The following is a 57394-nucleotide window of genomic DNA, read 5'->3' as shown; positions in this document are numbered from 1 at the left end:
CCGCCTGTGAAATAGTGATAAGTAAAGAATGGTGCCAACCATTGCAGAATATTGATCGAGATCAATACAGGGATCGTCACCGCCTGTGCAATCCCACACAGCCATTTATAAGCCTGATTACGTGGATTATCTTGTCCAATCTGCCGATCAAATAAGGAGGGTTCAGGTTGTTCTAACATTAAAGCTGCAATCGCGCCGACTTTTCTGGCCTGATATAAGCTTTGAATGGTCAGATGGCTATATTGAGGGTGTTCACGTAAATTCGAGATCAATACCGCAGCGAGTAAGGAATGGCCTCCGAGATCATCAAAGAAATCTGAGTCTAACTTCATTGGGATATTCGGAAATAAACGACCTAGAATCTCAAATAAAATCTGTTCAGCTTCATTCTGTGGCTGGTCAGATTCACTCCGATCAATCACACTGGTTAATGGGCGAGCTTTCAATGCCTTACGGTCAATTTTCCCAGACAACAACCGTGGCACTTCCTCAATAATTTCAAAACGATTAGGCACCATATATGGCGGTAAGCGTTGGCTCAAATGATGTCGAAGCTGTTTAATCTCAATGCTTTGTTTTGCCTCCAACTCAGGTGCAATGAAGGCAATCAACTGATCAATACCATCTTCCGCTCTTAGGATGACTGCTGCCGTACCAATTCCATCAAGATCGCATAGCGCTGCTTCAATTTCACCGAGTTCAACTCGGAAGCCTCGGATTTTAACCTGATCATCGGCACGACCTAAACAATGCACCTGACCAAATTCATCAATTTTGGCCAAGTCTCCAGTGCGGTACAAGCTGATTTCATCCTCATTATTTGCCCAAGGATTCTCAATAAATTTATCTGTAGTCAGATCAGGGCGTCCGAGATAGCCTGGAGCTACACTGGGGCCAAAGATACACAGTTCCCCTGTTTCACCTTGTGCCAGAAGTTCCCGTTCCGCATTAATGACCAACATGCCATAGTTGGGTAAGGGCTTGCCGATGGTGACCGGTTTGCCACGCTGCAACAGTTCCAGACTGGCAGTGACTGTGGTTTCGGTTGGTCCATAGGTATTAAACATTTGATGGTGTGGTAAGGCCCAACGTTCCACCAATGAATCAGGGCACATCTCCCCGCCCAGATTGATGATGCGTAAATTCGGAACATCTTCAGGAAATAAAGCCAGTAAAGTCGGCACAGCATGTAATACGGTAATCTGTTGCTGTTTCAATGTTTGGCAGAGTCGCTCTGGATCACTGACTAAGGATTTTGGTGCAATCCACAAGCTTGCGCCGACGAGGTAAGACAACCAGATTTCTTCAAAGGACATATCAAAAGCAACCGAGAAACCTTGATAGACCTTATCCTGCTCTTGAATCCCTAAAATACTGTTTTCACTACGTAGGAAATGACAGATATTCTTCTGGGTAATTACAATCCCTTTCGGCTTTCCTGTCGAACCCGAGGTATAAATAATATAGGCAGGCTGTTCAGGTGAGGTTTTGGCTAATTCCACAGTCTCATGCAGTGGTCGCTGCAATTCAGTATTGGTCCATTTCGTTTGTGGGACTTCTTGTAAGTGTTCATACCATTCATCACTGGTAATCATCCCCACTGCAGTAGCATCTTCAAGACAGACGGCAATTCGGTCTGCAGGTGTATCCATATCAAATGGTAGCCAAGCCGCACCACTTAAACAAATGGCTAACTGTGATTTTAATAATTCAATACCACGAGGTAGCCATAAACCAACAATATCACCCGCTTTAATTCCTTCCAGGGTCAGATGCTGTGCCATCAATAAAGCTTGTTGATATAACTCGCCATAGCTCAACGTTCGTTCAGCTTCAATCAGGGCGACTTTTTCAGGAAATGTTTGTGCTGTTTCAATAAAAATATCAGCAAGGACTTCATGCTGTAAAAATTCTGGGTGGTGCTTACCACGAATAATATTTTTTGCGCTCATCACACATTGATTCATTTTTATGCTCTCTTTAATGTTTTGATTTAGCCAAAGACGAAATGAGGTATTCGTTGGTAAATTAAAGAGAGCAACTTAAAACAACATTAAACTGTGATGTCTGAATAAACAATAAAACCTGAACAGAACAAAAGTGATCAATCTGACCACTTTTTATTCAAATTATGAACAAATTACCCCATTTATGTTAGGTGAGGTTTTTGCATCTAAGGACACAATTGACAGCGCCATTGCATCAATAACTCGACTCAATGAACTACTCGCACCACTCACAATATCTTGTATCTGATTGTTCTTACCTGATACTGGCTGAGTAAACGTCATACGGCATGCCAACTGCTGATTTTGGGTTGAGTTCTGATCTAAGGTGATATTCGGATCATTACGTTTAATGATCCAGGCAACAGAAACTTCAACATTTTTGTTGGCGATATCGGATGTATTAATAATATCAAAATGTGAAAAATCAGTTGCAACCCGATAAGACACCTTGCCGCCCACCATACCGCTGTTATAACGATCAACCGCACCAAGTTTTTGCTGTAAACCTGCAGACAGGTTATCTCTTAATTCAGCCCCAAGCGTAGACGTCCAACGCTCGTTTTCCATAATTTTAGATTTACCCGCTGCATCCTGTATCACGATAGGCGCACGATTGATACGATCTGGCAATCCAACAGGCAATACTTCAATGACTCTGACCTTTGAACTTGGCAATGGAGAAACTTTGCTTGCCAAGGTGTAATAGTTCGGTGTGGGAGAACCCGAACAAGCTGTGAGCAACACCGCAGCAGATAAGATGCTCACGCTGCTGAGCACTCCTGCTACAGCAGATGAATGTTTAGCGATGATTGTTCTTATCATTTGTTTGCCTCTGCTTTTTTACCCCGAATCAATGATTCAGGATGCTGTTCAATATAATCAGCCATTAATTGTAAAGATGCCGCAGCTCGAGTCATTTGCTGCAATGCTTTACGGACATCCTGCTGCATCGGTGCATCACTGGATAAAATGGATTCACTCGATTGCATGGTTTTACGCACATCATTCAGCGTCGCTTGTAAACCAGGTGCGACTTTGCCATCCAACTGTTTTACCAGTTTGTCAGTCGACTCAATGGTGGTGTTCATATTATTAAGCGTCTTACGAACATCTTGTCCAATTTCTTCGAGTGGGAACTTACTCACTTTATCCGCGATTTGTGAAACTTGTGCCTGTAAGCCACTCAACTCTGTTGCCGTGGTTGGTACTTCAACACGTCCATCTGGTCTCGTGATTAAAGACGCGGCTTTGGCTTTTGGAAACTTATCAAAGGCAATATAGTTCTGACCTGTTAATAAATTACCTGTCCGCATCTGCGCACGCCAACCTCTCTCGATAAAGTATTTAAAAATTTCGCCATCTGGATCAAGTTCTTTGCCATGCGCTAAACGCGATGGATAAATCACTGCATCCACGCGCATTCTTAAATGCGTATAAGACTGATCAAATTCGACGTTGATTGCTTTGACATTACCAATCTCAATGCCCATAAAGTCAATTGGTGCACCCGCGGTTAAACCACGAAGTGAATGATCAAAGTACATAATAATTGGACGCGGCTTACCATCAGGCTCCTTCATCGCCTCTTTGCGAGAGTCTGATAAAGTAAAATAACTATTGTCTGGTGCAATTGCTCCAGCAGAATTTTCTGGATAACCAAAGGCAATACCACCCGCAATAATACTGGCCAGTGATTGCGTATCCAGATTAAATCCTGATGCATTTAAGGTCACATCAACCCCACTGGCCTGCCAAAAACGCGCATCTGTGGTTACGAACTTATCGTAAGGAGATTGGATAAAGGTTTGTAGTTCAACACTTTTCCCATCAGCTGCTAATTTATACGCTGTAATCTGCCCGACATTAATTCTGCGATAGTAAATCGGCACGCCAACATCAAGTGACCCCAAGTCCTGTGCTTTTAAGAAAAAGACCTTGCCTGGTATATCCGATGACACTACAGGTGGAACTTCAAGCCCAGTAAAATTCTCTTGCTTCTGTTCAGCCTTCCCACCATCGACTTCAATGTATGCCCCTGAGAGTAAGGTATCAATACCCGAAATACCACCCGTTCCTACTCGCGGTCTCACCACCCAAAAACGCGAATCTTTGGCAGCAAAATTACTGGCATCTTTACGTAATTCGATTTTGGCAATGACATGAGATCGGTCATCCGAAAGATCAATTTGTCGAACCAAACCAATATCGACCTGCTTATAACGTACCGTGGTTTTCCCTGCAACCAAGCCTTCTGCTGTTCGGAAAGACACTTCAATGGTTGGACCTGTATCCAAAACCGCTTTTGCTGCAAGCGAAAGTGCGATTAAAAGCGCAACAAATGGAACCAGCCAAATCAACGCAGGTCTCCAACGTCCCTTCTTTTTTTCAGGCTCGTCGAAGATTGCATCGTTCTGCGTTACCACCGTAGTGTTTTCTTCAGAATCTTGGCTATTCGGGGTATTTTCTGACATAGTGATCTTTCTTTTATAGGTCAAAAATAAGGCTCATCGTCAATCTTAACTTTTTAATTGATGAATCGCCGTTCCTTTCAAATGATTTGATTGTTGAGCATTCGCGTGACGCGCCTTGAAATAATTGTCCCAAATAATTCTGGGGTCGAAACTGAGTGAAGCAAACATGGTCAAAACCACTACAGCACCAAAAGCAACTGCGCCAGGCCCTGCCAAAATAGTTGCCAATGACTGAATTTGAATCAATGCAGTCAGCAATGCAACCACAAAGACATCAATCATGGACCAACGCCCAATAAATTCAACAATGCGATACATCAGCGCACATTGTTCAGGGGTAAAATGCCATCTTGAGGAAGATTGCATATAGACTGAAATTAATAAAAAAATCAGAATCAATAATTTTAAAATCGGGATAAAAATACTGGCCATAAAAATAACCACAGACACCAGATAATCACTATTTTGCCAGAAATAGATCACACCACTAATAATGGTATCTTGCTGACGCCCCAACAAAGAATCTGTTACCGTCATGGGGAGTACATTGGCAGGTATATATAAAATTGCTGCAGCGACCACCAAAGCAAAAGTACGATTTAAACTTTGTGGTTTACGTGAGTGCAAGGTACTTTTGCATCTTGAACATTGAGCATGATTTTGCTGATCTGCGTGACTTGCTACAGCATTCAGTAATCCACAGCAATGACATTGAATGAGCCCAACCTGTTTTGCCCTGACATAGTTTTTGATCTGTAAATCAACATCGGAAAGCTGTTCTACAATTGAACCAATCTCGGTGTCATGGTCGTGTTTTTGCTTCATCCAAGACTCCGATCAACTTCATCCCAGATATCTTTAATCTTGACCGAAGCAATATAGACCAAAAGCACGCTCAATAATGTAAATGCCCAGAGTGCAACACCAGGAATAACGGTGACCATGCCCACAAGTTTGACCAAGGTTACCAGTACACCAATTAAAAAAACCTCAACCATACCCCATGTCCGAAACAGAAATAAGGCTCTCAGTGCCAAAGTCAAAAATTGAGGCCTGACCTTCAACACACTAATAAAAAAAAGCACATAGCTCAGCAATAACAGCTCAACCAAAGGCACAACAAAAGTTGTAATCAGAATCAAAACACCAACCAAGGCACGATCAATATGAAACATGGTCCATGCAGCACCGATTAAAGTGGTCTGAGAGGTATTGCCCTGTAGCTCAACAATGACGATGGGAAAACTATTGGCAATCACAAAAACAATCAAAGCAGTAATGACCAAGGCAAGCAAAGAAGAAAAAGATCGACTTCGACGATATAACTCCGCACCACAACAGGTGCAATATGCCCGTTCACCCGATGCAAGCTCAACCCTGCGATATATTGCATCGCATTCTTCACAACCCGCCAGTTCAGTGAGTCTGACTTGCTGACCAATCACTACGGATGGATTATTTTTATTCGCCATAAAGTCAAACTCATCACACAGATTCTTTGTTGTTTAAGAAATCGACTTAACCCATTTATACCTTTTATTTTTGCAATCACAACCACGGACTGTATTTCTTACACAATATGTAAACAAATCATCATCTAAAAGCATTCTCAATCCTATTAGTTGATGGCTTATTTAATCTTTATCAGAAAGAACAAAGCTCAAGTACGGGTTAGTCTATCACCAAGCGCACAGCAGCCCTATTATCCTACATAAAAAAGACGAATAGGTTGCAGATCACGCCTACAACCTATTCGTCTATATATTTATTTTAAATAAAAGTTTTACTTAAACGGCTTTATTTTTATAAAAAATATTGTAGCTTGCATAGCAGGCAATAATAAACAGGACACAACAGACGAAGCCCACTTGCATCGATGGATCGGTCACCATACTAATACAGGTGATCACACAGAATACACCACCTAAAATCGGGGTGAGTGGGAATAATGGTGCAGCAAATTTTAAGTCTTTGACTGTTTTACCCGATTTGATCCATTGTCTGCGGAAGTTAAATTGGGAAACACAAATCGAAATCCATACCACTACCATGGTAAAAGCGGCAACACCCAATAAATTTTTGAAAATCGTTTCAGGTGCAAAATGTTCCGATAGCAAACCTGGAATCGCGCCAAACATGGTCACAATAATCGCGATAATCGGTGTGCCTGAACGGGTTAATTTTGAAAACACCTTCGGCAACTGATTCTTTGCAGACAATGACCACATCATCCGCGATGCTGCAAATAAACCTGAGTTTGCAGCAGATAAAAGTGCCGTAATAATCACAAAACGAATAATGTCTTCCGCATATGGAATCCCAATATAATTAAATACGGTAACGAATGGACTATTACTGACACTGTTGGCATTTATACCTGCCATTTCATAAGGCAGTAATGCACAAATCACCACAATGGTACCCACAAAGAAAATCAATAAACGCCAGATCGCGGCATTGATGGCTTTAGGTACTGTTTTCGCAGGTTCTTCTGCTTCACCTGCAGCGACACCAATCAACTCTGTGCCAGAGAATGCAAAGTTCACGATCAACATGGTCGCGAAAATTGGGAAAATACCATTTGGAAACCAGCCATGTTCCGTCAACTTACTGAACAGCGGTGCAGACTCATGCCCATGATAAGAAATAAAGCCAAAGATAGCGGCTAAACCCAACCCAATAAAACAGATAATAGTCAGAACTTTAACCAAAGACAGCCAGAACTCTGACTCAGCAAATAGCCGTGTCGAACTGACATTCAAGCTAAACACCAGCCCTGCAAATAATAAGGTCCACGTCCACATGGAAATAGACGGAAACCATTCCTGCATCAGTAGAGCCGCAGCGGTAAATTCAGTCCCCAAAGTTGCAGTCCACGTTAGCCAATACAACCACGTGATCATATAGCCTGTGCCTGGGCCAATATAAGTTCTGGCATATTCACCAAAAGAACCTGAAACTGGCATTTGTACAGCGAGTTCACCTAAACACAACATCACCATGTATGCAATTACACCACCCAATAGGTAAGAGAGAATCGCACCGACTGGACCAGCCTGAGAAATGACATCGCCAGAGCCTAAAAACAGCCCTGTTCCAATTGCACCACCTAAAGAAATCATCACCAAATGACGTTTGGTCATGGCACGTTTCAATGGTTTACCCACTTCAATCTCTGCGCTCGAAGTTTCCGATAAACTGGCAACATCCTGCTGCGGTACATATTGTCCACTCAGGGCTTGGCCTGAGGGAAATGTCTTTTCGTTATTGTTACTCATACACGGTCACTCCAACTGTATTCTTATGACAACCTGTCCTTGCTGTTTCACTTTCATAAAAACGAATATCTAAACGATATTCTTTGACACGCTTTGTTCTATTGAACATCCATATTCAAACTCCATTTCATTTATTCCTTGCCGACAGTTAAACTGTTAAAACGGCGACTGTTTATTCAATTTCTTTTAAAATCAGCCCTGCTCGAAGCCCTGTTTTTACCTTAGGGTTTGGAAATAAAATCCAGACTTGTTGATCATGCGCAACATAATCCCCAGCCTGTTGTGTTGCAATCAACTCGTCTTTCTGAAAAGTAGAAAAGTTTGGTGCGTCAGCACTCAATTTGAGTTGAAAATCTTCACTTTGTTTTAAGATTGAATCCACCACCTTAAACTGTCGAATGTCGGATTTCTGTCTGATCGGCAATGCTTGATCTGCAAGAACTGCGCGCAGCATCTGGTCAGTACTGGCAAACTGGGCTAAATCATTGGCCCCAAAAGGTTTGGCCTTGCCTAGCTCCAAAGTACTACTCGCTGCTTGAAATTTTTCAGCCGTAAAATGAGTAAAGGTTTTGCCTGCGGCATTGTGATAGACCAAAGCATCCAAATCAGCAGCCTCTAGACTTTGAATAAGGAACTCATCATAAGGCTTGCTTTGATATGGAAATAGGGCAAAAACAGGCAGCAATGAGGCACGAATTGCCGTATGCAGATCATAATGATAGCGCTGTGCTTGCGGCTGACTTTGTTCAAAAAACTGTGCTGTTACTTGCTCTAAGTGAGCAGCCCGTTCGGTTTCCTGATCTTGGGCTAAGTGCTGATAGGCACCACAAAACATGCGGTTCATATCATTTTCAAGATAGCGCATCCCATGTCGAATCGCTTCAGGATTACCCAACACAAACAGTACCCGTACTGCAAGCGTTAAACGCTCGGCAAATAGGTCATGAATAATTTGGTCCAATAGCTCGATCGGTGCAGTTTCATTGCCATGAATCCCAGCAGAAAGCAGCATGGTCTTTCCATAGTTTGTCTTCGGTGTACATTGCAATAGCCCTTCACCCAACCACTGCCATGTAAATCCCGTCGTCTCACCTTGCATCTGCACAGGCATTCGTTGCGTTAAAGTCAACGTTAATAGATCAACCATGTACTTTCATCCTTAAAAGCCGTTGTTTACTGTTTATCTTTGGAAGTGATAAACCGAACCTAAAGCTAAAATTTTGGTTAACTCATCTAATGCGGTACGGCTCTCGATCAATAAACTTGGATCGGCCAAATCGTCTTGTGTTAACTCATCACGATAATGCTGATCCACCCACTGATTCAGCGTTTTGAATAATGCATCATTCATAAACAGGTTTGGATTCACCGCATTCAGTTCCGCTTCATTCACGGCAACACGTAATCTCAAACATGCAGGTCCACCGCCATTACGCATACTTTCACGTAGATCAAACACCTTAATGTCATCAATTGGCGTACCCATTTGAATCATGTCATTCAAGTAGCTCCATACCGCCTTGTTGTGACGTGATTCCTCTGGTACCACAATGCTCATGCCACCATCTGCACGGGTCAAAATCTGGCTGTTGAACAAATAAGTCGAGACTGCATCTTCAACGCTGACACGATTGTCAGGGACTTCAATCGAGATAAAATCTTGTTCGATCCCCGCCATCTTGTGACGAATTTCATTCAATGCACCAGCTTGATTTAAAAAGGCTTGCTGATGATGGAACAAGACCTGTTGATTACTCACCGCAATCACATCGTTATGAAATACACCTTGATCAATCACATCTGGATTTTGCTGAATGAACACGGTTCGTTTCGCATCTAAACGATGTAAACGAGCAATTGCCTCACTTGCTTCACGGGTTTGACGCGCAGGGAATTTCTGCGGTGCAACCGTTCCACCCAGTTGTTGCTGTCCATAAACAAAAACCTGTACACCCGCCTGATCATATCCACCACCAAGGCGGTTATGATTGGCTGCCCCTTCATCACCAAATAAGGCGGCTTCAGGCAGTGCTTCATGATGCGCGAAATATATATCATTATTGAACATCGCTTGAAGAATACGCGTGGTCGTATGGTGCTCAATTGATCGATGGAACTTATTATTTAAGTTTGCAGCGGTAAAATGCATGCGTTTGTCAGCACTATCTGCCGATGGTGACACCGTACACGAGTTGGCCGTCCACATCGATGAGGCTGAACTCAATGACGATAACAAGGCCGGTGCAGTACGCATCGCTTGGGTAATGACATCAATATCACTGCCAGTAAAACCCAAACGGCGTAACGTTGGTACATGCGGACGCTCTTGTGGGGCAAACACACCCTGCTTGAGTCCTAAATCCGCAAGGGCTTTCATTTTCTTCAAGCCTTGTTTTGCAGCCAGCTTAGGATTTGACGCGTTATTACGGTTCTTGGTTGATGCGACATTCCCAAACGACAAACCCGCATAATGATGGGTCGGCCCCACTAAACCATCAAAATTAATTTCATAACCTGACATTTTATTCTCCCTGTGTCCCGATACGAGCCGAATTACAGCACAATGCCCGGTGATAATTTTGAAGGTAAAGTAACGCTGTCACTTTCCAGTGAAGCCATAGGCCATGCACTATAGTCTGCTGCATAGAAGGCACTGGCACGATGGTTCCCAGACGCCCCAACACCACCAAATGGTGCGGCACTTGAAGCACCTGTTAATGGTTTATTCCAGTTCACAATGCCTGCACGCGCTTCAATCAGTACACGATCAAATAAATCACGCTCAGGTGAAACCAAACCCACCGCCAAACCAAAACGAGTGTTATTGGCAATGTTTAAGGCCTCATCGAAACTGTTATAGCGATAAATCGTGGTGAGTGGACCAAAGTATTCATCATCAGGGATATCGGTCACCTGAGTAACATCTAAAATACCTGCGGTCAGCAATGAACTATCGGCTTGTGGACGAGTCATTTCTAAAAGAGGTTTTGCACCCAAAGCAATCAGTTTGCTTTGCGCCGCTAACATTTGTTCTGCTGCATGTGCAGAAATCACCCCGCCCATAAAGGGTTGCGGTTCAGCATTCCAGCTTCCTACGACTAAGTTCTTCGCTACTTCAACAAAACGTTGAATGAAAGCATCACCATTGGCACCATGTTTAACAATAATACGACGTGCACAAGTACAACGTTGCCCCGCAGAAACGAAAGCGGATTGAATCGCTAAATTCACCACCGCATCAACATCGCTGGCTTCATCAATGATCAGGGCATTATTGCCGCCCATTTCCAAAGCAAGAATTTTTTCAGGTGCACCTGCCATTTGTTTATGCAAGTGATAGCCTGTATTGGCACTGCCCGTAAACAGTAAACCGTCAATTTGTTCTGCTGCTGCAAGTGCTTCACCCGTGCTGCGTCCACCTTGTACGATATTCAGCACCCCCTTTGGTAGACCTGCTTGCTGCCATAATTTTGCAGTTTCTTCAGCCGTCCAAGGCGTGAGTTCACTTGGTTTAAACACCACGGTATTACCCGCAATCAATGCAGGCACAATATGACCATTTGGCAAATGACCCGGGAAGTTATACGGGCCAAATACGGCGAGAACACCATGTGGACGATGACGTAGTGAAGCCACGCCATCTGGCATTTCAGTTTCGCTAAAACCTGTCCGTTGATGATAAGCACGAATCGAAATCGCCACTTTGCCAATCATCGATTGCACTTCGGTCAAAGTTTCCCAAAGTGGTTTACTGGTTTCTTGGCTAATCACTTCGGCCAATTGGGTTTTATGCTGTTCTAATAATCCAGCAAAACGTTCAATTGTCGCGATACGCTGTTCTAGTGGCAAACGTGCCCATGCAGGAAATGCCTGACGCGCTGCATCGCAAGCCAGTGCAACATCGGCTGGGCTTGCTTCATGCCCCGCCCAAATTTGCTGATTGCTCACCGGATTGGTTTTTTCGAATGCGCTTCCTTGTCCCTGGACCCAAGCACCATCAATTAATAATGCACCTTGTGACATTAGTTATTCTCCATTTTTTCTAATGCTAAGACACGGACTTGATCGTGTTCAGCAATATTCAGTGCCTGTGCTTGTGTTGCCGTCATATACAAAGTCTCACTTTCATCAACTTTGTTATTGACCAGCAACACGGCGTAATCTTGGTATTGGTCATTGGCAACCAAAAAATGTGTCTCAGTACTTTCGACTTGCTCAGTAAGTTTAACTTTGAGCAAGCGGCTCTCTTTCACCGCCCGTAACTCAGCAGTATTGGCTTCAAGTGTTGGCCCAGCATCGAAAATATCAACATAACCTTGATATTTAAGACCTTCTGACATCAACACTTTTGCCGCAGGCAGCGTATGTGGGTGTACTTCTGCAATCACCTCACGTGCCTCTGAACTCAGTAAGTCAACGTAGACTGGAAATCTCGGCATTAGCTCTGCAATAAAGGCTTTTTGCCCCACACCACTGAGATAATCTGCGGCAGCAAAATCCATATTGAAGAATAAATAGCCCAAGGAATCCCAAAAAGGTGACTGTCCGTTTTGATCCGAGAAACCACGCATTTCAGCAATCAATCTTTCTTCGAAAAACGAGCGGAATGCAGCAATAAACAGAAAACGAACTTTGGATAAAAATTTACCGTTTTGGTTTTTGCGATATTCAGGATCAAGGAACAAGGTACAGAGTTCACTACACCCAGTATGGTCATTACTTAAAAACAGGGTGTCTAATGTCTTATACACATTTAAGGCTTTAGAGGCGTGCACCTGTTTTGCCACACGAAAGTTGTAGAACGGTTCATTCAACCCGACCGCAACTTCAATTGCACTCACACCCACAATTTTGTGAATGCTGGTGTCTTCCAATACAAATAGATAACTTGCCTCGCACTTTTCGGATAAGCCGTCTAAAGTGCGAGTGGTACGTGTAATACGTTCAGCCAAGATTTCTTTATTTTGTGGTAAGGAAGTCAGGCCAATGCCAGACTCCCCCGCTCGTTGCGCTAAACGATAAATATCATCTAAGTCCCGATGCGCTGCATGTCGAACAATCATCATGGGTAGATGCTCACAGCAGACTTAGAGGCGTGCTAATGCACGAACAAAACGGCTTAGACCTTCATCAATATCGTGTTGAGGAATGATCAATGAAGGGGTAAAGCGCACCACATCTGCACCCGCTACTAAGGCCAATAGCCCTTCTTCACCCGCTAAGGTCACGATATTCTTCGCTTTGCCAGCATGTTCATCTTTCAATACACAACCGATTAACAAACCTTGACCACGGATTTCTTTGAACAATCCATACTCAGCATTGATTTTGTTTAAGGCATCAATGAAATATTGGTGACGTTGTTTAACGCCGTCTAACACTTCTGGTGTATTGATAAATTCAAACACTGCGCCAGCAACTGCACAAGCCAATGGGTTCCCGCCATAAGTGGTACCGTGATCGCCAACTGCATACATGTTGGCATAATGATCTGTAGTGATCATTGCACCAATCGGGAAACCACCACCCAATGCTTTTGCTGTGGTCAAAATGTCAGGTGTTACCCCTGTATTCATATAGGCATACAATGAACCTGTACGACCCACACCCGTTTGTACTTCATCAAAAATCAGCACCGCACCTTTTTCATCACACAGTGCACGCAAGCCTTTTAAGAATTCGATATCTGCTGGCAGAACGCCACCTTCGCCTTGAATCGGTTCGACAATGACTGCACAAGTATTTTCAGTGATCGCTGCTTTTGCTGCTTCAAGGTCATTAAATGCAGTGTGTTCAATACCGCCTGGTAATGGTGCAAAGTCTTGAGAATACTTTGGCTGACCACCTGCTGTTACGGTAAACAAAGTACGACCGTGGAAAGCATTTTTAAAAGCAACAATCTGGTTCTTATTTGCATTACCACTCAGCAAACCGACTTTACGCGCCAGTTTTAATGCTGCTTCGTTGGCTTCTGCACCCGAGTTACAGAAAAATACTTTGTCTGCAAAGGTGCTATCCACCAATTGTTTCGCAAGGCGTAATACAGGCTCGTTGGTATAACCATTCCCAATGTGCCATAGCTTTTGTGCTTGTTCAGTTAAGGCTTTTACTGCAACAGGATGTGCATGACCCAAGGCATTTACCGCGATCCCACCTGCAAAATCAATATATTCTTTATCGTTTTGATCCCAAAGACGTGACCCTTCGCCGCGCACTAAAATGAAATTTGCTGGGGCAAAAACGGGAACCATCCAATCATTAAAATTGCTACGTGTAATTGCGACTTCGCTCATTTTATTTACTCACTTCCTGTTTAATCTTCAGGCTTGTTAAATGCTCAACAAGCCCTTCACTTTAATTTTATAAATGACTTAACCTGGGAAAATACCGCGTTCTTTACGCGCTTTCAGAATACGTTCACATGCCAAAATATAAGCTGCGGTGCGTAAGCTACATTCCTTCTGTGCTGCCGTGTTCCAAACATCTGCAATGGCTTGGATCATCAACTTATCAAGACGTTCATTGATTTCATCCTCGGTCCAGAAGTAACTCGCCATATCTTGAACCCATTCAAAATAACTGACAGTTACACCAGCCGCGTTACAAATCACGTCAGGCACAACAGTAATGTCGCGACTGACAAATACATCATCTGCTTCTGGATAGGTTGGACCATTCGCACCTTCAAGTACGATTTTCGCTTTCAGCTTTTGTGCACGTTCAACCGTAATCTGACCTTCCAATGCTGCTGGAATCAGAATGTCCATATCAACCGTCCAGAATTCTTCGTCTGAGATCACAGTTGAATCAACAAAGCCCATCACGCCACCAGTTTCAACCACATGCTTTTGCAATGCTTTAACATCTAAGCCTTCTGCATTGAAAATGGTACCGGTATGGTCTTGTACAGCAACGATTTTTGCGCCTGCATGACTAAACAAATAAGCCGCTTCATTACCAACATTACCAAAGCCTTGCACAGCAACTTTGCTGCCCTCAATCGGTAATTTAATGCGCTCAGCAACCTGCATACCCGTTACGAATACACCGCGGCCTGTTGCACGAACACGACCCAATGAACCGCCTAGATGTACAGGTTTGCCTGTGACCACACCTGTTACGGTATGACCTTTGATACTTGAATAGGTATCCATCATCCAGCCCATAATATTGGCGTTGGTACCGACATCTGGTGCAGGAATATCAATTTGAGGGCCAATGATTGGACTGATTTCACTGGTGAAACGACGGGTTAAACGTTCTAATTCACGCGCTGAAAGTTCTTTTGGATTCACGCGAATACCGCCTTTGGCACCACCAAATGGCAGGTTCAGTACTGCAGTTTTAATGGTCATCCATGCAGATAAGGCCATGACTTCATTAAGTTCAACATCTTGGTGATAGCGGATACCGCCTTTACCTGGACCACGTGATAAATTGTGCTGTACACGGTAACCTTCAAAATGGCGAATTGAACCATCGTCCATCACGATTGGAACATCAACGATAAGCGTACGCTTTGGGGTTTTTAGTGTGTTGACAAAGTTACTGAGGTCCGCATCCAAATAAGGTGCCACTCGATCTACTTGAGTGAGAAAAGTTTGCCAAGCACTGCCATTTTGAGCCGCATATGATAAAGACATCATCTATTCCTTAATTAATCAATTGTCCCTGTTATTCACAGATTCCCTTTGTTTAAGGGCGTCCTACCCCCATCCTCCCTGATGCGCATTCAGCTTCTTTCGTGCCGAAGTGAAAATGCTTGGGGTGTTGTATAGTTATTATTATTAAGAATCAAATTGATTCACAAAATTCGTTATAATGATTAAAATGAATTATTTTTTATCAATTTGCTAATAGAAAGAATCAAAATGAACAATATCGATCATATTATATTAGGCTTACTCAAAGACAATGCCCGGATGTCGATTACCGACTTGGCAGCAAAAACACGGGTGTCACGTGCCACCGTGCAGAAACGAATTGAATATATGGAATCAACGGGGATCATCACAGGCTATACCGTGCGTTTCCGTCCCAATGCAGAAAAAAATATCATTCGGGCATGGATGAATATCATGGTAGAAGGTACGCGAGCACAGGCGGTAATTCGAGAATTGCGCTTAGAATCAGCCGTTGAGCGACTGCATACCACCAATGGTAAATGGGATATTCTGGTTGAGTTGCAATCTGATAGTTTGGAAAACTTTGATAAAGCGCTAGAGCGAATCCGAAATATTTCAGGGATTTACAATAGTGAAACCAGTATTTTGCTCTCCACCTATAAGACCTAAAAAAAGGGACTCTAGCTAGAGTCCCTTTTTAAATGAAATGGCTTAATAACTAACACGGCGATAGTTACGATATTCTGGCGTCCAGAAATTATCTTCAATCGCTTGTTTCAACACATCATTACTCAACGGTACGGCCAAGCCATCCGCCATAGCAGCTTTTGCTACTTTAAAGGCAATAAACTTAGACACCTGTTGAATATCATTGATATTTGGCAATAAATCCGCTGCGGCATTTTTCAAACGTGGTGAACAGTCTGCCAAAGCAGTACTTGCAGCCATTAACATCGAGTCACTAATATGGGTTGCGCCACATGCGATCACACCTAAACCAATCCCAGGGAAAATATAGGAATTATTGCACTGAGCAATGGCGTAGACCTTGCCTTGATAATAAATCGGTGCAAAAGGACTACCTGTTGCCACAATTGCAGCACCCTGCGTCCACTCAATAATATCTTTTGGTTGTGCTTCAACTTGTGAAGTTGGGTTCGACAACGGCAATACAATCGGATGCTTATAATATTTAGCTAAGGTTTTGATGACTTCTTCACTAAACAAACCTGCCTGCCCAGAAACCCCAATCAAGATACTTGGTTTGGCATTCTTGACTACATCCAACAAAGCAACGTTGTCACCTGTATATTCCCAAGTGCTAATTGCATTGACGGGTGTGGCAAGTTTTTGCTGAAAATCGAGTAAGTTCGGTTGTTGATCGGTCATCAAGCCGAAACGATCCACCATAAAGATGCGTGAACGCGCTTCATGGTCACTCAGACCTTCGTCCATCATCTGTCTAACGATCTGTTCAGCAATACCACAACCCGCAGAACCCGCACCAACAAAAGTAACCGTTTGATCTTTTAGCTGTTTACCTTGTGCTCTTGAGGCAGCAATGAGGGTCGCAACAGTGACTGCTGCTGTGCCTTGAATATCATCATTGAAACAGCAAATTTTATCGCGATACTGAGTCAATAAAGGCATGGCATTGGTTTGCGCAAAATCTTCAAATTGAATCAGCACATCTGGCCAACGCTGACGCACTGCCTTAATAATCTGCTCAACAAATTCATAATATTGCTCACCACGGATACGCGGCTGTTTCCAACCCATATAAATTGGATCATCAAGCAATTCTTGGTTATTGGTACCGACATCAATGGTGATCGGCAAAGTATAAGCAGGACTAATCCCACCACATGCGGTATAGAGTGACAATTTGCCAATTGGAATCCCCATGCCACCAATACCCTGATCGCCAAGACCTAAGATACGTTCACCGTCAGTAATCACAATCACTTTCACGTTTTTCTTGTTGACGTTATGGATAATTTGATCGATGTATTGGCGCTCTGGATAAGAGATAAAAATACCACGGTGACGGCGGTAGATATCCGAAAAGCGCTGACAGGCTTCACCAACTGTTGGGGTATAAATGATCGGCAGCATTTCATCTAAATGCTGACTCAATAGGTTATAGAACAGGGTTTCATTGGTGTCTTGAATATTTCGCAAATAAATATGCTTATTCAAGTCACTATCGAAGGAAAGGTACTGCTGATACGAACGCTGAGTCTGCTCTTCAATATTCTCAATATTGTACGGAACTAGACCATGCAAGTTAAAATTCTCTCGTTCTTCTTCCGAAAAAGCAGAGCCTTTATTTAACAAAGGGAGTTCTAAAAGAGCGTTTCCAGCATAGTGAATATATAAAGGTTTTTTGATTTTACTAAGGTTCACAGACATACTTTACTCTTTAGACTCTCTCTCGAATGTACAAAAAATGGATTTGCTGACGTACTTTAAAAAAGTACTTTGGCATGGGCAATAATTTACACCAATCAGAGCACAAAACCGAATAAACTGGCGGTATGTAAACCAATTCAACATTTAGTAAATAAATAGTAAACCCTATTTTGGATCACTTTTTAATCTTCTTGCAACATTTTGAATTATTTTTGCACCAACATCGCTTTAGAATTGTAGTGATATCGTTTTACAAGCTTTGCAATAGACATCTATCTCAAATAAGGAGCGGCTACTGCAAGTTATAACAATCTATCTTAAGCAGTGAAGATTTACTTTTTTAAAATCGCATGACGCCCGATCATCTGAGTTTAGTTTTCAAATCTTTTTTCTTCTTATCGTTCACCACACTACGACTAAACCCTTTAAAACCGACAAGATGGGACAATTTTGCCCTATCTCTTGCAAATGATCGTCAGTTTTATAAGATCTAAGTGAAAGCATTGCTCACCCTATAACGCTCCTTGTTTGATCATGAGCAATGCCTTCATCCATAAAAATTAAACCAAGATGGTGATACCCCCAAAATCAATTTCACCCACCCCGGAAACGAATAGACAGTTAAAATATAAAGGTTGTTTATATGAAAAAATTAGGCCTTATTCTTCTTTTTACGTTCTTTGTGTCAGCTTGTTCAGAAAAGATGCCTGAGGTTAATGATGAAAACTGTAAACGTGAAAACATTGCAAAGATCAAGGATGATTTCGCCCGAGCAAATTTCAGCGATAAGTGTTTTAGTCGCGGTACAGTGCAAGATACTGGCTCTAATAAAGAATATTAATTGGGTTTTATAAGTCCATATAAGAACTTTCTAAAATCAAAAATTTAATATGATGCTGATGTAATGATTCGTATTGTAGAAAGTCTGGATTAAACGCAATATGCATAAAAGAAAGTTCAGTTAAACCTTCTTTTATGCCCGTTTAAATCATTCAGTTGTCTTATTAAAACTGAATCTAATCTCAATGATTTCAATACCCGCCCGAATACTTTAAGCCTTATTTTTCTTGGATTTCTTGCTAAAAAAACTTAAGGCATGTGAATAATGCGTCGGTGTAATGCGCTGAATCAGATCCAGGACTTTGGCATCATTGCCAATCAAGATCCGCGCTTTATCCGCTTTCACCGCATCTAGAATGACTTTGGCCGCCTGCTCTGGTGGTGTTTTTAAAACCTTATTAAATGCCTGACTGGCTTTGGCTGGATTCATACCTAGGCTCCGAATACTGTCACTCATCCGTGCGCTATTGGCGATATTGGTACGGATTCCTCCCGGATGTACACAGGTTGCACTCACGCCATCATTTTGAAGTTTTAATTCTTGTCTTAAGGCTTCGGTAAAACCACGAACTGCAAATTTAGTCGCGTTGTAGGCACTTTGCGTCGGTTGTGCGGTTAAGCCAAACAGACTGGAAATATTAATAACATGCCCTTCGCCACTTTGCTTAAGATAAGGCAAGAACTCTTTGCAGCCATAGACCACACCCCAGAAGTTGATTTTGAAAATCCATTCCAATTCTTCATAGCTCATACCTTCAACTGTGCTGGCGAGCGCAACACCAGCATTATTAAAAATCAGGTTGATCTTGCCATGTGCCTTAAAACTGTCTTCAGCCCAGTCACGAACGGCTTGTTGATCAGAGACATCCAGTTTCGTCAAAGTGACTTTAACTGGATACCGTTGTAACAATGTCTGTGTTTCAGCCAAGCCTTTTTCATTGACATCACTCAGCGCTAAATGTGCGCCTTGCTGTGCCAATAAAACCGCCAGTTGTTGCCCGATACCAGATCCCGCGCCCGTAATTGCAGCGACTTTTTGATTAAAATTTTTCATATCATGACTCTATTTGAAGTTGATAAAAATTGGCAGCGTTTTGTCTAAACATGGCATGCAAAGCCTGATCACCATAAGGACTCAACATTTGAATATAGGCATGGATTAGGTCATTTAAACGGGTGTTCGGCTTGTCCATCGGAAAATTGGATGCAAACATGATCCGCTCTGTACCAAATACTGAGATTGCGTGCTGAATCATAGGTGTCAATAAACTCACCATCTCAACAATACTTGCTGTTCGACCCAGTTTATAGAATGTGTGTCCAAGTACTGGCATCATCAAGCCCGAGATTTTGGCATGGACATTTTTCTGTTCAGCCAAAACCGCAATATCTTGCTGCCATTGTTTAAAAATGGCATCACGCTGCGATTGTGTCATTCCCGTTTTCTTGCCCACGGCTCCAAATAAACCGACAGGTGTCGCCAGATGATCAATCACAATAGGTGTTTCAGGAAAATGCTGAGCGAGAGTTGTAATTTCATTTAATTGAGTAGAATAGCCCCAAGCATCAAAAGATAAATTCAATTTTGCCAGCTGCTCAAAACCTTTTAAAAACTTCTTGTCCTGATATAAGTGAGCTTGGTCACACCAGCGATAAATCCCCTTGTCTTGATGCCAAGCCGCCATTTTACGGATACCGCGAAAGCGTGGACTGGCCTGCTGATGGGCTTGAAGAATATCTTTGAACTTTCGATCTCTTGGATCAGCTGTTGCGACAATTGCACCTAGTTTTAGACCCTGTGCATTAAAATCTAATTGCTGAAGCCAATCCGTTTCTTCAACCACACCAAAGCCTTTGTGGTGATGCCAGTTGGCTTCGACATGAACCACACTCTCGACTGAGAATGGCGAAATGTCTGCCTGATAATGCTCAGGTAAATAAGGACGCAATGCGTATTCTGTTAAGCCTAAACTATCCAATAACGGCTTAGGCTTGACCAACCTGACCACTCGATCCATCACCCTCGGATATTTCCCCAAAGCTTTGACCAATAAGGCTGCTGAATGCGGTGTGTGATAAGGATCCCATTGATGGATATGCGGATCAATAATTGAAAAATCTAATCTTGTCATTGTTATACTCAAAGACATAAAGTGTTAAATACTGCTCATCCATAGCGATCTCTAATTGTTCTAAATAGCTTTGTTGTTTTAGCCTACTGAACAAATCATTATGAATAAAATGATTTATTTAAATATTCAGATATGAATATGATTCATTCCATGTCAGAAATGGCTGACCCATATTCGTACAATAACTATTAATTTCATAGCTTTATTAAAAACTTACAAGAAACTATCGTTCTCAACTTATAAAAATAATGTGCATTTTTTAAAAAATAATAAATGCATTATCAACTGCTTAATTTTTATTGATCTTTTCTCATCGACCAACTTCTTGTAAATAATTCTCATTTAAATATACTTTACACCCTTATTGCCGTCCTAGCCTCCCTTCAGGTTAGTTAAAACTACCTCTCTCATGCTCCAACAGCACTCATCAGGTATCTATATGTCTGCTTTCTCCCCACGCAAAAATCTTATTACTGTTGAAATTTTAAAACAAAGCAGCCCATTCCTCTTATCTTTAATACCTGTGCTGTCGTGGGCAGAAACGACCTCAGAACACCCCACACAACTCGCAACCATTAATGTGCAAGCTGAGCAATCCTCCAGTTATATTGCTGAACAAACAGCATCAACATTACGCGGCAATCAAAACAATCTAGAAAGCCCACAAACCGTAAATGTGGTGTCTAAACAATATATGAAAGATTATTTGCCAGCAAATTTGGACAATGCACTGACCCAAGTCAGCGGCATTACGCAAGGCAATACTTTGGGGGGTACTCAAGATACCGTCATGAAACGGGGTTTTGGGGATAATCGTGATGGCTCGATTACCGTGAATGGCATGCCAATTGTGCAAGGTCGCACCATGAATGCTGCAGTTGAGCAGGTTGAAGTATTAAAAGGTCCTGCATCTTTACTTTACGGCATTATGGACCCAGGTGGTGTGGTCAATGTCATTACAAAAAAACCTGAAACGACGCAAAAAACTGAATTTTCAGTGTATGGTTCAAGCTTCGCCGCAGGTAAAAATGGTTTAGGTGCAAGTCTGGATACTACGGGTGCAATCAGTGACAGTAACTTTGCCTATCGTTTTATTGCCGATCATTCCGATACAGACTACTGGCGTAATTTCGGGAATCTTAAACAGACTTTAATTGCACCATCATTGGGTTGGGATAATGGTCACACCAAAGTCAATTTAAGTTATCAATATCGTGACTTTGACGTCCCTTTTGATCGTTCCACTATTTTTGATCCTAAAACGAAACAAGCCTTACCGATCTCAAAATATCAACGCCTAGATGAAGCCTTTAACCAAATGAAAGGTGAAGCTCATTTGGCACAATTATTGGTTGATCATCAGCTTAATGATAACTGGTCAGCTCACTTAGGTTATAGCTATAACTATGAAACCTATGATGCCAATCAACTCCGTGTGACCAAGCTAAATACGGCCAACCATACGGTGACACGCCGTACCGATGCCACCTTAAACGCAGAAAGTATAGACAGTAATGCTCAAGCCTATCTCAATGGTTCGGTCAATTTACTGGGGTTAAAGCATGATATTCAAATTGGTTCAGATATCGAATACCGTAAATATTTCCGTCCAGATATGGTTCGTGGTGATAGCTCAACCTTAGATTATTTAAATCCCAAGTTTGGAACTGTTGAAGCATCTAAAAATATCGTTGCATCCGATAGCGACCAAACCGATAAATTGCATACCTATGGTTTTTATCTGCAAGATGCGATTCACTTAAATGAAAACTGGATTGCCGTACTCGGTGGCCGTTATCTGAATTATCAACAGACCGCTGGACGTGGACGACCATTTAAGGAAAATACCAATACCAAAGACGATGCTTGGCTCCCGCATGCGGGCTTAGTCTATCAATGGAATGATCAGCTGTCTTTCTATGGCAGCTATACCGAATCCCTCAAACCCTCGTCTTCAATTGCACCTTTAGGCGGCAATGCAGTCATTGATGCTGATGTCAAACCTGAGCAAGCCAAATCTTATGAAGTCGGTGCAAAATACGAGTTCAATGAGCGTATTAAAGCCAACTTTGCTGTCTATGATATTAAAAAACGTAATGTTTTAGCCAAAGTCACCAACCCATCGAGCAATGAAATTGAACTACATACCACAGGTGCCGTCCGTTCCAAAGGCGCTGAACTCGACCTGACAGGCCGTCTGACTGATCAACTTGATGCAACCCTGACCTACGCCTATACCGATGCCAAAGTCACTGAAGATGAGCTTGGTCTGCAAGGCAATCGCTTGAGTAATGTCGCACGAGATACAGCATCTCTGGCCTTAGCCTATAATTATGGTGAACTTTATAATGGCAAATTACGTTTAGGTCTCAGTGGCAATTATGTCGGTAAACGTGCCGGAGACTCGGAAAATAGCTTTGACCTGCCTGAGTATGCACTGGCCAATGCCTTTGTCAGTTATGACACCACCATTGCCAAACAAGCGGTTAATTTTCAATTTAATTTAAATAATATCTTTGATAAAACCTACTATACGGCCAGCGTTAATAATCTGGCTGATACCTAATAATATAAATATATAAGAGTAACGAGATAATTGTGGGATTTGATGGGATATTGTGAGATTGAATGGGATGAGTTTTGAAAAGGTTTTACATCCTATGAAATAGAAAAGCGGACAAATAGTCCGCTTTTTTTATTCATCGAATAAGTCAAGATTGGGGTCTTCCTGAACATTAAGCTTCTCTTCAGAGTTTACGATACTGCGAATTGTACGCAGTGTCACGCTGAATTTACGAGCAAGCTTTTCTTTAGACATTGTTGGTGCTTGTTCACGGATCGCTCTGTTGCGCATTGCAACAGTGATCGGTGTGCCCATTGGAATTTCAATGTGATCATTACCAAGCTGATCTGCAAGCAATTGAAGCTTACTCAAGCCTATCACTTGAGCAAGCTCAGAATTTACATTTAAAGCCTGACGAATTGGTATGTAGATTTTAGTACCACCGAAGGCATCAATTAAATTCAGCGCATTTTCGACCTTGATCAAACGTGCAATGAAGATGAAATTTTTAGGCATCAGGTTAATGATCTCATCGTCTGTGAAAACTTGCTGTGCATCGGTGATGTGCGGACGATAAGCCATGATCTATACCTCCTATACTTCCAAAGTGACACGCTCAATGCCGCAACGCTTGCACCACTGGCGTAAGTGATTAATGATCATGTCTGCATGTTTGCTGCTCAAAAACTGTAACGCACTCACTTCAACACGGTTTTCAACAAATTGTGCCAGTGCCTTTTCACTGCCATTTTTAACGTGACCAGCTTCGTGCAGCTGAAGCCATAAATGGCGGATTAATTTACTTTGTGAGTCACTTGCCAAGTTTTTAATATCGTCTTTATTCTTAGGTTCAACAGAAAAGCCAAGTTGTTTTAAACGATCCAGTACAGCTTCAAGCTGCGCTGGAGTTAAAAGTTTAGAACTGTCTTTACCTGTCGTACTTTTTAGAATGTCACGATATACATCATCGTCTAGACCGAGCTTTGTTTTTGCTACATGAATAAGCTTGATCAAATTCAGCTTTTTATTGAATTTAGCCATTACCAGAACACTCCTTTAGCTGCATCAGCAAGTCCAATCAAAGCCAGTGCTGCAAGACACAATGATGATCCAGCTTTAAAACCATAAGCTTTGCGTTCAAAGACTGTCTGACCAGTAATTTTTCGTGCAGACCATGCTTTTTTTGCTTCAGTACAGCAAGTCACCAAGCCGATTCCAAAAACAGCAAACAAAGCTAAGACACTCAGGCAATTCATAATTTCTGTCATGAACTTGCTCCCAACTTTTCAAATTCTTGTCCACCATTCATGGCTTGGTTGAGTTGGGCATCCTTTCCAGCTTGACAGCCAGCGTATAAATCTTTTTGGTAACGGTCAGCATTGGTATTGGTCTTTTTATTTCGATCCTTTGCTTCGCCATCTTTGATCTTGCGTTTACTTTGAATGTATTCATCAATTTGATTTAATTTATTTTCATTGGGTTTCAATGCAGAGACCTGTTTGGTTGCCTCCAACACCCAACCTTCACAAAATAGATCTGCACGTTTGATCTTATTGGTTTTGATTTTGACTCGACTTAATTGAGTTGAAATATAATTAAGGCGTGACTTTTTTAATTGGCGATACAATACATCAAATGCATAAGATGCAATCTCTGGAGCTGGATCAAATCCAATGAAAAGCCAACGATGTACTTTCTTAAATCCCAATTGTGCGGTGATCTGAATGTCATGGTTTAGCAAGACTTTACAATCCATGATTTTCGCTATTGAGTTTGCAAGTACGGCCTCAAAAACTGTTGGAGTTTTAGAACCACTACCAGCTATAAAGGCCTCTTGAATGCCGAGAAGTTCAGCATCATCTGCATCAATTTTATATTTTTCCATTAATGCTTGAGCTTGGCGTAAAGCAGTAGCAGCTTCATGTTGATTGGCTGATTTACTCAATGCCAAACACTTTTTGATTTTTTCGATAACTTCTGTTTTTTTCATGCAATCTCTCCAAGGCTAAACTTTATTTCTTCAGGTAAATTTTCAAGTTCTTCGTGTGTCAACATGGTTTCCTCGCTGCTCGTCAGTACCAGTCCACGACGACTGGCAGACACAGGCACGGATGCCTGTGTTTCGCTTAGAAGTTAGTTGGCTGTCCTACAGCACGAGTTAAGGCCATTAATCCTTGCTGAAGTTGAGTGACTCCAGTATTGATCCAACGGTCAGGTTGAGCTTTCGTTAAACGCTGATCTTCAGCAGCGTCACTATTATCGAAAGCTGTCTGAAATTGCTGGCGGACGTGGTTCGCGATATTTTCTGCTAAGACTTGTAAGTTTTCGCCCTGAGTTTTAATTTCATTCAACAAATCAACTTCTGGCTGAGTAAGGTCACGATAGCCTTTGATTTTTTGGTGTTGATTTTCCATTAGTTCACTGCCTCTTTAAGTGCTTTGCCTGCTTTGAAAGTTGGTGCTTTTGATGCCGCAATTTGAATTGCTTCACCAGTCGCTGGATTGCGGCCAGTACGTGCAGCACGATCAGTAACTTTGAAAGTTCCGAAGCCTGTAAGGACGACTTGACCACCATTTGCCAAGGTATCAATGACACCTGTTTCAACTGCCTGAAGAGCAGCTGTTGCTTGAGTTTTTGAAATACCAGCTGAAGCTGCGATGTGGTTGATAAGTTCTGATTTATTCATGGTGTATTAACCTTTTAAGTGAGTTGAGCTAGCTGTCAGAATTGCAAAAAGCACATATAAAAATTCTGGCCAGCCTGTTGTGTGTAAACTTCCTGCGATAAATCCACAGGTAACAATTGCAATAGAAAGTTCTTTCATTGCTAAGCCTTTAAATGGATGCGATGTCGAGTGAAAGTGGTAAGTAGCCACCAGTTGCGTCATCACGGTTGTAAAAGCGTAAGTAAGCTTTGCTGCCGATAATGTTGATGCTGTCCGAAATGGCTTGCATTGCTTGCTTCCACTTGGGGTGATTGATTTCATGGCGTTTTAAACCGAGTACTTTGGCTGTGCTGATTTCTCCTTTTTTATCCACATTAAATGCGGCACTGATAATGACTTTAATTTCATCGCGGCTGCCTTCAGTCCATTCCTCAAGACACTGATCAATCAGTTCTTTAGCAGCCTGAAGACGTTCATCAAAGTTGATGGTCTGTGCGATATTGCGCTGGACTTTTAAACGTCCGTCATAGCTCATGAGAGTGACATTGCCTTTATTTCCACCAACAGTTACACCGTATTGGTCAGCTGAAATGGCGCAAAAATTGGCTACATCTTCAAAACTTTGGACTTTGAAATCTTTCAAGAGTTCATGTAGTTCATTGACTTTTTCAAAAAGCTTGCGAACGGTTTGATCGCGCAATTTGTCAATTTCTTTGACGTTTGCTTCAGGAACAAATGCGCCTTGTGAGTTTTCCCAAAAGCCTTCTGGTTTGTTGTGAGTTGTCATTGTGTTGCTCCTTGAGTTGTTGGTTCTTGTGCTAATTCCGCAGCTTTTAAGCGGTCAAAGCATTGTTTGTGGGTTTCACCATCGCGTTTGTTTTGAGCGACATACGCAAATAGTTGTTCTTGTGGAATGTTTTTAAGTGCGCTTTGTTCGATCTCTTTGCGTTCGGCATTGGTTTTATTGATCAGTTCCGAAAGAGAGAAAGCTGGACGCTCATGCTTCTGGCGTTCGTGCTCAGCTTGATCCGCAGCACGCTCAGATTCGGTTTTTGTGCGTGATAATCCGTGGCGTGGAGTAGCATCTTGAGCTGGTACATATTCAGGTTTAAATGAAGTGATGACTTCATATAGATAGCCGTGATTTTTGAGTGGCAGTTGAAGCTTGCCTTGATCTCGACGTTCTAACATTGTGACGATTGCCCACACCCATGCAGCGCGTGGCGCTGGATAGGTGTGATGACCTCGTTTGATTTCCTTAGCCGTAATATCAGGCGCAATTTCGCTTATTAGTTTTGCTGTACGTTCAAAAGTCAGGTCACGACTATCAGAACGAAACATTGCCAAGTACTTGATCAATGGATGTTGTAAATCACCAGTCACGCTAAGTGCAGAAACAAATGCTTTGCTTGCATCGCTATGACCAAGCAATGCATCAAGACTGCATGTTGCTCCGCAAGCTGGGCATCTAGTTTTCATGCGTTTGCTCCTTCAGCGGCTGCGCACATGGTTTTAAAGATTTTGATTGCTAAGAAGCCGCCACCAACTGCCATACCAGCTCTTTCCATTTCAGCTGTTGGTTGTTTAGGCACAAGGACGTAATCACCACTAAGTAATTTGTCTAAATCTTTATTGAACTGAACACGTTTAAGCTCAGGTTTATTTTTTGAATTAGTTTTCATAATTAGCCTCGGAAATGTTTTTGTTTTGCTTCGAGTGCAGACTGACAACCAATACATAAAGTCACGCTGCCAAGTCTGCGTCGTTGTTCTGGAATTTCAGTACCGCATTCTTCGCAATCGAAGTAGCTTGTAAATTCCACTCGCTTTGCATTGTGCAAAGCGTGGTCAAGATCGGTTTGAGCAATATCTGCTGCTACATCTGCAAAATCAGCCATGACATGCTCCTAGAACTTTTGCTAAATGGCCGCAAATTGTGTCAATGCAGAAGTAAATGATTAGCCCAATAAGAAAAACTCGTTCTGTTGACATGGTTAGACCTCCATTACCAAGTCATCAGTAATGACTGGTGCACCTAACTCAGCCGCCACATTCATTGCACCTGTGATCAGGTTGCCAACTGCCAAAGGATATAAAAGGCTTTCGTTTTGATTTTTACGCCCAACATTGCGAGTAAGCTTGGTGCAGATAGCATCCAATCCAGATTCATCAATAAAGTCCTCAAGCTTGCGATCTATCGACTTGCAGCGGTGTTTGAGGTAATCAACTAGGCTGGTTTGTGTGAACGGTTCAAGCGTGACAATCTCACAACGCTGCACCACTTCTCGAACTTCTGGATTGTTCTCAGCAAGCTTGATTTTGAGTTCATCTTGTCCAATCAATAGGATGCCCATTAAGGGGGTGAATCCATTTTCAAGCTCAAGGAATCGCTTGAGATGCTTCAGTGTTGGAATCGGTAGGCTTTGCGCTTCTTCGATGATCAAGACATGACGGTGTCCAGCACGCATACTTTCTTTGAGTAGCTCATGTATTTGGCGAAAGCGTGCTTCAGGTGAACGTTTTGCATTGGTACTTGGTGCTAATGCCGCCAATATTGCTTCAGCAATATGTAGTGATTTAAGGGTTTTACCTTTAATGTCGTTATCTTCAGTCGCAAGTACATAAGGCTCAATCACAATGACTGGTTCACGCTCACGTTCAATGCGGTCAATCTGTCCACGACGTAAAGTAGACTTACCTGATCCTGACTGACCGACAACCGCAACAAAGGAAGAGTTTCCTTTAATGACTTGCCACATTGATTCGCTAACATAATTAATGTCTGCATTGGTGAATAATTCATCTGAACTACGGATGTTTTCAGTGAATGGGTTCTTGAACAGCTTGAAGTGTTTTTTGGCTGCTGGTGTTAGAGTCTGTTTACGTAGTAGCATAAGTTGCTCGTCCTCTGATGGGTCTGCTGCACACTCACTGTCCAAGGCTTGGTCGTTATTGGTGTGAGTCTGTGCAGTAGTTAATGCTTGTGAAATTTGATCTGATCCAATTCCTTTCGCTTCTAAAAGCTCAATGAACTTTGACTGGAATTGGTCAGGGTTCTTTTTTGGTCGTTGACCGTGATTAACAAAAATATTGACCGTTGCTGTGCTGACTCCTAGTGGTTTACAGAGTGAGCTTTGGGCAACGTTGTGTTGTTTAAGTAGTTTTTTTAATGCGCTCATGATTACTCTCCAACCACACGTAATTTAGGTTTTGTGGATTCGTTTTGGATGCCAGCAATGATTTCTGGAATGACTTCCTGTGGCACTTCACCTGTAGGGAAAGATTTTTGAAGTGCCTTATAGTGGTCGTGTGTCCAGAGATCACCGACAACACCTCGAATTTGTTTTGCTGCTTGGATTAAATTGACTGGTGCAACTTGACGACGTTGATCAGGTGTAGTCATTTGCTCACCAGCTCGTGGCAAGTAATCTGGTACTACGGTTTGATTTACATCTGCCATCGGATCGATGATGTGAGAAAAAGCGCCTTTACGTTGCTTGATGGCTTTTTCAACTTCTTCATCTGTGTTGACGTTGTATGCTTTTTGGCGAATTTCTTTACGCACTTTGTCTAGTTGGCTGTCAGCTTTGGCGCGTGGTGTTTCACCAATGATTGTTGCTGATTCATTCCAGCCACCAATTAAATCCATTTGATCAGGTTCAATGGTGTAAACCATTGGATTGCCATGTTCATCTGTACCTAATAGGTCAATGCAAGGCGCACGGAATGGGTTCACCACCACATCAAATTTTGCTTTGACATGCACGCCCCATACATGACTTACATCATATTCATACGAACCATATCCATTGATTGTGTGTTTCACACGTAAGTTGCCAGTGACTGTTTTAGATTCAGGTTTCGTTGTCACCAGTTCTTTGCATAACTCAATTGGTGGAGCGATTCGTAATTTTTCAGGCTTAATTGTTTGCCATACGGCATTGCGTGTTTTACCCGTGCGAGAATGAACACTGGTCTCATTAAAATGAGCAGTCCATTTCGAGGCGAAGGCATTGAGTTGAGACAAGGTTGTGATCTTGTCTTTCATATACTTAATACGGCCTTCAAACTCGCATTCGATAATGTCTTGGTGCTTCTCAACTTGACCTTTGGCGCGTGCATTACCTTTAGCGTGGTCAATAATTTGGATGTCCAAACGATCAAGTAAATTCGTAAATAAGCCACTGGTCATCGCACTACCTTTGTCGGTGTAGATGATCATTGGTACGCCATGCATAGGATTCTTATTGTCTCGACGCTGCATAGCATTCAACATAATGTTGATCAGGTTTTGAGCCGACTCACTTCCACGAACATATTCAAGATAGACATTGCCACTGTAGTGATCTGTGATCACATAGCGAGTCACCATGTCTTTCTCAATGCGTTTTAGGTTTTCTGGCTTGTTTTTATTGAACTCGCTAGGATGCATATCACGCACACCACCTTCTTTGGGAAGGTAGAACAAAATGCAAGTTGATGCGTCTAGCTCCCATACATGGTTCGGGTGCAAGCTGCGTTGGTTTTGATGTGGTGTTGGTGCTTCAAGCATGGTCGGATGACATAGCTCTTGCTTCATGCGTCTGCCAATGGTTGCCGCACTCACATCGGGTGCAACGCCATTTGCCTGCGCAATTTTTAAAGCACCTTTGATACTGGTTGTACGCTTACCATTTGCACGGGTCGCTTCATAAACCAAACCACCAATAAGCTTTGCTGTATCAGCATCGACTACACTTTTACCTTTATCGCTTCGGGTTTTGCGACCAGTGGTGTAACCAATTGCTTTAAGTCTGCGATATAGCTCATTGCGGCCAATCGACAAAAATGCCGCTGCTTCAGAAACAATTTCATCCTTGCTGCCAAAACCTGAAGTCTCCAGTTTTTGCTTAACTTCCTTTAAATATTCGGCTTGCGCCAATTCAACAGTATCTATTTTGGCAGCCATGACTTACACCTCACTTCCTTGAAGCTCAGTGTCTAGAGTTTCATTCTCCAATAAGACTTCAGACAGCCAATCTGGTGTGACCATTTGTGTAAAGTCGATAGGTAGTCCAGCTTCATTGCAACGTTGAGCCATGCTTTGGTAAGTCATACGAATATTTGCTTCGTATTGCTCGACTACAAATGAATCCATGCATGAATCAACAGCTGCGTTCATGTCTGCATTGAATTGATTTGCTGCATCTAAAAACGTAAGTACAGCCTTTTGCATGAGTTGCAATGCCTGTTGGCGTAGCTGCTCAGCTTCAGTCGCTTCACGTTTTTGGATTTCAGGTGGGCTATAAGCTTTGGTGACTTTCTCATCAAGTTCATTTATTTTTTGATCTTTCTTCTGAATGATTTGATCTTTGGTTTGAAGAGATTGAGCTTTGTTCTCAGCATCGGCCTTTGCCTCACGTAAAGCTTTTTTTAACTCACGTACAGACATGGTTTCGATGCTGTCTAGAGAAACTTCACCAATGCTTCCACCTTGTTCAATGACATCAATGTCATCATCATCTAGAACCATCAACTCAAGCAATTTTGATCCGTTGCCTGATTTTTCTAAAAGCGACATCGATGTCGTTTTTGAAAATTTTAGGACAACAGACATAAAACGCTGTGCTGTGCGTTTGCTAATACCAAGCATTTCAATGCGTTTGGTAAACTCTCCATGTGGAGTAATCTCTTTCAGAATCAAAAGGCGTTTACCAAGCTCCAGCACTGCTTCAACTGAACGTTGTTGGTAAAAACGAATTTCATCTTCAAGTGCGCCAACGGTTAAAGCACCTTCATAGCCAAGAGATGTGGCTAAGCCACCAACTTTCTTTGCAAAATCAGAAGGAATGACTTCTGCTGCGTGTTCTAAATCCATGATGACCTCTTAAAAAACTCTAGTACGTTGTTCAATTTCAGCAATACGTGCCTTTGCACGTTCCATTTCTGTGTCATGCGCCTTGGCGATCTGAACAACTGCCGTACCTAATGTGTATGAACCGTCTTCTTCTTGCTTGGCTAAGCCTTCAGCAACAAGGGTTTGTAATTGACGGTGAATCTGTGCTGGTGATTCATCCAATTGTCTTGCAAGCTCTTGATTACTTACGCCTTGCAAGCTATGCCCACGTAAAGCCTTTAAAACTTTGAGAACTTTCGAGGCTGATTTAACGGTGCTCATTCTTCATGCCCTCAAGTTGAATGGACAAAATTTTGTTTTCTTGTAGCAATATCTCGTTGTCGTTTTCCGCGAAGCACCATTGAGTGAATGCGAAAATTGTCGTTATAAGAAATAGTATGGTGAGAAAATCTGCTTTCATGATTCTTTCCTTGTGTGCAGAAATGTGCAAAAATGTGCAGATTGCTAGGTGTTAGCAGTCTGGTTGGTGTCTTTTTTGATACCCAAAGCAACTGCGATTACATGACCTTTGCCGCGTTTGCATTTGAGCTGACCGTTAAGCACCTTATAAACATCATTACGGTCAAAACCATGATCAGAAGCCCAATCTGTAACGGTTTTACCTGAAGACTCGAAGGTGTTCTTAACTTCATTAAGTGATTTTAATTGCATGTCTCTAACCTCTTAAGTGCGATTATATTCACATATAGGTGCATATTTAAGTTAATAATAGTGCAGATTTAAGCACTATTCAACATGTTGGTGAGGTATTTTGCGTGATTGGTGCAAGAATCAAAGAAGAGCGAACAAGACTTGACCTAAATCAACCTGATTTCGGTGCAATAGCTGGCGCATCAAAGCGTACAGTGATTGAATGGGAAAAAGACAATTCATCACCAACCGCAGTGCAGTTATCTGCACTATCAGAGGTTGGTGTTGACGTAACCTATGTGATTACTGGTAATCGGCTAAATAAATCCGTGAATATGAAAAATGACTTTGCTGATGAGTTTGATTTAGTCAATGTCTATGATGTGGCTATCTCGGCTGGTCATGGATCAATCTGTGCTGGCGAAGCTCAACCAGTTAGTAGATTGGCTTTTAGAAAAGACTGGCTACATCGACATGGTTTTTACGCAAAAGATCTAATAATTGTTTATGCGACTGGAGACTCTATGTTTCCTACAATCCAAGATAAGGAACCTTTACTTGTAAATACATTAGATCACTCCTTAACAGATGGTTTTATTTACGTTATTCGCACTGGAGAGCACTTTTGGGTGAAGCGTATTCAGCGTCAAATAGATGGGTCTATTTTGTTAATTTCAGATAATAAAACATATCCGCCAATGCCACTTGATTTGAATGAAGCTTCAGATATCGAAATTATGGGGAAATGGATTCCCCCAAGTCGTGGTACTTTTTATTAATCTATAGGACTGTATTGGGAGGATGGGTGTGAATAAAGATTTTGAATGGTTAAAATGGGTTGGATTATTCTTTATTGTTGGTATTTTAGTTGCCATAGCCTATCTTCGACAAAACAATAGAACTGAAATTAATGTTAACAGCGAACTTAATCAAGTTTCACATAATTCTCAGAATCTATCTGAGGAAGAAAAATATGATGAAATGCTTAATCAGGCTACTCTAGCAATCATTGAAGGTGAAATAGAGGCTAAACAAGTTAAAGATAATCCACCTGTTTATGAAGCACTAAGTCTAAATCAAACTAAGAAATTTATTGATCGTGTTGAGCAGCTTCAGGCCACTGACTCAAGTGTAAATTTGGAATATACCCCAGATGTTGCTCGTCAAAGCCGAAAATACAATGCTTTGGTTGAAGAGGCTGAAGCGGTTTATGGTTCGATGGATATTTCAAATAAATATCGGTATTGTACTTCTATGGTGTCATTTGCACGAGAGTTATGGTGGGGGAAATATTCAAAGGCATCCACTTCTCAAGAATATAAAGATCACGCACAACAAATGTTTTTAGATTCCTACAATCAAGCTAAAAAGGATTGCATAGCTGAAATTAAGTCTAAGCAATAAAATAAACGGAAGCCTTTCCGCCTAATATTACAAGTACCAACTAGACAAACTAGCCTCATCATTTGATGAGGTTTTTTTGTGAACAAGACTTTTCAAACTGCACTAAAGCGAGTGCTTCAACATGAAGGTGGTTATGTAAACCATCCTTCTGATCCGGGTGGGGAAACTAATTACGGTATCACCAAAGCTACAGCGCAAAATTATGGGTACAAAGGCTCAATGAAAAATATCCCAATGGATATGGTTGAACGTATTTATAAAAATCAATTTTGGGATGCTTTAAGTTGCGATAGCTTCCCATACTCTTTCGCATACCAATATTTCGATGCTGGTGTTAATCATGGCTTAGTCAATGCTCGAAAGATTCTGCAACGTGCGTTGGGTGTAAAAGATGACGGTATTGTTGGCGCAATTACACTCAATGAAATTCGTAAACAACCGCAGTTTGCTTTGATCAATCTTTTCAATGCTGAGCGCATTCAATTCTATACACGCATCAAAACCTTTAACACATTTGGTAAAGGTTGGATGAGTCGTGTTTCTGGCAACCTACGTTATGCTGCGGATGATATGCGATGAAAGAAACTCAATTTAAACGACCTCGTAACCTAGTGCCATCGCCGAAAAATGTTGGTACTTCTGCTGTTGTTACCGAAACAGTGGATCAAGAAAAAGTAGATAATCCTGAAACTATTGCTGAGTTAAAACAACAGCTTTTAGATCAAGCCAAGCGTCATCAAAAACGAGTTGAAGAACTCAAAGCTGAAGCATCAATAGTCCCTGAGTATGTGGTTGGCACTTTGGAAGAAGTAAAGCACACAGGATTATTGGTTAAAAATTCTCATACGTTCTGGAAGTGGTTATCCACTTGGGCATTTGCAGCGATTGCATATGTGTCAATTTCAGGTGTTCCACCAGAAGTACTTGCATTAATCCCTGAAGCATCACAAGGAAAAGTCACGGCAGCCATTGCCATACTTGGCTTTATTGGTCGCTTTATCAATCAAAGCCGAGGGAAATAATGCAGCCCAGCTATATCGTTATTGGTATTACTTTGATCAGCTTTCTTTTTAACTTTGGACTCGCGGTCTATGTTTTTATTTCAAATCGACAGGCCGCAAAAGATAAAGAGTTGCAAGAAACAAAAGAGCGATTAAGTCGATTAGAAGAGCGTGTCAGCAACATGCCTGATCATCAAGTGATTAGTGATATGGCTGGTGATATGAAAGCCCTTAAAGAATCAGTAGCGGGGTTAAAAGACGTGATAGCCCCTTTAGCCAAGGCAGTGGATCGCGTTAATGATTATCTGCTGCACCACAAGGATTAATAAATATGAGCTTTGCAGATCATTTAAAAGAAGACATGCGCCTCGTTGTGTTGCGCTCATTATCAGAATTACCCACGTATCGCTCAAACTCATCAGTGCTGCATGCCTTTGTCACTCGTTATGGACATAGCTTCAGCCGTGATCAGTTGCGTACCGAATTGCATTGGTTGACTGAGCAAGGCTTGTTGGTCATTGAAGAAAACTTGGACACAGTGCTTGTTGTAAAGCTCACAGAACGAGGCGCTGATGTTGCTAAAGGTCTTGTTGTTACTCATGGCGTAAAGCGCCCATCGGCATAATTGGGTGAAGCATGAGCAAATCATTTATGCGTAATCTTACCGATGAACAACGTCAATTCATTTACAAGATGCTTGAGGAAGACAAGCTAACACTGAATGAAATGCTGGACGAAATTCGTGCTGAGTTTCCATCGGACTGTATTCCCAGTCGATCCGCTTTAGGTCGTGAAAAGCAGAACTATATCGCTGAAGCTAAAGAGTTTAGGCAGATCGCTGCAATGTCTGAAGTTTTGGTCAAAGAATTTGGCGAAGACCCCGATGACAAGGGCGGCATGTTGTTGGCTCAGGCTGTTCAAGCTGTAGTCACTAAACGTGCAATGGATGAGTTGACCAATACCGGTGATGATCCACTCAAGCCGCAGATGGGCATTGATGATGTCGGTGCTTTGGCACGTGCTGCCCGTGCAGCCATCATGACCAAGTCAAAGGCAATGGAAAACCGTGATGAGATTCGTCGCCAAGCGCGTGAAGAATTGCTTCGAGAACAAGATGAAAACCTACAGAAAGCTGCCGTCTCACAAGGTATGGGTGCTGAGCAAATTCAGTTCTGGCGTGAAAAAGTATTAGGTATTAAATAATGACAGCATTAAAACCTCGGCAAGATACTGTTCGTGTGGTTGATTGGGATGAACTTCCTGAAAGCGCACGTAATATCCCGAATAATCTAAATCCATTCGATGCTGGTGTTCTGATGAAGCATCAAGTCGAATGGCTACGGATTAAGTCGGATATTAAAGTTTGTCCGAAAGGTCGACGTACTGGCATCACATTTGCCGAAAGTTTTGATGATGTACTACTTGCTGCTGCCAGCAAAGAAGCTGGCGGAATGAGTGTTTATTATATTGGTGATACCAAAGAAAAAGGTCTTGAATTTATTGGTTATTGCGCCAAGTTCTCGCGTGTAATTGCTGAAGCCCAAGGTCAAGGCATTTCACAAATTGAAGAATTTCTTTTTGAAGATCAAAATGACAAAGGTGATACACGGCAGATCACGGCTTTCCGTATTCGATATTCAAGCGGTTTCCAGATTGTGGCTCTCTCCAGTCGACCTGAAAACATTCGTGGTCTGCAAGGTAAAGTCGTCATTGATGAGGCTGCCTTCCATCCTAATGTCCAAGGGGTAATCGAAGCGGCTACGGCTTTGCTGATTTGGGGTGGTCGTATTGCCATCATTAGTTCACACAACGGCAAAAACAATGCATTCAACCAATTGGTGAATGATATTGAGAATGGTGTCTATGGTGAGGATGCTCAGTCCCTTGTAGTCACTTTTGACGATGCTGTTGCTAATGGTCTTTATGAGCGTGTCTGCTTTATGCAGGGAAAAAAAGCAACTGCTGAAGGTAAAGAGAAATGGTACAAAAAAATTCGTCGTGCATATGGGAGCCGCAAGGCTGCAATGCGTGAGGAACTTGATGCCATTCCACGCGATGGATCATCTGTGTGTCTGCCAAGTATTTGGGTTGAACGTGCAATGCCAGAAGTGCGCACTGTCTTGCGATTAACGCTTGGAGATGACTTCACTGAAAAGACTAGCGAGGAACGTGACGCATATATTGATGAATGGATTCAGCAGAACTTAGAGCCTGAATTGCAAAAACTGGATAAGCGTCGCCAGCATTGTGCTGGTCAAGACTATGCACGGCATCGGGACTTTAGTTTTATTCTGCCATTCTATATTGCACCAGATTTACGTCGGATCGCACCGTTTGCCATCGAGATGCATAACGTGCCAGCACGTATGCAGAAAAAAATCCTTTGGTATATGTTGGAGCGATTACCTCGATTTGGTGGCATTGCAATGGATGCAACTGGTACGGGTGAAACGCTGGCTGAAGATACAGCTGAGAAGTTTGGTGAGCACATGGTTCATCAAATTAAATTGAGTCGTAACTGGTACAGCCTGTGGACTCCAAAGCTTGTGACCGCATTTGAAGAGGATATGATTGATCTGCCACGTGATGACAATCTCAAAAATGACTGCTCAGCGATTGAGGAAGTTGATGGTATTCACATGGTATCTAAAGCACGGAAAAAAGATTTAAAAGACCCAGATTTATACCGTCATGGCGATGGTGCAGTTGCAATGATTCTTGGATGGTTTGCTAGTCTACACCTATCAAGTCCTATTGAGTTTATAGGACTTCCAACTCGTGAAGAGTTGGAAATGAATAGTGATGATTATGATGGCTGGTTTAGTGAAGCTGGTTGTATATAACTAAAGTTGGAATTTGATTGCACTGCTTAAGTAGGGATTTCGATGTCCAATGATACCTTCCAATTCAAATTGTTCGATTGTGAGTGCCGCCATAGTCCTAATTGCATCAATCTCATAGCTACAATTTGAATCTTCATCAATTTCAATTAATTTTATAAAACAAAGACTGGCCTTAGAATCATAGAAAGTTTCATCCACCCATTCTGTCAGTCCGATTTTATTAACATATTTGCAAAATTGGAGCATTTGATAAAGCTCAGTATCATCGTCATATCTACTCCAAATATTGATGCCAAATATTGTTTCAAATTCACCTTCTCTTATTTGTTTGGTGATTTCTGGAAGTGTTGTATTAACTAACTCGCTCATCGGAACTCCTTCCCCCTAATAGCTAATGTATTAAAAGGTCATCATTAAAAACGAGGTGACGGCCTCTTGCCCTACAAGAAACCGCCCCCTTTGGTAAGTGACTACCGCAGGCTTAGCCTCGTTACCCTGTACAGAGTAATTCGAGGCTATCAGAAAATGAAAAGCTTTTGCAGTGGGTGAAAACATGAAAACCAAGCCAATCGTTCCTTGGATGGGTGGTAAACGTCGTCTGGTGTCGCAATTGATCGAAAAAATGCCAGAGCATCAATGTTATGTGGAGTTGTTCGCTGGCGGTGCAGCATTATTTTTTATGCGTGAACAACAATCAAAATTTGAAATCATTAATGATGTAAATGGTGAGCTGGTGAACTTATACCGTGTCGTACAGCACCATCTTGAAGAATTTATTCGGCAATTTAAATGGGCAATCATAAGCCGCCAGATGTTTGAGTGGTTAAAAGCTGCCAGCACTGATTTAATGACTGATATTCAGCGAGCTGCACGATTCTATTATTTGCAACATACCGCATTTGGTGCAAAGAACTCTGGTCAAACTTTTGGAACTGCTACAACAGCGAAAGCACCAAGCTTTCTGCGAATAGAAGACCACTTGACCGATGCATATTACAGGCTCTCAGGTGTCACTGTTGAGAACCTAAGCTGGGATGATTGCTTGAAGAAGTATGATAGACCCCATAGTTTTATGTACGCTGATCCGCCTTACTGGAAGCTTGCAGGTTATGGTGTAGAGTTCGGATGGGAGCATTATTTGAAAATGGCTGAGCTGATGAAAACTTGTCAAAGTAAAGTCATGCTATCAATTAATGATCATCCTGATATTCGAGATGCTTTTGCAGACCTGAATATCAGCACCACAAAAATTAATTACTCCGTCGGTAAAGTTGGAGCGAGTCGCGGCGAAAAACAGGAACTCATCATCACCAATTATTAGTCGGGCGGATTTATAGATTTATAAACGTTTATAAATGCGTTTTTAGCGATTTAAAGGCAATTCTGCAACAATGAGCCGTGTTTGCTTTTAGATCGCTAAAATCGCCCATTCTGTGGCAATTAAAAAATCAAAAATAAATGGAAGTCTTTCCGCCTAATTTTAAATAAGTCAAAAAACAATAATGGTGCAAAATCCTCAAATTGTATTTGCACTATGGCTAAGAAAAAACCCCAATCCAAAACTCAAGACCGAACCGCACTTGAATCAAACCAAACCGCAGAAATCGCTTGGCTGACCAATCAGTGGCAAGACCATCCAGTTGTAGGCTTAACCCCAAGGCGTTTGCATCAATTGATGACTGATGCAGAACAAGGCAACCTTCAAGCTCAAGCAGACTTGTTCTGTGACATGGAAGAACGTGATGGTCACATCTTTAGTGAAATGGATAAGCGCAAGAAAGGTGTCAATGGTCTACCTTGGGGTGTGAACCCTCCCAAAAATGCCAGCGAAGCTGAGCGCAAAAATGCTGAAGAAGTTGCGGAGTGGATTGATGATATTGCTGATTTTGAGATGTTCTTATTTGATGCAATGGACGGTGTTGGTCATGGCTATTCGTGCCAAGAGATTGAGTGGCATCAACTTGGCAGTTTGTGGTTGCCTAAAAGTTTTGAGCATGTAAACCCTCGCAATTTTATGACCCCATATAATCAGCCGAATATACTCAAGCTCAATGATGGTTCGCCCGATGGCGCAGACTTCTGGGATTTTGGCTGGTTTATCCATCGGCACAAAGCCAAGTCTGGTTATATTCCTCGCGCTGGTTTGCACCGTGTTCTTACATGGCCGTTCTTATTTAAAAACTATGGTATTCGTGATGTCTTGGAATTTTTGGAGTCTTATGGCTTACCAAGCAAGATTGGTAAATATCCATCTGGAGCAACAGAAAAAGAAAAATTAACTTTGCTTCGTGCTGTGATGTCGATTGGGCGCAATGCTGGCGGTATCATCCCCAACGGTATGAGTATTGATTTTGAAGCCGCTACTGACGGGGACACAAAAAATCATTTTGATTTAGTCAAATGGTGTGAACAAACCCAATCCAAAGTTATTGTCGGTGGTACGTTGCTCTCTCAAGCAGATGGTAAAACTAGTACCAATGCGCAAAGTAAAACCCATGAGGGACAGTTTGATAAGCTGGTCAAGTCGGATGCTAAGCAGCTTGCACGCTCAATTACAGATAGTTTGGTTTGCAGTTTGATGCGTCTGAATTATCCGAACATTTCACCAGATCGATACCCATCATTTTATTTTGATACCACTGATACTGAAGATATAGAAGTCTTTAGTGAAGCTTTGCCGAAGTTGGTTGAAATTGGCTTCAAGATCCCGCGTGCTTGGGGACACAAAAAACTTGGTATTCCTGAGCCTGCGGATGATAAAGAAGACGTGTTGGCCTATACAGTGCCAGTTGCACCAGCAACACCAAACCTTGCTGCAAATATGTATGTGCCTCAATTGTTGAATGGATTGATTGCAGCCAATAATCAAGTGCCACTGGATGTACAAGCAATTCAGTTGCTGCTCAATGATCAAACTAAGCAAGCGCAAAAAACCGCTGAAGATTGGACACAAGACCTGATTGCTAAAATCCAAGCAGGTCAGAATGATGAAGATGTGTTGGCTGTCTTAGCTGAGTTATATCCGAGTGATGACGAACCAGCCTTGCAAGGCAAACTAACGAAGTTGTTTTTTGCTGCTGAAGTGTTTGGGCGTTTAAGTGCAGAGGCTGAAAATGGCTAAAGTACCGCAACGGCCAGAGCTGAATGCGCTGTTTAAACTCCCCCCTAAAGATGCGATTGCATACTTGGAATCGAAAGGTTTTAAGATTGGCTGGGACTGGCACGAAACCCTTGATCATGCACATAGTCGAGCGTTCACCGTTGCCAAAGTTGCACGGGTGGATTTACTTCAAGATATTAAAAGCTCATTGATTACCGCCTTGGAAAAAGGTCAAGGTCTGGAGCAATGGAAAGCATCTATTATTCCCACACTACGCGAAAAAGGCTGGTGGGGAAAACAGACCGTAATCAATCCAGCTGGTATCGAGCAAACAGTGCAGCTTGGTAGTCCACGACGTTTAAAAACCATCTTTGATACCAACGTGCATAAGAGCTTGGCGGCTGGACGTTATAAAGGATTGATGGCATCAATTGACACTCGTCCTCTTTGGGAATGGGTGCATATTTCGATTACAAACCCACGCAAAGCACACTTAGCACGAAATGGTGAGACACGTTATTACGATGATCCGTTTTGGCTCTATGCCTACCCACCAACAGAGTTTGGTTGTAAATGTACAGTACGTGGCCGTCGCGTAAGTGACGTTGAGCGTTTAGGTTTACGGCAAGTCGAAACTTTGCCTGAAGATATTGAACAGCTCCAAGTCGTGATTGGTAAAAGTAGTTTTACAGGTCAGGATGCGGTGGCTCTCCGGACACGCATTCGTGTTCGTCAAAATGATGGTCAAGTGACTTACTTCTCTCCAGCAGCTGGCTTTAACAGTCATCCAGCGTCGAGCTATTTACTTGATACAGAATTGACTAAACGTGCGGCTGATCTCGTGGGGGCACAGTTAGCAATTCAGCAAGTTCAACAGATTTTATTGAGTCCGCCACGAATTAAGGCGCATGAGGCTTTTGTCAAAAACAGTTTAAACTTTGCCAAACCCCAAAATATGACCAGCACGGTTGGTGTTGTTGGCATGGATGATATTAAAACTCTGACTGCAAAAAATATTGCAGTTGAAAGTCCAATTATGACGGTTTCGGATCGCTTGTTAGTTGGTCAAACTACAAATGCACTAAGCACTGAAGAATGGCTGGCATTACCAAAGCTACTTCAGCAGATTCAAAAAGTCTTATGGGATAGTAAAAAACGTCAGATGGCGTTCGTTGTACCCGTTTTGGATGACGCTGGACAGAAAGTAATTCGAGTATCAGTACAATCCAAAGATGGCGTTATGGAAGTGACCGACATTGCAAAAGTATCAAGCAAGTCACTGATGACAAACTTTGAATTGATCCGAGGTAATGAATGACTGCTATCAAAATCAATGATGAGATGTTGGCGGATCGCTTGCTGCAAGTAGGTCGTCGTTTGACTAATGCGAGTCCTTTGGCGGCTGCAATTGCTGCATCATTGGGAACGGTTGTTGATGAAAACTTTGAACAACAAGGTCGCCCCAAGTGGGCTGGCCGCAAACCGTCAACAATTAAAATTTATGAATATAAAGGTTACAGCTACGGTGGTATCTTGCATCGTTCTGGTGATCTTCGATCAAGAGTTGTAACCAGCCATACCAAAGATGAAGCCATCATTAGCAACAATATGCCTTATGCCGCTGCCATGCATTTCGGTATTAAAAAAGGCGCTTCAGGAAGAACAAAGCGTGGTGCACCAATTCCATTCGGCGATATTGAGCCAAGGATGTTTATGCCGATGGATACTGAAGGAAATTTGCAAACTGAAGCTGAACAAGAGATTTTCTTTGATGTAGATCATTATTGGCAAAAGATTTTTAATCCCTAAAAAATAAACGGAAGCCTTTCCGCCTAATAAAAAGAAACTGGCAGTGCGATGCTGCCAGCATGAAAAAGACCTTATTAGTAGCCGCGTGCTCATTCGCCATTGATGCGACATCGACTTACCTCGTTTTGATTCCTGAAGGAATCTTTCGTGGTATCGATGGTCGTCCTACCGATGCCCCACACTGGGAACTTACTCCAGAACGTGGTCGTCAAATTGCTGCTGCATTAAATCAGCGTTCTATCGATCTAGTGGTGGACTATGAACACGCGACTTTAAAAGCTCAAGAGTCTGGTGATCCTGCACCAGCGTCTGGTTGGCTCAAGCCTGCTGGATTCCAATATGTAGATGGAGTTGGACTATGTAGCACTCAATTTGAATGGACTGAAAAAGCCAAGGGATATATCGAGGCTAAGGAATATAAATACACTTCGCCTGTTTTCTTCTACAACCAAGCTGGTGAAGTCCTCGGACTTCATAGCTTCGCCTTAACCAATACTCCGAATTTAGACACCTTGCCCGAAGCACGTCTTGCTGCTGCGGCTCAGGACTTTTTGTCTCAACACTCCAACGAGGACTCAACAATGAAAGAGTTTTTAGAACTCATGCGTAAGCGTCTAGGGCTGCCTGAAACAGCCACAGAAGAAGAGATTTTTACTGCCGCCAATAGTGCATTTGCACAGATTGATGGTGCTTATGGAACAACTCTGTCAGCTGGTCAAACTTTTACTGATGCTTTTGGAAAAGCAATTGAAGTAAAGACTGCCGCCAATAGCCAAGCACCTGATCTGACTCAATATGTACCGATTGCGGTTTATCAAGAAGCAATTGCCAGCGCGACAGCTGTAGCTGCGAATGCTGCCAGCAAAGAATTAGACGACCTCATTGTTGCCGCTTGTTCGGATGGTCGTTTGACGGGTGATGCAACCATTAATTGGGCAAAAGATCAGGCAAAGACCAATCCTGAGTTTATTAAAAAACATATTGAAAGCCTGCCAAAAATTGCAGCTTTGAATCAAAAACAAACAACAACTGTGAACCTCGCTGGCAATAACCAACAAGGTGGTGGTCAAGCACATTCCCCTGAAGCTTTAGCCGTTGCAGCACAAATGGGGATTGATTTAGGAGCTACAACATAATGAGCAGCATTTTAAATCAGGAAGAACGTCAAACCCCGTTCCGTGAAAAGGGTTTGTTTGGTGTACCAGTCAAAGCTGGTGCCGTCATTGTAGCTGGCTTTGCCGCTGCTGTAGATGCTACGGGTTATGCCGTGCCAGTCACTGTCAATGCTGATCTGACTTATTTAGGTCGTTATGAAGACAGCGTCGACAACACTGCTGGTTCAAATGGCGATGTGTATGTGTTGGTGCGTAATGATTGTGCTTTCCAGTTTGCTAACAGTACATCTGACCCTGTAACGCAAGCTTCCTTTGGTAAGCCTTGCTTTTTACAAGATGGGCAAACAGTTGCTGAAACGGATGCTGGTGGAACGTTGTCTCCAGCTGGTCGTGTCGTTGGTATTGATGAAAATGGAGTATGGGTAGAATGAACGTAAACGGTGCAGCACTTAACGCAATCTTTTTAAACCTGAAGACAGTTTATAACAATGCACTAAATGATGTCGTTGTTGAATATCCAGCTATTGCAATGGTAGTGCCTAGTAATGGTGCTTATGTTGATTATCGCTGGTTAGAAAACTTTCCACAGATGAAAGAATGGATCGGCAAAAAACACATTACTAAGCTTGCAGAATATGACTATGTCATCCGCAACAAAGATTTCTCCGCAACGATTGAAGTGCGTCGAAACGATATTGAAGATGATCAACTTGGCATCTACAAGCCTCAAGCAGAATCGGCTGCATGGTCGGCTAAGCAACACCCTGACGAATTGGTTTTTGAAGCTGTAAATAAAGCATTTTCTGCAAAATGCTATGACGGCCAAGCCATGATTTCGACCAGTCATAAAGTGGGTAAAACCACCGTCAGCAACAAAGGCACAAAAAAACTTTCAATTGAAACTTTAGCCAAAGCTCAAGCTTCATTTGGTGCTGCTCGTACAGCAATGCGCAAATTTAAGGATGAATCAGGTCGACCACTTAATATCACTCCAACAACGCTATTAGTGCCAGCTGCGCTTGAAGATATTGCTAACGCTTTGGTCACTGTAGATCGTCTTGAAGATGGCAAGCCAAACCCGTACAAAGGCACAGCTAAGGTTCAAGTGTCTGCTCGTTTGACTGATGACAATGCATGGTTCTTGTTGGACACCACCAAGCCAGTGAAACCATTTGTTTATCAGGTGCGTAAAAAACCAGTATTCGTTCAGCAAACCAGCATGGAATCACCTTCTGTATTTATGGAAGGCGTTTTCTACTTTGGTGTCGAGTCACGTGGTGCAGCTGGTTATGGTTTCTGGCAAACGGTCTATGGATCGACTGGCGCGGAGGCATAAACCATGTATGTAACGGCAGAGGCAATGATTGCCAAGTTTGGTGAGCGTGAAATCATTCAGCTCACTGACAATGAGGCTCCTTATCAAGACGTAATCAACTATGACAAGTTGAATGCGGCAATGAATGCAGCAAACAGTGAAATAGATGGATCTGTTATGGGGCGCTATAAACTGCCGTTACAAGTTGTTCCACCATTTTTAATCAGTCTTGGTTGTGACTTGGCTCGTTACTACGCTTGTACACGTGGAGTTGTTGAAAACGATCCTATTAAGGTTCGCTATGAAGATGGCTGCAAAAAACTTAAAGCCATTAGTAAAGGTGAAATTGGTTTAGGTGGTGCGCCAGCTGGCGAGTCTGCTCCAACTGAGTCTTCATCGAATAACGTTATTTTTAGCGTTGGTCGTCGTGATTTTGGAGGTCGTGGATGGTAGACCTTAATCTTTCAATTGTTGAACAAGGCATCAAGGATGTCTTAGCTCAACAAGTTAAAAACAAAATCTGGGATTGGATTCGGGAAATCAAAACCTATGGTGGTGAGTTTGATGATGGGACGCTTGCTTGGGTTGAAACTTTTCCAGCAATTTGGGTGACCTTTCAAGGTTCTGGTACGCCTGAAAAAATCTCAAATGATAAGACCAAGTATCCAGTCACTTTTGTGGTTTTAGCCGGTGCTCGTTCACTAAGGAATGAAGAAGCTCAGCGGCATGGCGCTGGTCGTGACATTGGCACATATCTCATGTTGTGGCACATCCAAAAGCTCTTGATTGGAAATGACCTGTCTTCAGTTGGTGTAACTGGCCTTGCATCACTCAGCCTTGGGCGTACTAAAACCATTTTTAACTCAAAAACGCGAAGTCATTCGATGAGCGTTCTATCTCAAGAATTTCATACTCATTTCACCATTACTGCTTCAGATCGCGTGCGCGAAGAAGAAGAAATAGATGCTGATTTGATCAGAATTAATGTCGACTATCACTTTGAGCCTGATGACGGCTTTAAGGATGAGTCTGATTTAATTGAATTAAAGGAAAATACTTAATGACTATTCCTCAAATCAAGACGCCAGGGAATTATCTGGAAGTAAATATCAATACCGTCCGTTTGGGTTTACCCCCCAACGATCATCGCGTGTTGTTTATTACAACTGACCCTAATGCAACTGAAGACATGCCAGTCAACCTCTATGACAAAGCGCAGGCAGACACGCATTATGGTGAAAACAGTCAAGCTGGACGCATGATCACTGCTGCTATCAAAACCAATCGTTTTGTTGATGTGCAGGGTTATTCATTGAATCAATCAGTACCTCCACAGCTGATCACTACTGAATCAGGCCAAGGTTTAAATACTGAAGATGACGAAAATCTGAATACTGAGGGTTAATGTATGACGGATGTTATCGATGTGGATATTGGCATTAAAATCAGTGAACTGAATGAGACGGCAAGCTTTGGTGCAAATGATGTTATGCCTGTCGTCCAAGGAGGCATGACCCGTAAAATTAAAAGATCAAAAATTTTTGAAGCTTTTATTAAAGATTTGGGTTCTGCTGCACTGTCTTCAGTGAGTGATTTTGCTGGTGCTGGGGCACTCAATGAGCTGACTGAGCATGTAGATAATAAATCTGACGAGCAAAATGAACGTATTGAACGTATTGAATATTCGATGTATTTAATGCGAAACAATGGTGTTTATAAGGCTTATCGTACCAAAGCTTTAATGATGGAAGACGCTGCTAATATCCCTGCCGATAGCATCACTGCTGTTGTAGACGACCCATCCAACGATGCTGAAAAGAATGATATTAACGGTCAGTATCACTACGATGGACGTAACTTCTTCAAGCTTCCTGACTTATTCATTCTTACAGAAAGCATGAAGAAATATGTTGAGAAAGTGGTCGAAGGTTTAAGTTTTGATGCAATTTATCAATTTATTGAAGAGTTACTTGATATTGTTGCAGATGGTCAAGGCTGGACTGATTTACTTGTATCAACAGTTAACCACAGATCTCAACGTGAGAAAAATTTAGAATTTGCTACGCTTAAAGACTTTGCTGGTATTGATACCGCCGAGCAGCTCTACAATGCACTTTCTACAGATAAATTAATCGAGATTCGTGAAAACGTTTTAGTCAATTTAACGACTACAGATCAAGCCAGACGTGTTCTAAGCAAACTTGAAAATTTAATTGTGTGTGCTCCAACGACAATTACACTTCCTCCAATGGTTGTCGAGTTCAACTCGAATTACATCGCTAAGTACACAAAAGACCATGCACTTTTAAAAATTGTTGGAACTGAACCAATTGCTGCAACCATTAACTCTGTAGTCAGCGCTTCAGGTGGTGATGGCCTTTGGGATGTAACGTATGAGTTTGCAGATGCTTCAAATATCCAACTAAACGATTATATAAAGTTGGATAAAGTCGCTTGTGGATCGGCATGGTTTGAGTCAAGTCCAATCCGTAAAACTATGTTGGGCGAGTTGAATATTGGCATGAACAAAATGGGTACAGCGTCCACCAGCGGAAATAAAATCACGCTTAGTTCTGTTGGCCCGAATGGATTTCCAAGCAACTGGCTAGATGTTGGCGACCTAATTCACTTTAAAGGCCAAACTCGAAAAATCACAGCATTCGACGATGCATTACGCACAATTACCGTAGCAACTGCATTTGATTCTGGAAGCGCTGAAGATGAGTTTGATACTGATTCGATCCGTTACCAGTGGTGGTATGTAACTAAACCTAATCAAGGGAAAATTAGTGTCGCAGGGTCTAATGTAACTGGCGTTGATACAAATTTTACAGCGATTGTAAATGATGGAGACATTATTTTAGTCGATGGTTCTATGGTTCAAGTCAAATCAGTTGAAAGTGACACTCAATTAACGATCAATCTGAGCATGCATAATATTGCTTTGACGGATTATTCCGTCATTAAAGCTGGACTCATTGCTCATGAGGGAACTTGGAAAGTAACCGCAAAATCAGGAAATAACGTCACTGTTAAACTCAAGTGCTGGAATGGTTATCACCCTGAAACGAATACAGTCGCAAATAAATTTGCAGGCTTTGCACCAACGGTCAAAGGTTGGAAAGGTGCAGACGTTAAAGTTATGAAAACTGTATTGAAGCAAAACCAATATGGTGGACATGGCTTTGCTGGAGAACAAGGCGGACAAGTACAGTTTATTAATAATATTGTGCTGGATGGGACAGTGTCTGGCACTGGAATTTTACTTAAGGGTGAAGGTGCTGCCTATGATGCGAAAAACTCAAATATCATCTTGGGAGCAAATGTTGCAGTATGCGGATTTAATTTCTCCGTGTGGGGGTTTAATAAATCACATATTCATTCCCCGTCCGCCCACTTCGTGGGTTCAAATTCGCATTCTGTGCATCTTGGCGATGGTGGTTCAGGGTATCTACGAGGCTCAGTTGTCGCTGGCGCAGGCGGAATGGGTGTATTCATTGCTGGAGGCTATGTCAGGTTATCAACTTGTCGTCTAATTGGTTCTAAATCTCAAGCATTACGTTCAGATGCTGGAGGCAATTATTACTCTGATTCAGGGTTCATTTATGGTAATGGCAGTCATGGAATTATGGCTGTCAATATTAGTGGTGGTCAGTTTGTGGATGGCTTCTCTCTGTGTAATGGAGGGAATGGAGTTAATACGCAAAATGGTGGATCAGGACGTTATACGAGATTATTGGCTGGATGTAATAAAAATCATGGCATGTCATTTACTGCATCTGTAGTTGAAGCAGGACAATGCTGGACAACAGGTTCTGGCTCAGGCGCATTAACTGGTCGATCTGGCACAGTTGCAAACAACTCACAAGTAGCATTGTTTGCAGGGACATCAACAGGAAACCCAAGCACGGGACTTTTGGCACTAGACGGTGCACGAGTTGCTTCGAGAAACTTTTATACAAGTAAAAATGGTCAATCAGGTGTGAGTTCGCAGCATCTTGCTCAGGTGATTGGTGTTGGTGGTTATGCTGAAGGAAATTATGGCCCGAACAATGTCGTTACATCGAATGGAGGAATTGTCACTGGGTTTGGCACGACACCGTCAGCTCAATTAAATGGCGCGATTCATACAGGTTACACAGCGCTATCAAATGGCGGTGTGATTACATTATCTAAAAGTACTTCTCTCGCTTATGTTTTTGGTGAGATCGAAATCTTTAATGCTGCAAATGCAGGTGTGAAAGGTAAAGCCGAGTTTAGAGCTGGAACAAGTCCAAACACTTCAAAAATTAGCGGACATGCAAATTTCGCGGTAACAACTGGAGTGATGGATGGAACAAATGGCCCTGCTGGAAATCTCATTGTCTCAACTCACACGGATGGAAAAATTTATATAGCTAACCAGACTGGATCAGCTATGACGATATCTTATCTTATTAAAGGTAATGTCTTATGAATTATGAAGATTTTGAAATTGTATCTTGCAGAGAAGAAGCAACTGGAGATCGTATTCAAAAAATCTGCTTCATTACAGATGGGCAATACGAATATCAAGTGGTCTGCAAAAAAGAAGATGACCCAATCATGGTTTTTATAGAAGCAAATGCTTAGGATATCAATATGACGCTTAAAACAACTCTAGACACAATCGCCCCATTGGGACATACAATCATCGCAGTGTCAGCGCCTCCAGCTGCTGGTGCTGATACCTTGGCTTGGATCACGCACTTAAATTCAGTGAGTGATGCCATCAATCACAAACCAGCAATTTTAATTGTGCCTTTTTCTGATATTGAAGCGGCTGAAGCGTTTGCAGCGCAAGCGCCAGTGAAAAGCTCTTATCGCGTTTTATGTGTTTGCTATCACGGTGCAACTGGTCAAGAAGCTGAACTTTCTGGCGCAATGGCTGCGGCCTTAGCGGATTCTAATGATCCAGCATTGCCGTTTAACGGTGTCAATCTTGGTGGCATCACGCCAGTGGCTGACCAGTACAAGCTTAAATTTGAACGTATTGAACTGGCATTAAATCGCGGTGTCTGCATGATCGACACGGGTGCGGATGGTTTTCCTGAAATCGTGCGAGCTGTATCGAGCTACCGTGTCAATCCAGACTCAGGCGCAGATGATGACTTAATGCTTGACATTAATGGCGCATTGGTCATTGATTACACCCGTAAAGTTGTTCGCTCAGATCTTGCAAAAGAACGTCGCCGCAAAAACACTGCACCACAGCGTCGAAATGTGCGTTCAATTATTTTGAAGCGCTTGGTACAGCTTGATGATGCCGAGATTTTGCAGAACGTTCGTGAAAGCGCTTCTCAATTGCTTGTCACTGAAGATGCGAATGATCGCTACCGTGCCAATGCAAAAATCCCTGCAAATTGGGTACGCGGTATGCATGTTATTGCTGGAACGCTAGATGTGTACTAACACTTAATCACTAAATTAAAGGCCGCAAATAGCGGCCTTTAATATTTATGGAAGTCTTTCCGCCTAATAAATAAAAATTGTCTTTTGCACAATAGCCTTATGATTTATTGAGGTCTATGAAATGGCTGAAGAAGCAGTAAGCACGATTGTGATGAGTGTCGATGGTCTTGAATATGACTGTGCACGGTTTAACCCCACAAAAACAAAAGGCATAAAACGTATCTTGACTATGAATCGCAAACTTAAAGCGAAATTCAAATCAAGAGGTATTAGCGTTTATGACATTACTTGTTCTGTTGTAATTCCTGATGGCAAAGACACCGTGAGTTGGTTGGATGTTGAAGATGCACGGATTTCGATTGAGTCACCAACGGGTGGATTCCGTGAAACATACATCGATTGCAATGTTATGACGGTATCAGAAGCCTATGCGGTTGATGGTGAAACCCTGCGTGATCTCACCATATTTGCAATGGACTATTTAAACGAAACTTTTTAAGGTGAAATAAAATGAGATTAAGTGTTAGTGGTTTGCTCCCTGTGGCGATGACAGTCTTAGTTGCAAATAAGGCGGTGAAATGTAAAAGCGTTGAATTGACAGATGTAACTACTGGTGAGCTTTTTGAAGCACGTAAGCAAGCGAAAGAAAATGAATTTATTGCCATCGCTGAGTTTGTTGCTAAAGCAAAATTGCTGGATGACAAAGGCAATCAACATGCTGTGACTTATGAAATGTTGCGTGATATGTCTTCAGCCAATTTTAAGAAACTTGAAGATTTAGATTATCAACTTCAAGCAAAGCTCAATGCCGAGAGTTTAGAGAACCAATCCAGCTGATTGCAATATTACATAATGCAGGCATTGATTTAGAGGCTGCTGAACAAATGCCAATGCAATACGCATTGGCATTTTTGTCAGAGAAAATGAATGCTTTGCAGAAAGTAAAAGCTAGACTCGAACATGAGCGGCCACAGCAAACTCATGCAGCATCACCACCCACCTCAAAAACGTATGTTTCAACTAAGCGAGTGTGCCAATGACAGCAAGTACCGTTCAACTGCGTTTACAGATTGTTGGTCAGCAAGCTCAGCAACAGATGCAACGTCTGAACTTGAATATCAATCAAGGTCAACAGCAGCAAAAGAATAATCTTAATCAGATTTTACGCACCCAAAACAGCATCAATGCTTCTGTCCAGCAAGGCGGACGCTATGGGCAACAACAGTTGCGCACTGGTCAAAGCATGGTGCAAACCAATCGTTTGCTTGCACAGTTACTACAACAACAACAGCGTTCATCCAGTTTAATCAGTCAGCAGCTAAGACAGCAAGAACGCTCTTATCAAGTACAAATCAATTCATTACGTCAACAAGTACGTGAAGCTGAACGTCTACGTCAACAGTTACAGCAAGCTGGTAATGCTCAACGGGACGCAACTAGAGGTGTTGGCGGTAATGCCTTTGGGGCAGCTGCGGCTGTTGCTGGCGGTACTTATGCAGCTGGAATGATTGGCTCAAATTATTTAAAAGACCCACGCGAATATATGAAGCAGATTGCATTAGCAACGGACACTGTATTAGCTGGTCAAAAAATGTCTATAGATGAGTTTAATAGCAAAGTCGCAGAAATGGAGGGTTTTGTTCGTACCTCCACTGTTGGTGGTGGTTCAGTGCCTCAGCAAATGGTGCCAGCTTTAAATACCCTTACTGCTTCCAACGTTTATGACTTTAAAGAATTAAAAGATGTCCTGATGTTAGTTAGTCGTACTGCTTTCGCTAGTGGTGCAGATTCAGATCACATAGCATCAATGACTATTGCTCAACGTAATTTTGGGCTTACTGATTTGACCAGAGCCAATGATCAGGCAATGAAAGCTGGTCAACTCGGTTCATTTGAATTGCGGGACATGGCACGGCATATGCCAGACTTACTCACACAAGGTAAAGGAGCTGGATATATAGGTGAGAAAGGTTATAAAGACTTACTTGTCATGATGCAGCTCAGTAAAAAGACCGCTGGTACAGCTGATGGTGCAGCTGTCAATTTATCAGATCTGCTTGGTTCATTTAGTCAATATCACTTAGGGTTGTCTTTTGCTAAACACATCAAAGTAGACGATGGTGATCCAATTGCAGCTTATGGCGTAAGTAAGAAGCGCAAAGGTTTTGACTGGACAACCTACGCAGCCAATATGCGTGAAAAAGGTATCGGTGAAGTTGATGCAGCAGCAATACTTATGAATCGTCAAATGGAAAAGAGTCCTTTGTATCGGGAATATCGAGACAAGGCGCAGAAAGCAGCGATTTCTGGCAATAATGCTGAGTATTTAGAAAATGTTCAAGCTGCTACTCAAATTGCTGCACAGTCCGAAATCGGTAAGATTTTCCATAATAAACAAGCTTTGATGGCGTTCATGGGTATCACCATGAATATGGAAAAAGGCGGATTTAAAGAATATGTAGAAAAAGGGATTGATAATTCTGAAGGTGCTATTCAAATGTCACATGAGCGTCAATCAGCACAGGAATATGCTAAAGATGGCTCTTTTGATACTGCACGATTTAATGCCCGTGTTGAAAACTATAATGGTATCTCTGGTTGGTTAGGTGATCTTAAACAAGGTCTGGCAGATTATGCAGCAACTAATACAGATGTCGCTGCTGCTGCTTCTGCTGCTGTTGTTGGCTTAACCGCTGTTGGTGCAGCTGGTGGTATTGCTGCTTTAGCAATGCGGAACGGACGTAATATACCACCATTACCGCCTGCGCCTAATGGTGGTTCTGTTGCATCCAACGCATTAAAAACTGCTGGAGTCGCTGCCGCTGGTTATTTAGGTTTTGAAGCCTTTAAACCAATGGATGACTTCTTTTATGGAAAAATTGCAAGTTTCTTTGGTGCATCTGAAGACCGCCCAGACTTTTTCGAGATGGCAATGGAAAAAAGCAAAGAACAGCAAGCGGCCTTAGAAGAGCAGAATAAAAAAATGGATGAACAAAATCAATGGAGTAAAGACCTGAGTAGTAAATTGAGCACGTTGATTACAGTCACCCAGCAAAACAAACCTGTGATCATGGGTGGCGGTGGTTTGATGGAACAAATTTCACAACATGCTCAGACTGAGCAAAAACGACATGGTGTAGATTTACTCACCTACGGTCAAAAATAAATGGAAGCCTTTCCGCCTAATATAAAGCAGTCTGTTTTTGCACAATAAACCTCACAAAAGTGAGGTTTATTGTTATGGGCTGGAAAGATGATCTGCAAGATGCGTGTTTTCGTGGTGTACATTTTGAATGTACGACTACCAATGAAGCTGGCTCTAAATCACTAGCGATCAAGCAAGCACCATATTCAAATAAAGCTTCAGTCGAAGACATGGGCAACAATCCTCTTAAAATCAATATTGAGGCGGTTTTTGCTGGTGAAAACTATAAAACAGAGATGGATGCACTTTGGGCAGCACTCGTAGCAACTGGATCAGGTGAACTGATTCATCCGATTCATGGTGTGATGCAAGTCCATGCTGAGAATTACAATATTGTGCATGGCGCTGAAGACGTTGATAGCTGCAAAATCTCGATTGATTTTATTCAAGCTGAAGACAAAGAACGTCCTTTATTTATTCCCGTTTCTACACCTACCTCCATCGATACTGGTGCAATTTCAGATACTCCAGCGTCTGCTTTGGAAGCCGCACTTGAAAAGCTAGAAAAAGCTGACCCAAACAAGTTTTTTAATGTCGTCAACAATATTCAAAATGGTGTAGATACAGCACGTCAGTACCTTGGCATGGTGAAAAATACTATTGAGTCAGCATTATCGCCTGTCGATGCAATTGTTGGTCTTGTTGATGATGTCACACGTTTGGCGACCTTTAATACCAATATTTCAGCGATTTCAAAATGGCGAGATCTGTTTAAGCGTGTACAGCGTTTTGAAATGCTTTTTCAAAATGATGATGATTTGCCAGAACTCAAGCAAACATGGCGAGCAACTCAAATTGCCAGTACGGTTGCGATCACTCAACAAGTTGTAGCTTCAGTACGCAAGGAAATGTCTGAAAATAAGCAAGTCAGCTTTACACCAGTTGACCTTGCGATTATCCGCCAACAAAGCCGCATTAAGATTCAACAAGCCATTAAGACTGAGCGTAAACAGGCTGCTGAATCAACAAATACAGGTTTGGGGCTTGGCTTTGAAGCCGTGCATCAAATTGAGGTTTTTAGGGATGTTGCTGACCAGATTCACTTGCAGATTCAAGAACTGATTGAAGTACGTCCACCGATTACCAAGACCACAATTTTAGTGCCTTGCACCTTGCATTATTTGGCTCATTCGCTCTATGGCGACATGGATCGTGCTGAAGAAATCCGTCGTTTAAATCCTGATTTGATTAATCCAGCAGTACTTCAGATCGGCATGGAGTTGACAGTCTATGCAAGATAATTCAGGCAAAGCGATTCGGCTGGTGATTGGTGATATTGAAATCAATACTTGGGACAATGTCAGTTGTGACAGTCAGATCGATACTCCAGCCGATAGCTGGAATTTAACTTTATTTCGCCAAGGCGGTCAGGCATTGCCTGACAGCGTACAAGGTGCTGCAAAAGTCCAGCTCTTTTATGGTGATGAGGTTGTTTTAACAGGTATTGCTGACCGTATTTCTGAAGCGGTCAATCGTGATGGTTATGGTCTTGAAATTTCTGGCCGCGATTTAGCTGGTCAATTGATTGATTGTTCAGTCCCTATTTTCAATGGTCGTCAAGTCACTTTAGAAGAGTTATTAAAGCAATATGTATTGGCTGGTGACTTTGGATCAATCATTCATGATGTGCGTATCCAAAATAATAGCTGGCTGAAGAATAAAGTATCTGTCGAGCCAAGCGAGGCGCTTTGGGATGCGATTATTAAAGCAGCTCAGGTCACTGGCCAGCATGTTTGGTTTGAGCCAGATGGTACGCTCAGCATTGGTGATCCGTTTGCAAACCCCTATCAGGTGCAAGAGTCATTGCGCTTGATTAAGCCACTTAATAACGAAAATAACGTGCTTAGTCTTCAGTATGACAATGATGTGTCTAATGTTTTTACTGATCTAAAGATATTGAGCCAAGACTCCGATGCGCAAAGCCTACTAGCACAAACCACAGCGCAAACTCAGTACAAATTTAATCGACTCAAAATCATTACTTTGGGTGATGTTGAAACACAAGCTGAAGCTGAAGCCGCACTTCTAAAAATCAAAAAAGATAACGATCTGGAAGCCTATAGCCTCACTGCAACTGTGAATGATTGGGTTATCGATGGCAAGGTTTGGCGTGCTGGCTGGTATGTGAATCTTGAGACTAATGCATTAAGTCGTGCCACAGCAAAGTGGGCGGTTCATGGCCGTACTTTGAAGCTGTCACGTGCTGAAGGGAAAACCACGCGCTTAAACCTCAAACGCCAAGGCGATTGGGCGCAACCACTGATCTATAAAGAACAACAACCCAAAAAAAGACGCAGCAAGAAATCCAAGGCAACAACTCAGGGAGAACAGCAATGATCACCGCTGCCTCGATTAGAAAAGCTCTTGGTCAATTGCGCTTCCCAATCTTGGGAATTATTGCACGTGGCAGTTCTAAGTTACTGCAAGTCAAAGGCTTAACTGATGAAACACTCAATGAAGTTGAACTCATTCAACAAGTCGGCTTCAGCTCATACATCCCAGAAGATGCAAAAGTTGTTGTGATTCCGCTTCAGGGAAAAACCGCTAAATCAGTCGTTATCGCAACCACTGGAGGTGCAGTGCTTGTCAACGTGGCTGAAGGCGAAACTTGTGTCTATGACCAGTTTGGCCATCAAGTCTTGCTACATGAAAACGGCATAAAAATGGTTGGCAACGTTGAAATCGTTGGAGGCGGTTTGACTGTTGAGAAGGACATTAAATCAAAAGCTGAGATCACAGACAAAACAAGCTCAATGCAAGCAATGCGTGATGCATATAACCCACATACACATGGCAGCAGTCCACCGCCATCTGAACCAATGGAGTGATGAACATGGGCAATATTAATTTAGAAACAAAAGACTATGTCCTGAGTAGTCTCAATGATGCATTTGGTGATGATGTCATTCAATCCGTTTATTTTCGCTTGAATATGCGTCGTCGTCGTTATTGGGCAAATCCAAATAAAGGTAGTCGTTTTTTTACTCTGCGTCGCTCTAAAGATGTGCCTCGTATGCTGCAAACAGTACGACAGTATGCTGAAGAAGCCTTAGAAGACTTAGTCCCTGAGCGCCTACAATCACTTATAGTCTCGGCAACTCAAACAGTTAAAAGTCGAGTCGATTTAAATATTGAAATTATACGATTAACTGGTGAAAAGCAGACAATTCCTTATTTTGTGGCTGTAGGTGGTTGATATGGCTTATCCAATTAAAGACTTTGAACAGATTCGTAATCTGATCATCCAAGAAATCCGAAATTCAACGGGTATCACAGCACCAGATGACTCTGATGCCGCGATTCGCGCTGATGGCGAAGCCTCAGTGGTTGAAGGCTTGTATCATCATCAAATCTATATACAGAAGCAGCTTTTTGTTGAAACAGCAGACGAGCCTTACCTTTATATTCATGCTGAAGTGTTGGGTGTGCCTCGTTTGGGCGGTTCGCAAGCTTCAGGACAAATAACAGCTTCATCTAATATCACCTTAACCATTCAAGCTGGCAGCAAGTTGACTGATGGTAAAGGTCATTTCTGGCTTGTCGTAGCAACAACAGAGTTATCAGCCAATACACCAAAAACAATCGAAGTTGTGGCTGAGCAGATTGGTGCAAGCTGGAACTTTTCAGGCTCATTATTATGGGTGAGTCCACA

Annotated in this window: 64 protein-coding genes and 1 other RNA gene (1 of these 65 cut by a window edge); 32 read left to right on the top strand and 33 right to left on the bottom strand. The window is 42.2% G+C overall.

The window, feature by feature from the left end; genetic code table 11:
• The 12 genes from posA to MN869_RS14915 all read right to left on the bottom strand — a co-directional run.
• Window positions 1-1967, bottom strand: the 5' portion of a protein-coding gene (gene posA, locus MN869_RS14970; RefSeq protein WP_243308535.1) for a delta-poly-L-ornithine synthetase PosA. Its footprint begins 2032 nt before the window's first position; the window shows 1967 of its 3999 coding nt (coding positions 1-1967); its start codon is at window positions 1965-1967; the stop codon falls past the left edge of the window.
• Window positions 1968-2129: 162 nt separating this feature from the next.
• Complete coding sequence (locus tag MN869_RS14965; protein WP_033133153.1) at window positions 2130-2831, bottom strand: PqiC family protein; 702 nt, start codon at window positions 2829-2831, stop codon at window positions 2130-2132.
• Window positions 2828-4486, bottom strand: a complete 1659-nt coding sequence (locus tag MN869_RS14960) for an MlaD family protein (protein WP_164467921.1) — start codon at window positions 4484-4486, stop codon at window positions 2828-2830. Before MN869_RS14960 ends, MN869_RS14965 begins: the two co-directional genes overlap by 4 nt.
• Before the next feature lie 39 nt (window positions 4487-4525).
• Window positions 4526-5305, bottom strand: a complete 780-nt coding sequence (locus MN869_RS14955; protein ID WP_033133154.1) for a paraquat-inducible protein A — start codon at window positions 5303-5305, stop codon at window positions 4526-4528.
• Window positions 5302-5952 (bottom strand): paraquat-inducible protein A, encoded by a 651-nt coding sequence (locus tag MN869_RS14950; protein WP_033133155.1) that lies wholly within the window; start codon window positions 5950-5952, stop codon window positions 5302-5304. The genes MN869_RS14955 and MN869_RS14950 overlap by 4 nt, the downstream gene beginning before the upstream one ends.
• A gap of 315 nt (window positions 5953-6267) precedes the next feature.
• A complete protein-coding gene (locus MN869_RS14945) occupies window positions 6268-7758 on the bottom strand; it encodes an amino acid permease (protein WP_005205135.1) in 1491 nt (496 codons plus the stop codon).
• Between the two features lie 172 nt (window positions 7759-7930).
• A complete protein-coding gene (gene astE / locus MN869_RS14940) occupies window positions 7931-8905 on the bottom strand; it encodes a succinylglutamate desuccinylase (protein WP_033133156.1) in 975 nt (324 codons plus the stop codon).
• Between the two features lie 33 nt (window positions 8906-8938).
• The gene (gene astB, locus MN869_RS14935) at window positions 8939-10279 is read right to left on the bottom strand and encodes an N-succinylarginine dihydrolase (protein WP_033133157.1); all 1341 of its coding nucleotides are present in this window, start codon (window positions 10277-10279) and stop codon (window positions 8939-8941) included.
• Window positions 10280-10311: 32 nt separating this feature from the next.
• Entirely contained in the window at window positions 10312-11781 is a 1470-nt protein-coding gene (gene astD / locus MN869_RS14930; protein WP_033133158.1) for a succinylglutamate-semialdehyde dehydrogenase, read from the bottom strand.
• Complete coding sequence (gene astA / locus MN869_RS14925) at window positions 11781-12824, bottom strand: arginine N-succinyltransferase (protein WP_033133159.1); 1044 nt, start codon at window positions 12822-12824, stop codon at window positions 11781-11783. Before astA ends, astD begins: the two co-directional genes overlap by 1 nt.
• Window positions 12825-12845: 21 nt before the next feature.
• On the bottom strand, window positions 12846-14051 hold the full coding sequence (locus MN869_RS14920; protein WP_005205143.1) for an aspartate aminotransferase family protein: 1206 nt from the start codon (window positions 14049-14051) through the stop codon (window positions 12846-12848).
• A gap of 78 nt (window positions 14052-14129) precedes the next feature.
• Window positions 14130-15404, bottom strand: coding sequence for a Glu/Leu/Phe/Val dehydrogenase (locus MN869_RS14915; RefSeq protein ID WP_243308532.1), 1275 nt, complete (start codon window positions 15402-15404; stop codon window positions 14130-14132).
• Between the two features lie 225 nt (window positions 15405-15629).
• Between MN869_RS14915 and MN869_RS14910 the strand changes: the two genes are divergently transcribed.
• Window positions 15630-16052 carry an Lrp/AsnC family transcriptional regulator gene (locus MN869_RS14910; RefSeq protein ID WP_004654809.1) on the top strand — a complete coding sequence of 141 codons (423 nt, stop codon included), beginning with the start codon at window positions 15630-15632 and terminating at the stop codon, window positions 16050-16052.
• Window positions 16053-16094: 42 nt separating this feature from the next.
• Here MN869_RS14910 and MN869_RS14905 read toward each other — a convergent pair whose 3' ends face one another.
• Entirely contained in the window at window positions 16095-17795 is a 1701-nt protein-coding gene (locus tag MN869_RS14905) for an NAD-dependent malic enzyme (RefSeq protein ID WP_033133160.1), read from the bottom strand.
• 643 nt (window positions 17796-18438) lie between these two features.
• Here MN869_RS14905 and trbK point away from each other — a divergent pair.
• Window positions 18439-18636, top strand: a complete 198-nt coding sequence (gene trbK, locus MN869_RS14900) for an entry exclusion lipoprotein TrbK (RefSeq protein ID WP_005205150.1) — start codon at window positions 18439-18441, stop codon at window positions 18634-18636.
• 210 nt (window positions 18637-18846) lie between these two features.
• Here trbK and MN869_RS14895 read toward each other — a convergent pair whose 3' ends face one another.
• Together MN869_RS14895 and MN869_RS14890 are read right to left on the bottom strand one after the other, a co-directional pair.
• On the bottom strand, window positions 18847-19689 hold the full coding sequence (locus MN869_RS14895) for an SDR family NAD(P)-dependent oxidoreductase (RefSeq protein ID WP_033133161.1): 843 nt from the start codon (window positions 19687-19689) through the stop codon (window positions 18847-18849).
• Between the two features lies 1 nt (window position 19690).
• On the bottom strand, window positions 19691-20767 hold the full coding sequence (locus MN869_RS14890) for an amidohydrolase family protein (RefSeq protein WP_033133162.1): 1077 nt from the start codon (window positions 20765-20767) through the stop codon (window positions 19691-19693).
• Between the two features lie 439 nt (window positions 20768-21206).
• On the opposite strand from MN869_RS14890, the gene MN869_RS14885 reads away from it, so the two are divergent.
• Window positions 21207-23333 carry a TonB-dependent siderophore receptor gene (locus tag MN869_RS14885; RefSeq protein ID WP_243308530.1) on the top strand — a complete coding sequence of 709 codons (2127 nt, stop codon included), beginning with the start codon at window positions 21207-21209 and terminating at the stop codon, window positions 23331-23333.
• A 129-nt stretch (window positions 23334-23462) separates the two neighbouring features.
• Here the strand turns inward: MN869_RS14885 and MN869_RS14880 are convergent, their stop codons facing one another.
• The 17 genes from MN869_RS14880 to MN869_RS14805 form a co-directional block, all read right to left on the bottom strand.
• Window positions 23463-23912: a Mor transcription activator family protein gene (locus tag MN869_RS14880; protein ID WP_005203905.1), complete on the bottom strand. Its 450-nt coding sequence runs from the start codon at window positions 23910-23912 to the stop codon at window positions 23463-23465.
• 12 nt (window positions 23913-23924) lie between these two features.
• Entirely contained in the window at window positions 23925-24371 is a 447-nt protein-coding gene (locus tag MN869_RS14875) for a regulatory protein GemA (protein ID WP_243308529.1), read from the bottom strand.
• On the bottom strand, window positions 24371-24598 hold the full coding sequence (locus tag MN869_RS14870; RefSeq protein WP_243308527.1) for a hypothetical protein: 228 nt from the start codon (window positions 24596-24598) through the stop codon (window positions 24371-24373). The genes MN869_RS14875 and MN869_RS14870 overlap by 1 nt, the downstream gene beginning before the upstream one ends.
• A complete protein-coding gene (locus MN869_RS14865; RefSeq protein ID WP_243308525.1) occupies window positions 24595-25320 on the bottom strand; it encodes a DUF2786 domain-containing protein in 726 nt (241 codons plus the stop codon). The genes MN869_RS14870 and MN869_RS14865 overlap by 4 nt, the downstream gene beginning before the upstream one ends.
• 69 nt (window positions 25321-25389) lie before the next feature.
• An RNA gene (locus MN869_RS14860) (hammerhead ribozyme type II) lies at window positions 25390-25458 on the bottom strand.
• The gene (locus MN869_RS14855; RefSeq protein WP_243308524.1) at window positions 25457-25744 is read right to left on the bottom strand and encodes a hypothetical protein; all 288 of its coding nucleotides are present in this window, start codon (window positions 25742-25744) and stop codon (window positions 25457-25459) included. Before MN869_RS14855 ends, MN869_RS14860 begins: the two co-directional genes overlap by 2 nt.
• Window positions 25744-26016, bottom strand: coding sequence for an HU family DNA-binding protein (locus tag MN869_RS14850; RefSeq protein ID WP_243308521.1), 273 nt, complete (start codon window positions 26014-26016; stop codon window positions 25744-25746). The genes MN869_RS14855 and MN869_RS14850 overlap by 1 nt, the downstream gene beginning before the upstream one ends.
• A 6-nt stretch (window positions 26017-26022) precedes the next feature.
• On the bottom strand, window positions 26023-26154 hold the full coding sequence (locus tag MN869_RS20425; protein ID WP_005203930.1) for a hypothetical protein: 132 nt from the start codon (window positions 26152-26154) through the stop codon (window positions 26023-26025).
• A 10-nt stretch (window positions 26155-26164) separates the two neighbouring features.
• Window positions 26165-26782, bottom strand: coding sequence for a DUF3164 family protein (locus tag MN869_RS14845; protein ID WP_243308519.1), 618 nt, complete (start codon window positions 26780-26782; stop codon window positions 26165-26167).
• On the bottom strand, window positions 26779-27474 hold the full coding sequence (locus MN869_RS14840) for a DUF2752 domain-containing protein (protein WP_243308510.1): 696 nt from the start codon (window positions 27472-27474) through the stop codon (window positions 26779-26781). The genes MN869_RS14845 and MN869_RS14840 overlap by 4 nt, the downstream gene beginning before the upstream one ends.
• A complete protein-coding gene (locus MN869_RS14835; protein WP_005203936.1) occupies window positions 27471-27677 on the bottom strand; it encodes a hypothetical protein in 207 nt (68 codons plus the stop codon). Before MN869_RS14835 ends, MN869_RS14840 begins: the two co-directional genes overlap by 4 nt.
• Window positions 27678-27679: 2 nt before the next feature.
• Entirely contained in the window at window positions 27680-27892 is a 213-nt protein-coding gene (locus MN869_RS14830; protein WP_005203937.1) for a TraR/DksA C4-type zinc finger protein, read from the bottom strand.
• A 96-nt stretch (window positions 27893-27988) separates the two neighbouring features.
• Complete coding sequence (locus tag MN869_RS14825; RefSeq protein ID WP_243308508.1) at window positions 27989-29173, bottom strand: AAA family ATPase; 1185 nt, start codon at window positions 29171-29173, stop codon at window positions 27989-27991.
• Between the two features lie 2 nt (window positions 29174-29175).
• Window positions 29176-30942, bottom strand: a complete 1767-nt coding sequence (locus tag MN869_RS14820; protein WP_005203939.1) for a DDE-type integrase/transposase/recombinase — start codon at window positions 30940-30942, stop codon at window positions 29176-29178.
• A 3-nt stretch (window positions 30943-30945) separates the two neighbouring features.
• On the bottom strand, window positions 30946-31851 hold the full coding sequence (locus tag MN869_RS14815) for a DUF3102 domain-containing protein (protein WP_005203940.1): 906 nt from the start codon (window positions 31849-31851) through the stop codon (window positions 30946-30948).
• Between the two features lie 9 nt (window positions 31852-31860).
• A complete protein-coding gene (locus MN869_RS14810; RefSeq protein ID WP_005203941.1) occupies window positions 31861-32151 on the bottom strand; it encodes a helix-turn-helix domain-containing protein in 291 nt (96 codons plus the stop codon).
• 183 nt (window positions 32152-32334) lie between these two features.
• Window positions 32335-32541 (bottom strand): DNA-binding protein, encoded by a 207-nt coding sequence (locus MN869_RS14805; RefSeq protein WP_005203942.1) that lies wholly within the window; start codon window positions 32539-32541, stop codon window positions 32335-32337.
• A gap of 104 nt (window positions 32542-32645) precedes the next feature.
• Here MN869_RS14805 and MN869_RS14800 point away from each other — a divergent pair, with 104 nt between their 5' ends.
• From MN869_RS14800 to MN869_RS14765, 8 genes are all read left to right on the top strand, one after another.
• The gene (locus tag MN869_RS14800; protein ID WP_005203944.1) at window positions 32646-33299 is read left to right on the top strand and encodes a S24 family peptidase; all 654 of its coding nucleotides are present in this window, start codon (window positions 32646-32648) and stop codon (window positions 33297-33299) included.
• Between the two features lie 28 nt (window positions 33300-33327).
• Window positions 33328-33924 carry a hypothetical protein gene (locus MN869_RS14795; protein WP_005203945.1) on the top strand — a complete coding sequence of 199 codons (597 nt, stop codon included), beginning with the start codon at window positions 33328-33330 and terminating at the stop codon, window positions 33922-33924.
• Between the two features lie 78 nt (window positions 33925-34002).
• The gene (locus MN869_RS14790) at window positions 34003-34503 is read left to right on the top strand and encodes a glycosyl hydrolase 108 family protein (protein ID WP_005203949.1); all 501 of its coding nucleotides are present in this window, start codon (window positions 34003-34005) and stop codon (window positions 34501-34503) included.
• Complete coding sequence (locus MN869_RS14785) at window positions 34500-34946, top strand: hypothetical protein (RefSeq protein WP_243308507.1); 447 nt, start codon at window positions 34500-34502, stop codon at window positions 34944-34946. The genes MN869_RS14790 and MN869_RS14785 overlap by 4 nt, the downstream gene beginning before the upstream one ends.
• Window positions 34946-35251 carry a hypothetical protein gene (locus MN869_RS14780; RefSeq protein ID WP_005203955.1) on the top strand — a complete coding sequence of 102 codons (306 nt, stop codon included), beginning with the start codon at window positions 34946-34948 and terminating at the stop codon, window positions 35249-35251. The genes MN869_RS14785 and MN869_RS14780 overlap by 1 nt, the downstream gene beginning before the upstream one ends.
• Before the next feature lie 5 nt (window positions 35252-35256).
• Window positions 35257-35550: a hypothetical protein gene (locus tag MN869_RS14775; protein WP_005203956.1), complete on the top strand. Its 294-nt coding sequence runs from the start codon at window positions 35257-35259 to the stop codon at window positions 35548-35550.
• Between the two features lie 11 nt (window positions 35551-35561).
• Window positions 35562-36128 (top strand): phage protein Gp27 family protein, encoded by a 567-nt coding sequence (locus MN869_RS14770; protein ID WP_026057447.1) that lies wholly within the window; start codon window positions 35562-35564, stop codon window positions 36126-36128.
• Window positions 36128-37768 (top strand): hypothetical protein, encoded by a 1641-nt coding sequence (locus tag MN869_RS14765; RefSeq protein WP_005203959.1) that lies wholly within the window; start codon window positions 36128-36130, stop codon window positions 37766-37768. The genes MN869_RS14770 and MN869_RS14765 overlap by 1 nt, the downstream gene beginning before the upstream one ends.
• On the opposite strand, the gene MN869_RS14760 is transcribed toward MN869_RS14765, so the two are convergent.
• Complete coding sequence (locus MN869_RS14760) at window positions 37769-38137, bottom strand: hypothetical protein (RefSeq protein WP_005203961.1); 369 nt, start codon at window positions 38135-38137, stop codon at window positions 37769-37771. It abuts the gene before it with no gap.
• Window positions 38138-38321: 184 nt separating this feature from the next.
• Between MN869_RS14760 and MN869_RS14755 the strand changes: the two genes are divergently transcribed.
• From MN869_RS14755 to MN869_RS14655, 21 genes are all read left to right on the top strand, one after another.
• A complete protein-coding gene (locus MN869_RS14755) occupies window positions 38322-39089 on the top strand; it encodes a DNA adenine methylase (RefSeq protein WP_005203962.1) in 768 nt (255 codons plus the stop codon).
• Between the two features lie 213 nt (window positions 39090-39302).
• Window positions 39303-40889, top strand: a complete 1587-nt coding sequence (locus MN869_RS14750; RefSeq protein ID WP_005203963.1) for a DUF935 domain-containing protein — start codon at window positions 39303-39305, stop codon at window positions 40887-40889.
• Complete coding sequence (locus tag MN869_RS14745) at window positions 40882-42186, top strand: phage minor head protein (RefSeq protein ID WP_005203964.1); 1305 nt, start codon at window positions 40882-40884, stop codon at window positions 42184-42186. The genes MN869_RS14750 and MN869_RS14745 overlap by 8 nt, the downstream gene beginning before the upstream one ends.
• The gene (locus MN869_RS14740; protein WP_005203965.1) at window positions 42183-42677 is read left to right on the top strand and encodes a phage virion morphogenesis protein; all 495 of its coding nucleotides are present in this window, start codon (window positions 42183-42185) and stop codon (window positions 42675-42677) included. The genes MN869_RS14745 and MN869_RS14740 overlap by 4 nt, the downstream gene beginning before the upstream one ends.
• A 59-nt stretch (window positions 42678-42736) precedes the next feature.
• Window positions 42737-43813 (top strand): phage protease, encoded by a 1077-nt coding sequence (locus MN869_RS14735; RefSeq protein WP_005203967.1) that lies wholly within the window; start codon window positions 42737-42739, stop codon window positions 43811-43813.
• The gene (locus tag MN869_RS14730; RefSeq protein ID WP_005203970.1) at window positions 43813-44223 is read left to right on the top strand and encodes a hypothetical protein; all 411 of its coding nucleotides are present in this window, start codon (window positions 43813-43815) and stop codon (window positions 44221-44223) included. The genes MN869_RS14735 and MN869_RS14730 overlap by 1 nt, the downstream gene beginning before the upstream one ends.
• Entirely contained in the window at window positions 44220-45128 is a 909-nt protein-coding gene (locus MN869_RS14725) for a Mu-like prophage major head subunit gpT family protein (RefSeq protein ID WP_005203973.1), read from the top strand. Before MN869_RS14730 ends, MN869_RS14725 begins: the two co-directional genes overlap by 4 nt.
• A gap of 3 nt (window positions 45129-45131) precedes the next feature.
• Complete coding sequence (locus tag MN869_RS14720) at window positions 45132-45560, top strand: DUF1320 domain-containing protein (RefSeq protein WP_005203974.1); 429 nt, start codon at window positions 45132-45134, stop codon at window positions 45558-45560.
• Window positions 45554-46168, top strand: coding sequence for a phage protein Gp37 (locus MN869_RS14715; RefSeq protein WP_005203975.1), 615 nt, complete (start codon window positions 45554-45556; stop codon window positions 46166-46168). The genes MN869_RS14720 and MN869_RS14715 overlap by 7 nt, the downstream gene beginning before the upstream one ends.
• Complete coding sequence (locus MN869_RS14710) at window positions 46168-46512, top strand: hypothetical protein (protein ID WP_005203977.1); 345 nt, start codon at window positions 46168-46170, stop codon at window positions 46510-46512. Before MN869_RS14715 ends, MN869_RS14710 begins: the two co-directional genes overlap by 1 nt.
• A 3-nt stretch (window positions 46513-46515) precedes the next feature.
• Window positions 46516-49563, top strand: coding sequence for a hypothetical protein (locus tag MN869_RS14705; RefSeq protein WP_005203979.1), 3048 nt, complete (start codon window positions 46516-46518; stop codon window positions 49561-49563).
• Window positions 49560-49718 (top strand): hypothetical protein, encoded by a 159-nt coding sequence (locus MN869_RS14700; protein WP_005203980.1) that lies wholly within the window; start codon window positions 49560-49562, stop codon window positions 49716-49718. The genes MN869_RS14705 and MN869_RS14700 overlap by 4 nt, the downstream gene beginning before the upstream one ends.
• Before the next feature lie 9 nt (window positions 49719-49727).
• Entirely contained in the window at window positions 49728-50537 is an 810-nt protein-coding gene (locus MN869_RS14695) for a phage tail sheath C-terminal domain-containing protein (RefSeq protein ID WP_005203982.1), read from the top strand.
• Between the two features lie 121 nt (window positions 50538-50658).
• Window positions 50659-51036 carry a hypothetical protein gene (locus MN869_RS14690; RefSeq protein ID WP_005203984.1) on the top strand — a complete coding sequence of 126 codons (378 nt, stop codon included), beginning with the start codon at window positions 50659-50661 and terminating at the stop codon, window positions 51034-51036.
• An 11-nt stretch (window positions 51037-51047) separates the two neighbouring features.
• Window positions 51048-51374 (top strand): hypothetical protein, encoded by a 327-nt coding sequence (locus MN869_RS14685; RefSeq protein WP_243308505.1) that lies wholly within the window; start codon window positions 51048-51050, stop codon window positions 51372-51374.
• A 199-nt stretch (window positions 51375-51573) separates the two neighbouring features.
• Complete coding sequence (locus MN869_RS14680; protein WP_243308503.1) at window positions 51574-53703, top strand: phage tail tape measure protein; 2130 nt, start codon at window positions 51574-51576, stop codon at window positions 53701-53703.
• Window positions 53704-53777: 74 nt separating this feature from the next.
• Window positions 53778-54983 (top strand): DNA circularization N-terminal domain-containing protein, encoded by a 1206-nt coding sequence (locus MN869_RS14675; RefSeq protein WP_005203990.1) that lies wholly within the window; start codon window positions 53778-53780, stop codon window positions 54981-54983.
• Window positions 54973-56079, top strand: a complete 1107-nt coding sequence (locus MN869_RS14670) for a phage baseplate assembly protein (RefSeq protein ID WP_005203992.1) — start codon at window positions 54973-54975, stop codon at window positions 56077-56079. The genes MN869_RS14675 and MN869_RS14670 overlap by 11 nt, the downstream gene beginning before the upstream one ends.
• A complete protein-coding gene (locus tag MN869_RS14665) occupies window positions 56076-56570 on the top strand; it encodes a phage baseplate assembly protein (RefSeq protein WP_005203994.1) in 495 nt (164 codons plus the stop codon). Before MN869_RS14670 ends, MN869_RS14665 begins: the two co-directional genes overlap by 4 nt.
• Window positions 56571-56575: 5 nt before the next feature.
• Window positions 56576-56938 (top strand): phage GP46 family protein, encoded by a 363-nt coding sequence (locus tag MN869_RS14660; protein WP_005203997.1) that lies wholly within the window; start codon window positions 56576-56578, stop codon window positions 56936-56938.
• Window position 56939: 1 nt separating this feature from the next.
• On the top strand, window positions 56940-57394 hold a 455-nt coding region (locus MN869_RS14655; RefSeq protein ID WP_243308496.1), incomplete at its 3' end, for a baseplate J/gp47 family protein.

The organism is Acinetobacter sp. NIPH1876 (assembly GCF_022808535.1).
GTDB lineage: Bacteria > Pseudomonadota > Gammaproteobacteria > Pseudomonadales > Moraxellaceae > Acinetobacter > Acinetobacter higginsii.
This window is presented reverse-complemented; position numbering and strand designations above follow the sequence as displayed.

Excerpts from the sequence above, each read along its gene's own strand:
- MN869_RS14745 (WP_005203964.1), top strand. The coding sequence starts at position 40,882 with ATGGCTAAAGTACCGCAACGGCCAGAGCTGAATGCGCTGTTTAAACTC.
- MN869_RS14715 (WP_005203975.1), top strand. The coding sequence starts at position 45,554 with ATGGTAGACCTTAATCTTTCAATTGTTGAACAAGGCATCAAGGATGTC.
- MN869_RS14850 (WP_243308521.1), bottom strand. The coding sequence starts at position 26,016 with ATGAATAAATCAGAACTTATCAACCACATCGCAGCTTCAGCTGGTATT.
- MN869_RS14705 (WP_005203979.1), top strand. The coding sequence starts at position 46,516 with ATGACGGATGTTATCGATGTGGATATTGGCATTAAAATCAGTGAACTG.
- MN869_RS14700 (WP_005203980.1), top strand. The coding sequence starts at position 49,560 with ATGAATTATGAAGATTTTGAAATTGTATCTTGCAGAGAAGAAGCAACT.
- MN869_RS14840 (WP_243308510.1), bottom strand. The coding sequence starts at position 27,474 with ATGAAAACTAGATGCCCAGCTTGCGGAGCAACATGCAGTCTTGATGCA.
- MN869_RS14965 (WP_033133153.1), bottom strand. The coding sequence starts at position 2,831 with ATGATAAGAACAATCATCGCTAAACATTCATCTGCTGTAGCAGGAGTG.
- MN869_RS14780 (WP_005203955.1), top strand. The coding sequence starts at position 34,946 with ATGCAGCCCAGCTATATCGTTATTGGTATTACTTTGATCAGCTTTCTT.
- MN869_RS14740 (WP_005203965.1), top strand. The coding sequence starts at position 42,183 with ATGACTGCTATCAAAATCAATGATGAGATGTTGGCGGATCGCTTGCTG.
- MN869_RS14825 (WP_243308508.1), bottom strand. The coding sequence starts at position 29,173 with ATGAGCGCATTAAAAAAACTACTTAAACAACACAACGTTGCCCAAAGC.
- MN869_RS14785 (WP_243308507.1), top strand. The coding sequence starts at position 34,500 with ATGAAAGAAACTCAATTTAAACGACCTCGTAACCTAGTGCCATCGCCG.
- MN869_RS14750 (WP_005203963.1), top strand. The coding sequence starts at position 39,303 with ATGGCTAAGAAAAAACCCCAATCCAAAACTCAAGACCGAACCGCACTT.
- MN869_RS14815 (WP_005203940.1), bottom strand. The coding sequence starts at position 31,851 with ATGGATTTAGAACACGCAGCAGAAGTCATTCCTTCTGATTTTGCAAAG.
- MN869_RS14855 (WP_243308524.1), bottom strand. The coding sequence starts at position 25,744 with ATGGAAAATCAACACCAAAAAATCAAAGGCTATCGTGACCTTACTCAG.
- MN869_RS14755 (WP_005203962.1), top strand. The coding sequence starts at position 38,322 with ATGAAAACCAAGCCAATCGTTCCTTGGATGGGTGGTAAACGTCGTCTG.
- MN869_RS14730 (WP_005203970.1), top strand. The coding sequence starts at position 43,813 with ATGAGCAGCATTTTAAATCAGGAAGAACGTCAAACCCCGTTCCGTGAA.
- astD (WP_033133158.1), bottom strand. The coding sequence starts at position 11,781 with ATGTCACAAGGTGCATTATTAATTGATGGTGCTTGGGTCCAGGGACAA.
- MN869_RS14950 (WP_033133155.1), bottom strand. The coding sequence starts at position 5,952 with ATGGCGAATAAAAATAATCCATCCGTAGTGATTGGTCAGCAAGTCAGA.
- MN869_RS14675 (WP_005203990.1), top strand. The coding sequence starts at position 53,778 with ATGGGCTGGAAAGATGATCTGCAAGATGCGTGTTTTCGTGGTGTACAT.
- MN869_RS14735 (WP_005203967.1), top strand. The coding sequence starts at position 42,737 with ATGAAAAAGACCTTATTAGTAGCCGCGTGCTCATTCGCCATTGATGCG.
- astE (WP_033133156.1), bottom strand. The coding sequence starts at position 8,905 with ATGGTTGATCTATTAACGTTGACTTTAACGCAACGAATGCCTGTGCAG.
- astA (WP_033133159.1), bottom strand. The coding sequence starts at position 12,824 with ATGATGATTGTTCGACATGCAGCGCATCGGGACTTAGATGATATTTAT.
- MN869_RS14820 (WP_005203939.1), bottom strand. The coding sequence starts at position 30,942 with ATGGCTGCCAAAATAGATACTGTTGAATTGGCGCAAGCCGAATATTTA.
- MN869_RS14685 (WP_243308505.1), top strand. The coding sequence starts at position 51,048 with ATGAGATTAAGTGTTAGTGGTTTGCTCCCTGTGGCGATGACAGTCTTA.
- MN869_RS14805 (WP_005203942.1), bottom strand. The coding sequence starts at position 32,541 with ATGCAATTAAAATCACTTAATGAAGTTAAGAACACCTTCGAGTCTTCA.
- MN869_RS14665 (WP_005203994.1), top strand. The coding sequence starts at position 56,076 with ATGATCACCGCTGCCTCGATTAGAAAAGCTCTTGGTCAATTGCGCTTC.
- MN869_RS14725 (WP_005203973.1), top strand. The coding sequence starts at position 44,220 with ATGAACGTAAACGGTGCAGCACTTAACGCAATCTTTTTAAACCTGAAG.
- MN869_RS14920 (WP_005205143.1), bottom strand. The coding sequence starts at position 14,051 with ATGAGCGAAGTCGCAATTACACGTAGCAATTTTAATGATTGGATGGTT.
- MN869_RS14955 (WP_033133154.1), bottom strand. The coding sequence starts at position 5,305 with ATGAAGCAAAAACACGACCATGACACCGAGATTGGTTCAATTGTAGAA.
- MN869_RS14775 (WP_005203956.1), top strand. The coding sequence starts at position 35,257 with ATGAGCTTTGCAGATCATTTAAAAGAAGACATGCGCCTCGTTGTGTTG.
- MN869_RS14760 (WP_005203961.1), bottom strand. The coding sequence starts at position 38,137 with ATGAGCGAGTTAGTTAATACAACACTTCCAGAAATCACCAAACAAATA.
- MN869_RS14690 (WP_005203984.1), top strand. The coding sequence starts at position 50,659 with ATGGCTGAAGAAGCAGTAAGCACGATTGTGATGAGTGTCGATGGTCTT.
- MN869_RS14695 (WP_005203982.1), top strand. The coding sequence starts at position 49,728 with ATGACGCTTAAAACAACTCTAGACACAATCGCCCCATTGGGACATACA.
- MN869_RS14670 (WP_005203992.1), top strand. The coding sequence starts at position 54,973 with ATGCAAGATAATTCAGGCAAAGCGATTCGGCTGGTGATTGGTGATATT.
- MN869_RS14870 (WP_243308527.1), bottom strand. The coding sequence starts at position 24,598 with ATGACAGAAATTATGAATTGCCTGAGTGTCTTAGCTTTGTTTGCTGTT.
- MN869_RS14770 (WP_026057447.1), top strand. The coding sequence starts at position 35,562 with ATGAGCAAATCATTTATGCGTAATCTTACCGATGAACAACGTCAATTC.
- MN869_RS14835 (WP_005203936.1), bottom strand. The coding sequence starts at position 27,677 with ATGAAAACTAATTCAAAAAATAAACCTGAGCTTAAACGTGTTCAGTTC.
- MN869_RS14865 (WP_243308525.1), bottom strand. The coding sequence starts at position 25,320 with ATGAAAAAAACAGAAGTTATCGAAAAAATCAAAAAGTGTTTGGCATTG.
- astB (WP_033133157.1), bottom strand. The coding sequence starts at position 10,279 with ATGTCAGGTTATGAAATTAATTTTGATGGTTTAGTGGGGCCGACCCAT.
- MN869_RS14765 (WP_005203959.1), top strand. The coding sequence starts at position 36,128 with ATGACAGCATTAAAACCTCGGCAAGATACTGTTCGTGTGGTTGATTGG.
- MN869_RS14875 (WP_243308529.1), bottom strand. The coding sequence starts at position 24,371 with ATGGCTAAATTCAATAAAAAGCTGAATTTGATCAAGCTTATTCATGTA.
- MN869_RS14915 (WP_243308532.1), bottom strand. The coding sequence starts at position 15,404 with ATGATGTCTTTATCATATGCGGCTCAAAATGGCAGTGCTTGGCAAACT.
- MN869_RS14890 (WP_033133162.1), bottom strand. The coding sequence starts at position 20,767 with ATGACAAGATTAGATTTTTCAATTATTGATCCGCATATCCATCAATGG.
- MN869_RS20425 (WP_005203930.1), bottom strand. The coding sequence starts at position 26,154 with ATGAAAGAACTTTCTATTGCAATTGTTACCTGTGGATTTATCGCAGGA.
- MN869_RS14880 (WP_005203905.1), bottom strand. The coding sequence starts at position 23,912 with ATGGCTTATCGTCCGCACATCACCGATGCACAGCAAGTTTTCACAGAC.
- MN869_RS14895 (WP_033133161.1), bottom strand. The coding sequence starts at position 19,689 with ATGAAAAATTTTAATCAAAAAGTCGCTGCAATTACGGGCGCGGGATCT.
- MN869_RS14945 (WP_005205135.1), bottom strand. The coding sequence starts at position 7,758 with ATGAGTAACAATAACGAAAAGACATTTCCCTCAGGCCAAGCCCTGAGT.
- MN869_RS14710 (WP_005203977.1), top strand. The coding sequence starts at position 46,168 with ATGACTATTCCTCAAATCAAGACGCCAGGGAATTATCTGGAAGTAAAT.
- MN869_RS14660 (WP_005203997.1), top strand. The coding sequence starts at position 56,576 with ATGGGCAATATTAATTTAGAAACAAAAGACTATGTCCTGAGTAGTCTC.
- MN869_RS14845 (WP_243308519.1), bottom strand. The coding sequence starts at position 26,782 with ATGACAACTCACAACAAACCAGAAGGCTTTTGGGAAAACTCACAAGGC.
- MN869_RS14810 (WP_005203941.1), bottom strand. The coding sequence starts at position 32,151 with ATGAGCACCGTTAAATCAGCCTCGAAAGTTCTCAAAGTTTTAAAGGCT.
- MN869_RS14720 (WP_005203974.1), top strand. The coding sequence starts at position 45,132 with ATGTATGTAACGGCAGAGGCAATGATTGCCAAGTTTGGTGAGCGTGAA.
- trbK (WP_005205150.1), top strand. The coding sequence starts at position 18,439 with ATGAAAAAATTAGGCCTTATTCTTCTTTTTACGTTCTTTGTGTCAGCT.
- MN869_RS14885 (WP_243308530.1), top strand. The coding sequence starts at position 21,207 with ATGTCTGCTTTCTCCCCACGCAAAAATCTTATTACTGTTGAAATTTTA.
- MN869_RS14910 (WP_004654809.1), top strand. The coding sequence starts at position 15,630 with ATGAACAATATCGATCATATTATATTAGGCTTACTCAAAGACAATGCC.
- MN869_RS14830 (WP_005203937.1), bottom strand. The coding sequence starts at position 27,892 with ATGGCTGATTTTGCAGATGTAGCAGCAGATATTGCTCAAACCGATCTT.
- MN869_RS14905 (WP_033133160.1), bottom strand. The coding sequence starts at position 17,795 with ATGTCTGTGAACCTTAGTAAAATCAAAAAACCTTTATATATTCACTAT.
- MN869_RS14680 (WP_243308503.1), top strand. The coding sequence starts at position 51,574 with ATGACAGCAAGTACCGTTCAACTGCGTTTACAGATTGTTGGTCAGCAA.